This window comes from Paenibacillus sp. IHBB 3054 (assembly GCF_051594305.1).
Lineage (GTDB): Bacteria > Bacillota > Bacilli > Paenibacillales > Paenibacillaceae > Paenibacillus_AQ.
Genome location: NZ_JBOFBG010000017.1, coordinates 1 through 56,245 on the forward strand (window position 1 = coordinate 1; position 56,245 = coordinate 56,245).

Annotated in this window: 59 protein-coding genes and 2 riboswitches (1 of these 61 cut by a window edge); of the genes, 46 read left to right on the plus strand and 13 right to left on the minus strand. The window is 50.6% G+C overall.

Annotation, left to right across the window (positions count from 1 at the left end; genetic code table 11):
* Positions 1 to 461: 461 nt before the first annotated feature.
* The 3 genes from ACQ76X_RS18540 to ACQ76X_RS18550 form a co-directional block, all read right to left on the minus strand.
* Positions 462 to 1,409: a diacylglycerol/lipid kinase family protein gene (locus tag ACQ76X_RS18540; RefSeq protein ID WP_438495382.1), complete on the minus strand. Its 948-nt coding sequence runs from the start codon at positions 1,407 to 1,409 to the stop codon at positions 462 to 464.
* 104 nt (positions 1,410 to 1,513) lie between these two features.
* Entirely contained in the window at positions 1,514 to 1,852 is a 339-nt protein-coding gene (locus tag ACQ76X_RS18545) for a DUF4870 domain-containing protein (RefSeq protein ID WP_038585383.1), read from the minus strand.
* A gap of 141 nt (positions 1,853 to 1,993) precedes the next feature.
* A complete protein-coding gene (locus ACQ76X_RS18550) occupies positions 1,994 to 3,013 on the minus strand; it encodes a serine hydrolase domain-containing protein (protein ID WP_438495383.1) in 1,020 nt (339 codons plus the stop codon).
* Positions 3,014 to 3,470: 457 nt separating this feature from the next.
* On the opposite strand from ACQ76X_RS18550, the gene ACQ76X_RS18555 reads away from it, so the two are divergent.
* From ACQ76X_RS18555 to ACQ76X_RS18585, 7 genes are all read left to right on the plus strand, one after another.
* Positions 3,471 to 3,659, plus strand: coding sequence for a hypothetical protein (locus ACQ76X_RS18555; protein ID WP_038585388.1), 189 nt, complete (start codon positions 3,471 to 3,473; stop codon positions 3,657 to 3,659).
* A 396-nt stretch (positions 3,660 to 4,055) separates the two neighbouring features.
* Complete coding sequence (gene coxB, locus ACQ76X_RS18560; protein ID WP_438495384.1) at positions 4,056 to 5,099, plus strand: cytochrome c oxidase subunit II; 1,044 nt, start codon at positions 4,056 to 4,058, stop codon at positions 5,097 to 5,099.
* A gap of 128 nt (positions 5,100 to 5,227) precedes the next feature.
* Complete coding sequence (ctaD, locus tag ACQ76X_RS18565; protein WP_076113745.1) at positions 5,228 to 7,066, plus strand: cytochrome c oxidase subunit I; 1,839 nt, start codon at positions 5,228 to 5,230, stop codon at positions 7,064 to 7,066.
* A gap of 6 nt (positions 7,067 to 7,072) precedes the next feature.
* A complete protein-coding gene (locus ACQ76X_RS18570; RefSeq protein ID WP_340895111.1) occupies positions 7,073 to 7,699 on the plus strand; it encodes a cytochrome (ubi)quinol oxidase subunit III in 627 nt (208 codons plus the stop codon).
* 2 nt (positions 7,700 to 7,701) lie between these two features.
* Positions 7,702 to 8,025, plus strand: coding sequence for a cytochrome C oxidase subunit IV family protein (locus ACQ76X_RS18575; protein ID WP_438495385.1), 324 nt, complete (start codon positions 7,702 to 7,704; stop codon positions 8,023 to 8,025).
* Between the two features lie 14 nt (positions 8,026 to 8,039).
* Positions 8,040 to 8,966: a cytochrome c oxidase assembly factor CtaG gene (gene ctaG, locus ACQ76X_RS18580; RefSeq protein WP_342438191.1), complete on the plus strand. Its 927-nt coding sequence runs from the start codon at positions 8,040 to 8,042 to the stop codon at positions 8,964 to 8,966.
* 154 nt (positions 8,967 to 9,120) lie between these two features.
* Positions 9,121 to 9,585 carry a DUF420 domain-containing protein gene (locus ACQ76X_RS18585; protein ID WP_438495386.1) on the plus strand — a complete coding sequence of 155 codons (465 nt, stop codon included), beginning with the start codon at positions 9,121 to 9,123 and terminating at the stop codon, positions 9,583 to 9,585.
* Positions 9,586 to 9,741: 156 nt separating this feature from the next.
* On the opposite strand, the gene ACQ76X_RS18590 is transcribed toward ACQ76X_RS18585, so the two are convergent.
* A complete protein-coding gene (locus ACQ76X_RS18590) occupies positions 9,742 to 10,524 on the minus strand; it encodes an MBL fold metallo-hydrolase (RefSeq protein ID WP_438495387.1) in 783 nt (260 codons plus the stop codon).
* Between the two features lie 228 nt (positions 10,525 to 10,752).
* On the opposite strand from ACQ76X_RS18590, the gene ACQ76X_RS18595 reads away from it, so the two are divergent.
* The 6 genes from ACQ76X_RS18595 to ACQ76X_RS18620 all read left to right on the plus strand — a co-directional run bounded on the left by ACQ76X_RS18595 (position 10,753) and on the right by ACQ76X_RS18620 (position 15,368).
* Positions 10,753 to 11,481: a hypothetical protein gene (locus tag ACQ76X_RS18595; RefSeq protein ID WP_438495388.1), complete on the plus strand. Its 729-nt coding sequence runs from the start codon at positions 10,753 to 10,755 to the stop codon at positions 11,479 to 11,481.
* A gap of 17 nt (positions 11,482 to 11,498) precedes the next feature.
* A complete protein-coding gene (locus ACQ76X_RS18600; protein ID WP_038585414.1) occupies positions 11,499 to 11,894 on the plus strand; it encodes a GntR family transcriptional regulator in 396 nt (131 codons plus the stop codon).
* 15 nt (positions 11,895 to 11,909) lie between these two features.
* Positions 11,910 to 12,839 (plus strand): ATP-binding cassette domain-containing protein, encoded by a 930-nt coding sequence (locus ACQ76X_RS18605; protein WP_438495389.1) that lies wholly within the window; start codon positions 11,910 to 11,912, stop codon positions 12,837 to 12,839.
* Positions 12,840 to 12,842: 3 nt separating this feature from the next.
* The gene (locus ACQ76X_RS18610; protein ID WP_438495390.1) at positions 12,843 to 13,745 is read left to right on the plus strand and encodes an ABC transporter ATP-binding protein; all 903 of its coding nucleotides are present in this window, start codon (positions 12,843 to 12,845) and stop codon (positions 13,743 to 13,745) included.
* Entirely contained in the window at positions 13,738 to 15,027 is a 1,290-nt protein-coding gene (locus ACQ76X_RS18615) for an ABC transporter permease (protein ID WP_438495391.1), read from the plus strand. Before ACQ76X_RS18610 ends, ACQ76X_RS18615 begins: the two co-directional genes overlap by 8 nt.
* A 146-nt stretch (positions 15,028 to 15,173) precedes the next feature.
* Positions 15,174 to 15,368: a hypothetical protein gene (locus ACQ76X_RS18620; RefSeq protein WP_438495392.1), complete on the plus strand. Its 195-nt coding sequence runs from the start codon at positions 15,174 to 15,176 to the stop codon at positions 15,366 to 15,368.
* Between the two features lie 155 nt (positions 15,369 to 15,523).
* Here the strand turns inward: ACQ76X_RS18620 and manA are convergent, their stop codons facing one another.
* Complete coding sequence (gene manA / locus ACQ76X_RS18625) at positions 15,524 to 16,468, minus strand: mannose-6-phosphate isomerase, class I (RefSeq protein WP_438495393.1); 945 nt, start codon at positions 16,466 to 16,468, stop codon at positions 15,524 to 15,526.
* A 15-nt stretch (positions 16,469 to 16,483) separates the two neighbouring features.
* A complete protein-coding gene (locus ACQ76X_RS18630; RefSeq protein WP_438495394.1) occupies positions 16,484 to 17,401 on the minus strand; it encodes an ROK family protein in 918 nt (305 codons plus the stop codon).
* A gap of 109 nt (positions 17,402 to 17,510) precedes the next feature.
* Here ACQ76X_RS18630 and ACQ76X_RS18635 point away from each other — a divergent pair, with 109 nt between their 5' ends.
* From ACQ76X_RS18635 to ACQ76X_RS18670, 8 genes are all read left to right on the plus strand, one after another.
* Positions 17,511 to 18,563 (plus strand): LacI family DNA-binding transcriptional regulator, encoded by a 1,053-nt coding sequence (locus tag ACQ76X_RS18635; RefSeq protein ID WP_438495395.1) that lies wholly within the window; start codon positions 17,511 to 17,513, stop codon positions 18,561 to 18,563.
* A gap of 81 nt (positions 18,564 to 18,644) precedes the next feature.
* Complete coding sequence (locus ACQ76X_RS18640) at positions 18,645 to 19,793, plus strand: GntR family transcriptional regulator (protein WP_438495396.1); 1,149 nt, start codon at positions 18,645 to 18,647, stop codon at positions 19,791 to 19,793.
* Between the two features lie 223 nt (positions 19,794 to 20,016).
* Positions 20,017 to 21,309, plus strand: coding sequence for a glycoside hydrolase family 125 protein (locus ACQ76X_RS18645; protein ID WP_438495397.1), 1,293 nt, complete (start codon positions 20,017 to 20,019; stop codon positions 21,307 to 21,309).
* Between the two features lie 96 nt (positions 21,310 to 21,405).
* Positions 21,406 to 22,785: an extracellular solute-binding protein gene (locus ACQ76X_RS18650; protein ID WP_438495398.1), complete on the plus strand. Its 1,380-nt coding sequence runs from the start codon at positions 21,406 to 21,408 to the stop codon at positions 22,783 to 22,785.
* A gap of 63 nt (positions 22,786 to 22,848) precedes the next feature.
* Positions 22,849 to 23,715, plus strand: a complete 867-nt coding sequence (locus tag ACQ76X_RS18655) for a carbohydrate ABC transporter permease (RefSeq protein ID WP_438495399.1) — start codon at positions 22,849 to 22,851, stop codon at positions 23,713 to 23,715.
* A 78-nt stretch (positions 23,716 to 23,793) separates the two neighbouring features.
* A complete protein-coding gene (locus ACQ76X_RS18660) occupies positions 23,794 to 24,558 on the plus strand; it encodes a carbohydrate ABC transporter permease (protein WP_438495473.1) in 765 nt (254 codons plus the stop codon).
* 16 nt (positions 24,559 to 24,574) lie between these two features.
* Positions 24,575 to 27,358, plus strand: a complete 2,784-nt coding sequence (locus tag ACQ76X_RS18665; RefSeq protein WP_438495400.1) for an alpha-mannosidase — start codon at positions 24,575 to 24,577, stop codon at positions 27,356 to 27,358.
* Positions 27,359 to 28,270: 912 nt separating this feature from the next.
* Complete coding sequence (locus tag ACQ76X_RS18670; protein WP_438495401.1) at positions 28,271 to 28,459, plus strand: hypothetical protein; 189 nt, start codon at positions 28,271 to 28,273, stop codon at positions 28,457 to 28,459.
* Between the two features lie 121 nt (positions 28,460 to 28,580).
* On the opposite strand, the gene ACQ76X_RS18675 is transcribed toward ACQ76X_RS18670, so the two are convergent.
* On the minus strand, positions 28,581 to 29,033 hold the full coding sequence (locus ACQ76X_RS18675) for a hypothetical protein (protein ID WP_341089542.1): 453 nt from the start codon (positions 29,031 to 29,033) through the stop codon (positions 28,581 to 28,583).
* 28 nt (positions 29,034 to 29,061) lie between these two features.
* Positions 29,062 to 29,571: a hypothetical protein gene (locus ACQ76X_RS18680; RefSeq protein WP_342438209.1), complete on the minus strand. Its 510-nt coding sequence runs from the start codon at positions 29,569 to 29,571 to the stop codon at positions 29,062 to 29,064.
* A gap of 124 nt (positions 29,572 to 29,695) precedes the next feature.
* Positions 29,696 to 29,878: riboswitch (cyclic di-AMP (ydaO/yuaA leader) on the minus strand.
* A 420-nt stretch (positions 29,879 to 30,298) separates the two neighbouring features.
* A riboswitch (cyclic di-AMP (ydaO/yuaA leader) is annotated at positions 30,299 to 30,487 on the plus strand.
* A gap of 106 nt (positions 30,488 to 30,593) precedes the next feature.
* Between ACQ76X_RS18680 and ACQ76X_RS18685 the strand changes: the two genes are divergently transcribed.
* Positions 30,594 to 31,010, plus strand: a complete 417-nt coding sequence (locus ACQ76X_RS18685; protein ID WP_038585433.1) for a hypothetical protein — start codon at positions 30,594 to 30,596, stop codon at positions 31,008 to 31,010.
* 97 nt (positions 31,011 to 31,107) lie between these two features.
* Here the strand turns inward: ACQ76X_RS18685 and ACQ76X_RS18690 are convergent, their stop codons facing one another.
* The gene (locus ACQ76X_RS18690; RefSeq protein ID WP_038585436.1) at positions 31,108 to 31,350 is read right to left on the minus strand and encodes a glutaredoxin family protein; all 243 of its coding nucleotides are present in this window, start codon (positions 31,348 to 31,350) and stop codon (positions 31,108 to 31,110) included.
* A complete protein-coding gene (gene ytxJ / locus ACQ76X_RS18695; RefSeq protein WP_038585439.1) occupies positions 31,347 to 31,673 on the minus strand; it encodes a bacillithiol system redox-active protein YtxJ in 327 nt (108 codons plus the stop codon). The genes ACQ76X_RS18690 and ytxJ overlap by 4 nt, the downstream gene beginning before the upstream one ends.
* 195 nt (positions 31,674 to 31,868) lie before the next feature.
* On the opposite strand from ytxJ, the gene ACQ76X_RS18700 reads away from it, so the two are divergent.
* The 7 genes from ACQ76X_RS18700 (at position 31,869) to ACQ76X_RS18730 (ending at position 38,356) form a co-directional block, all read left to right on the plus strand.
* Positions 31,869 to 32,591, plus strand: coding sequence for an SDR family NAD(P)-dependent oxidoreductase (locus ACQ76X_RS18700; protein WP_438495402.1), 723 nt, complete (start codon positions 31,869 to 31,871; stop codon positions 32,589 to 32,591).
* 39 nt (positions 32,592 to 32,630) lie between these two features.
* Positions 32,631 to 33,266, plus strand: coding sequence for a ThuA domain-containing protein (locus ACQ76X_RS18705; RefSeq protein WP_438495403.1), 636 nt, complete (start codon positions 32,631 to 32,633; stop codon positions 33,264 to 33,266).
* 137 nt (positions 33,267 to 33,403) lie between these two features.
* Complete coding sequence (locus tag ACQ76X_RS18710) at positions 33,404 to 35,167, plus strand: spore germination protein (RefSeq protein WP_438495404.1); 1,764 nt, start codon at positions 33,404 to 33,406, stop codon at positions 35,165 to 35,167.
* Positions 35,168 to 35,197: 30 nt separating this feature from the next.
* Entirely contained in the window at positions 35,198 to 36,286 is a 1,089-nt protein-coding gene (locus tag ACQ76X_RS18715; protein ID WP_438495474.1) for a spore germination protein, read from the plus strand.
* Positions 36,283 to 37,476 carry a Ger(x)C family spore germination protein gene (locus ACQ76X_RS18720; RefSeq protein WP_438495405.1) on the plus strand — a complete coding sequence of 398 codons (1,194 nt, stop codon included), beginning with the start codon at positions 36,283 to 36,285 and terminating at the stop codon, positions 37,474 to 37,476. The genes ACQ76X_RS18715 and ACQ76X_RS18720 overlap by 4 nt, the downstream gene beginning before the upstream one ends.
* A gap of 96 nt (positions 37,477 to 37,572) precedes the next feature.
* Positions 37,573 to 37,959: a MerR family transcriptional regulator gene (locus ACQ76X_RS18725; protein ID WP_438495406.1), complete on the plus strand. Its 387-nt coding sequence runs from the start codon at positions 37,573 to 37,575 to the stop codon at positions 37,957 to 37,959.
* A gap of 61 nt (positions 37,960 to 38,020) precedes the next feature.
* A complete protein-coding gene (locus tag ACQ76X_RS18730; protein WP_379146419.1) occupies positions 38,021 to 38,356 on the plus strand; it encodes a thioredoxin family protein in 336 nt (111 codons plus the stop codon).
* Positions 38,357 to 38,425: 69 nt separating this feature from the next.
* On the opposite strand, the gene ACQ76X_RS18735 is transcribed toward ACQ76X_RS18730, so the two are convergent.
* On the minus strand, positions 38,426 to 39,325 hold the full coding sequence (locus ACQ76X_RS18735) for a CHAD domain-containing protein (RefSeq protein ID WP_438495407.1): 900 nt from the start codon (positions 39,323 to 39,325) through the stop codon (positions 38,426 to 38,428).
* A 211-nt stretch (positions 39,326 to 39,536) separates the two neighbouring features.
* Between ACQ76X_RS18735 and ACQ76X_RS18740 the strand changes: the two genes are divergently transcribed.
* Positions 39,537 to 40,670: a lipoate--protein ligase family protein gene (locus ACQ76X_RS18740; protein ID WP_438495408.1), complete on the plus strand. Its 1,134-nt coding sequence runs from the start codon at positions 39,537 to 39,539 to the stop codon at positions 40,668 to 40,670.
* Positions 40,671 to 41,210: 540 nt separating this feature from the next.
* On the opposite strand, the gene ACQ76X_RS18745 is transcribed toward ACQ76X_RS18740, so the two are convergent.
* The gene (locus ACQ76X_RS18745) at positions 41,211 to 41,990 is read right to left on the minus strand and encodes a carbon-nitrogen family hydrolase (RefSeq protein ID WP_438495409.1); all 780 of its coding nucleotides are present in this window, start codon (positions 41,988 to 41,990) and stop codon (positions 41,211 to 41,213) included.
* Positions 41,991 to 42,174: 184 nt separating this feature from the next.
* On the opposite strand from ACQ76X_RS18745, the gene ACQ76X_RS18750 reads away from it, so the two are divergent.
* From ACQ76X_RS18750 to ACQ76X_RS18795, 10 genes are all read left to right on the plus strand, one after another.
* Entirely contained in the window at positions 42,175 to 42,606 is a 432-nt protein-coding gene (locus tag ACQ76X_RS18750; RefSeq protein WP_438495410.1) for a MarR family winged helix-turn-helix transcriptional regulator, read from the plus strand.
* A 38-nt stretch (positions 42,607 to 42,644) separates the two neighbouring features.
* Complete coding sequence (locus ACQ76X_RS18755; protein ID WP_076112837.1) at positions 42,645 to 43,280, plus strand: nitroreductase family protein; 636 nt, start codon at positions 42,645 to 42,647, stop codon at positions 43,278 to 43,280.
* A gap of 65 nt (positions 43,281 to 43,345) precedes the next feature.
* Positions 43,346 to 43,642: a putative quinol monooxygenase gene (locus ACQ76X_RS18760; RefSeq protein WP_438495411.1), complete on the plus strand. Its 297-nt coding sequence runs from the start codon at positions 43,346 to 43,348 to the stop codon at positions 43,640 to 43,642.
* A gap of 31 nt (positions 43,643 to 43,673) precedes the next feature.
* On the plus strand, positions 43,674 to 44,147 hold the full coding sequence (locus ACQ76X_RS18765; protein ID WP_438495475.1) for a DinB family protein: 474 nt from the start codon (positions 43,674 to 43,676) through the stop codon (positions 44,145 to 44,147).
* A 113-nt stretch (positions 44,148 to 44,260) separates the two neighbouring features.
* Complete coding sequence (locus ACQ76X_RS18770) at positions 44,261 to 45,433, plus strand: pyridoxal phosphate-dependent aminotransferase (protein ID WP_438495412.1); 1,173 nt, start codon at positions 44,261 to 44,263, stop codon at positions 45,431 to 45,433.
* 171 nt (positions 45,434 to 45,604) lie between these two features.
* Positions 45,605 to 47,203, plus strand: coding sequence for a phospholipase D-like domain-containing protein (locus ACQ76X_RS18775; RefSeq protein ID WP_438495413.1), 1,599 nt, complete (start codon positions 45,605 to 45,607; stop codon positions 47,201 to 47,203).
* Between the two features lie 62 nt (positions 47,204 to 47,265).
* Positions 47,266 to 47,643: a hypothetical protein gene (locus tag ACQ76X_RS18780; protein WP_438495414.1), complete on the plus strand. Its 378-nt coding sequence runs from the start codon at positions 47,266 to 47,268 to the stop codon at positions 47,641 to 47,643.
* Positions 47,644 to 47,761: 118 nt separating this feature from the next.
* Complete coding sequence (locus ACQ76X_RS18785; RefSeq protein WP_038585474.1) at positions 47,762 to 48,088, plus strand: ArsR/SmtB family transcription factor; 327 nt, start codon at positions 47,762 to 47,764, stop codon at positions 48,086 to 48,088.
* Positions 48,089 to 48,196: 108 nt separating this feature from the next.
* Complete coding sequence (locus tag ACQ76X_RS18790) at positions 48,197 to 49,972, plus strand: SulP family inorganic anion transporter (protein WP_438495476.1); 1,776 nt, start codon at positions 48,197 to 48,199, stop codon at positions 49,970 to 49,972.
* Between the two features lie 204 nt (positions 49,973 to 50,176).
* Positions 50,177 to 50,878, plus strand: a complete 702-nt coding sequence (locus ACQ76X_RS18795) for a DUF1361 domain-containing protein (RefSeq protein ID WP_076112831.1) — start codon at positions 50,177 to 50,179, stop codon at positions 50,876 to 50,878.
* On the opposite strand, the gene ACQ76X_RS18800 is transcribed toward ACQ76X_RS18795, so the two are convergent.
* Complete coding sequence (locus ACQ76X_RS18800; RefSeq protein ID WP_438495415.1) at positions 50,854 to 51,192, minus strand: MGMT family protein; 339 nt, start codon at positions 51,190 to 51,192, stop codon at positions 50,854 to 50,856. The two genes, ACQ76X_RS18795 and ACQ76X_RS18800, sit on opposite strands and share 25 nt — an antisense overlap.
* Before the next feature lie 76 nt (positions 51,193 to 51,268).
* Between ACQ76X_RS18800 and ACQ76X_RS18805 the strand changes: the two genes are divergently transcribed.
* The 6 genes from ACQ76X_RS18805 to ACQ76X_RS18830 form a co-directional block, all read left to right on the plus strand.
* Positions 51,269 to 51,778: a DUF2569 domain-containing protein gene (locus tag ACQ76X_RS18805; RefSeq protein ID WP_076112829.1), complete on the plus strand. Its 510-nt coding sequence runs from the start codon at positions 51,269 to 51,271 to the stop codon at positions 51,776 to 51,778.
* Positions 51,779 to 52,033: 255 nt separating this feature from the next.
* Positions 52,034 to 53,584 (plus strand): spore germination protein, encoded by a 1,551-nt coding sequence (locus ACQ76X_RS18810; RefSeq protein WP_438495416.1) that lies wholly within the window; start codon positions 52,034 to 52,036, stop codon positions 53,582 to 53,584.
* Complete coding sequence (locus ACQ76X_RS18815) at positions 53,581 to 54,735, plus strand: Ger(x)C family spore germination protein (protein WP_438495417.1); 1,155 nt, start codon at positions 53,581 to 53,583, stop codon at positions 54,733 to 54,735. Before ACQ76X_RS18810 ends, ACQ76X_RS18815 begins: the two co-directional genes overlap by 4 nt.
* A 1-nt stretch (position 54,736) precedes the next feature.
* Positions 54,737 to 54,940 (plus strand): hypothetical protein, encoded by a 204-nt coding sequence (locus ACQ76X_RS18820; protein ID WP_038585491.1) that lies wholly within the window; start codon positions 54,737 to 54,739, stop codon positions 54,938 to 54,940.
* Between the two features lie 27 nt (positions 54,941 to 54,967).
* Positions 54,968 to 56,074 (plus strand): GerAB/ArcD/ProY family transporter, encoded by a 1,107-nt coding sequence (locus ACQ76X_RS18825; RefSeq protein WP_438495418.1) that lies wholly within the window; start codon positions 54,968 to 54,970, stop codon positions 56,072 to 56,074.
* A gap of 84 nt (positions 56,075 to 56,158) precedes the next feature.
* Positions 56,159 to 56,245, plus strand: partial view of a DJ-1/PfpI family protein gene (locus ACQ76X_RS18830; RefSeq protein ID WP_438495419.1) — the 5' end (the start) only. Its footprint extends 546 nt past the window's final position; only the first 87 of its 633 coding nucleotides appear in the window; its start codon is at positions 56,159 to 56,161; its stop codon lies beyond the right edge, outside the window.

Here is a 56,245-nt window from a genome sequence, read left to right on the forward strand (position 1 = left end):
CAATTTGTACAACTAAATGTTCCTTATTTGCTCGGCATTCCGTTTTAGTTGTATTTTGTACAGTAGATGTCCGACTTAATGCCGAAAATGGACCAGAAACCGGAATTTAGATGTACAGAGTGCAGTTAAGTGCTGAACGGAAGCGAAACCAGCCCGTTTAGTTGTACAAACTGCAATTATCTCCCTCAAACTCAATGGGCAGCAGCATAACCGCAGCTGGGAGGACTAAGTATAAGCAGAATGGAGCTGCGCTTGCGGGCTAGCCGCAGATCGCCGAAGCGTGGTCACCGCAGGCCATTCATTCGCAAGCGCGATGGAACTCGCGCTCGGGAACCCCAGCCAGCCGTACCCTACACACGACGCTGACTGAGTACGGGCCAGCCACGTCCTACACGACGCTGACTGGGTACGGCTAGCCGCGTCCTACACACGACGCTGACTGGGTACGGGCCGGCCGCGTCCTACACGCTTGCCTGGCAAGGGCCAGCCGCGCCCTGTTCGCGGGCCGCCGCCAGCGGCGAGAGCACGCGCAGCGCGCCCGGCTCGCAGCGCACGGCCAGCGGCGCCGTGCCGAGGGGCTCACCGTCGCCGATGGCATGGCGGGCCTGCGCGAAGTGGACAGCTACGCTGTGCCCGCGCAGCATCGTCACGAAGGGCAGCGCAACATGCGTGCCCTTCAGCAGCGTCGGGAATAGCCGCAGCACCTGAATGCGACTGCAGCCGTGCACGACGCAGACGTCGAGCAGGCCGTCATCGGCCTCCGCCTGCGGGCAGATCAGCAGCCCGCCGCCATAGCTTGGCAGGTTGCAGATCGAGACAAGCCAGGCTTTCTCGAAAGCCAGCTCCTTCCCGTCGCAGGTGACGCTCACCCGGCAGGGCTTGAAGGTCATCAGCGTATGCAGAATGCCGATGATATAGGCCAGCTGTCCGGCGCCGATGGCGTTGCACAGCCGTTTGTAGAAGCCGTTGTTCACATTTACGGCTACCTGTGCATCGAAGCCGCTGGCTACGGCGGTCAGGGTGAGGCCGCCCGCCCCCGAGAGCAGATCGGCTTCGAGGCAGCGGTCCTGCAGCGCAGCCTCCAGCGCGGCCTCTGTGGCCAGCGGGATGCCGAAGCCGCGTGCCGTGTCATTGCCGGAGCCGGCGGGGATGACGGCTAGCGGCACACCTCTGCGCCGCAGCGCGCCCAGCACGCTGTGGATCGTGCCGTCGCCGCCGATGACGATGGCGGCGCGCCAGTCGTCGCGCCGGGCGAGCGCCCCAAGCACCTGGGCTTCGGCGTGGTCGGCGTTCTGCGTGAACAAGGGCTCATGAGGGGTGCCGCGTGAATGCAGCATCTTTTCGACCGTTTGCCATGTCCGCTGGCCTGCTCCGCCGCCGGAACGGGGATTTATGATCAATAAGTACATGTATGTTCCTCCAGCCTGTAGATTCCTGTATGTCCTGATTCCATTGTACGGAGTGGACGTTCAAAAGGGAATCTTAAAAATAAGGATAAACAGCAGGAGGCAGGCTACAACTGACGGAGCTGGCTTTCGGCGATCTCCCCTGCCCAGGGAAGCTTATACCATCTTCCGCCCAAAGCATGGTAGATCATGAGAAGCCATACGGCGAAGCTGCAAAGGGAAATTAAAGCGGCGACGAGAGCGCCGAGCAGCGGAATAAAGCCGCTGAGGACATGGACAATCATCAGTGTCCCGAAGGCGATCAGCGACTGCAACGCATGAAAGAGCACGAAGCGGCTGCGTTTCTCCAGGGCCAGAAAAACGATGCCCCCAATAAAGGGAAAGAAGTAGCATAGGGCGGCGGCAATATGGTCAGGCAGTCCGGTGGAAGATCTGAAAGGGGACAAAGGGCTCACTCTCCTTGTACTTGGAGAAGAAGGCGGCTAACCGGTTCCCTCTTCTCTATGAGCCTATGATTTGTCCCGGCAAAGTATGTGGACCGGGAAGGGGTTCAAATAAAAAAGCATTCTTCCTTTCCGTTAGACATGCTAAAGCTCCATCGCCGGTATAATGTATTGTTCAACCAGTCTGCGGGGGTGTTTCCACCGGCTGACCGCGCTCTCGGCGGTGAATATAACGGCGGCGTCCAGCTTCGGCAGCAGCAATAGCTGCTGGCCCCCGTGTCCATGTGCCAGCACGTAGGGCTGGCTGCTCATCATGCCGTTCCAGAATTGATACCCGTAATGGCCGTAGGCCGGATATCCGGGGGTCTGGGCTGTGAACGCATCTTCCATCCAATTCTGCGGGATCATCTGCTGTCCTTTGTAGAGGCCGCCGCCCAGCAGGACCATACCGACTTTAGCCAGATCACGCGAGGTCAGGTATAAGCCGATATGGCCCATGCTGTGCCCTTCAGGACTGGGCAGCCAGGCAGTGTGGTGAATGTCCAGTGGTCCAAACAGATGCTCTCTGGCATAGCTGTAAGCGTCCAGCCCTGAGAATTCGCTCAGCATAACCGATATTAGATGCGAGTCGCTGCTGCGGTATTGAAATTGCCCAATATTTTCATGATCAATGGGCAGGCTAAGAGCGTACGAAGTCCAGCGGCGGCTGCGCTGCAGATTACGTACGAGCGGTTCTCCGAGCTTCCTGCCGGTAATCCACCTGAAGCCGGAGGTCATGGTCAGCAGGTGGCGCAGCGTAATTTCCGAAAGCTGCGGAGAGCAGCGGGGCGGCAGATACCTCTGAAGCGCTTCGGCTACAAAGGAGTGGACTCCCGGAATATGGCCTTTGCCGATGGCAATGCCGATAAGAAGAGAGAGGAAGCTTTTGGTGGCTGAACGGAGATCATTCAGCATTCCGGCATGATATCCCCCGTAATACCGTTCAAATATCAGTTGCCCGTGGCGGACGACAAGCATACTATGCATTTTGGGAAATTCTTTCGTAACTGCCTGATGGGCCTTCTCCAGTCGAAGAGGACAGGTTCCGGTGTCATCCGGACGGGCTGCTGCTATAACGGGTGCCGGGTTGTTAGGTGTGTGTAGTAAAGACAGCTGCTGGCTCATAGCAATCCCCTTTCCAAGCTGCCTGCTGCAGTCTAAGATGCGGCGGCGGATACGTTATTTTAACCAAAAGTCTGCAAGCCTCACCTGCTGCGGTAGAGAAGAGTAAAAAAATATTTTACGTACGTAAATTTTACAAGGAAAGGTGGAAGTTGGACTGGAATATGATACAATATAACGATAAGGCCCGAAAGGAGTGATTCAGCAAGTGGCTCTTCGGGTAAGTAAAGTGTCAAGGTGTTCCGCATTTGGTGCATCTTACTCTCAGCCCAAATCACGACGAACCTGCTTCACCGGCAAGGCGGACCTCCATATTTATGGAATGAACGTTTAGGCGGATAATGCAAGCCACGTATGTGTTACGGTTTCTTGACTTGCATTTCGAGGTTACGGCGGACTTTTCATCATGCATTCTCTACAACGGAGCATTCATTTTCAATGTTTTGGGAGGGAACTGATCATGGCAAGTAAAGGTCATAACGAAGTGAAGGAAAGTCTACGGGAAATGACACGCATTTTCCGGCCCAAAGATCCCAAGAAATTTGTGAAGGAGTATGTCCGGAAGTATCGGATCACAGGAGGCTATGAAGAAGAGCTGACTATGGTCGTGGAGCATGAGTTGGGAAGAATAAACTCATCCGTCTCCTAATTTACAGACAGGAATACTTCCTGCTATTTGACGACATCAAATTTGGAATTACATCCATGAGGATTCTCATAAACCGTGCCCGGGCGGCTTGCTGCCGCAGGAAGCGGTTTTTTTTGTGCGCATATTTATTGCAATGCCATAAATCATAAAATAGTCAAATGAATTAATAGACAAAAATAGATTTGTATGCGCTTTAAAGAAAAAATGATAAAAGATTCATTTTCTGTAAGCGCTCTTAAATACAGTAAGGACAAGCTTTTGCTGTTTGAAAAAATGCTTTGTGAACTTGCTGTGAACGATTGACAAAAGACCCCCATAAACTTATATTAATAGTGATTGTTATAATTGACAGGAAAATCCTCTAATCTACGAAATCGGGAAAAGCGGGGTAGATCAATGATGAAAATGTGGCAGGCTGGTAAACGGCTTCTTCCCATGACAGCAACGCTTGGACTCATTCTCGCAGGATGCGGGCGGCAGGACTTGTCGGTGCTCAGACCGCAGGGACCTGCAGCGGAAAGCTCGTTCGGACTCATGAAGCTGTCGATTACCATCATGATTGTCGTGCTGCTGATCGTCTTTGCCATTGCGGCCTACGTGCTTATCCGTTACCGCAGGAAACCGGGCCAGCATGAGATCCCTGAACAGGTGGAAGGCAGCTTCAAGCTTGAAGTGCTGTGGACGGTCATCCCGCTGATCCTTGTAATTGTGCTGGCGGTTCCGACCGTGCAGGCGGTGTTTGCCGCAGGAGATGATCATTCGAATGATAAGAATGCAGTTAAGGTCAAGGTGACCGGCCACCAATACTGGTGGGAATTCGAATACCCCGATTACGGTGTGACAACGGCGCAGGATCTGGTGATTCCTGCGGGCGTGGATATCGCCTTTGAGCTGACTACAAAGGATGTGCTGCACTCATTCTGGGTACCTTCTCTCTCCGGCAAAATCGATACCAACCCGGACGGGTCAACGAACCATTTCAGCTTCAGTGCGCCAAATGAAGGCGTTTACCGCGGCAAATGCGCGGAGCTGTGCGGTCCTTCCCACGGATTTATGGAATTTAAAGTGAAGTCGGTCAGCAAGGATGCGTTCACGGCATGGATTGCTTCCATGAAAGCCCCGGCAGTGATGCCTGAAGATCCGGCGCTTGCGGAAAAGTTCAAGTCCGCGTGCCTGACCTGCCATGCAGTGGGTGATATGGTAGGCAGCAACGGTCCATCCCTCACCGGGATCGGGTCCCGCGAGTCGGTGGCTGGTATTCTGCTGAACGACGACACAGGTGTCGACGGAGCGCCGATCCTGGAGAATCTTAAGACCTGGCTGCATGATCCGCAAAGCGTCAAGCCGGGCAACCGGATGCCTGACCCCAAGGAACTGGGACTCAGTGATGAAGAGATTGACGGAATTGCCGAATATCTGGCCGGCTACACGCTGGAATAAAGCCTATTGCCCAAAGCAGAAGCAGCATATTTGAAAAGGGGGTACGTACCTTGGCTCAAACAGCGCAATCCTTGAATCCTTCCGGGCCCTTGAGGCATGGCCACAGCGTTAAACGGCATACCGGAATCATGGACTGGATTACCACCGTCGATCATAAGAAGATTGCAATTTTGTACCTTTGGGCCGGAGGGATCTTTTTTGGCATCGGCGGGCTGGAGGCCATTCTGATCCGCATCCAGCTGATCAAGCCGATGAATACCTTTCTGGACGCCCAGACCTTTAACGAATTGATTACGATGCACGGGACAACGATGATTTTTCTCGGGGTCATGCCGGTCATCTTCGCGTTGATGAATGCGGTTATCCCGCTGCAGATCGGTGCGCGCGACGTAGCTTTTCCTTTTCTGAATGCGCTTGGCTTCTGGACGTTTCTGTTCGGCGGCATTCTGCTTAATCTTAGCTGGGTTATGGGTGGAGCGCCCGATGCCGGCTGGACCGCTTATACCCCACTGTCCTCCAGCTCCTACAGCACCACCCACGGGGTGGATTTCTACACGATCGGCTTGCAGATTGCCGGCCTAGGCACACTAATCGGCGGCATTAACTTCCTGGCTACGATCATTACGATGCGGGCTCCGGGAATGTCATTTATGCGGATGCCGATGTTCGCCTGGGCCACCTTTATCACTTCCGCTATTATCCTGTTCGCTTTTCCCGCAGTTACAGTAGGGCTTGTGCTGCTCACCTTCGACCGGATTCTCGGCGCCAATTTCTTCGAGACCAGCGGCGGCGGCAATCCGGTGCTCTGGCAGCATATTTTTTGGATCTTTGGTCATCCCGAAGTGTATATTCTGATTCTGCCGGCCTTCGGCATTATCTCCGAGGTCATCCCGACGTTCTCGCGTAAGCGGCTGTTCGGATACAGCTCCATGGTCTTCGCGACGATCTTGATCGCCTTCCTTGGCTTCATGGTCTGGGCGCATCATATGTTCACCACCGGCCTCGGACCGGTAGCGAACGCCTTGTTCTCTGTATCCACGATGCTGATTGCCGTTCCGACAGGAATCAAAATTTTCAACTGGCTGTTCACGATGTGGGGCGGGCAAGTACGCTTTACCACCCCGAATTTATTCGCGGTCGGCTTTATTCCAACCTTCACCATGGGCGGGGTTACAGGTGTTATGCTGGCTTCTGCTCCTGCCGATTTTCAGTTTCATGACACGTATTTTGTCGTTGCCCATTTTCACTATGTAATTGTCGGCGGCCTGGTGCTCGGCTTGTTCGCGGGCCTGCATTATTGGTGGCCTAAAATGTTCGGAAGAATGCTGAGCGAACACCTGGGCAAATGGACCTTCTGGACCTTTATCATCGGGTTTCACATGACCTTTTTTGTACAGCATTTCCTGGGGCTTATGGGGATGCAGCGCCGCGTATTTACGTATTTGCCGAATCAGCAATTCGACCTGCTAAATTTGATCAGTACGATCGGGGCAGGGCTTATGGGTGTGGGGATGCTGTTTTTCCTGGCCAATGTCTTCATCACTTCCAGAAAGCCGGCAGATGCGGCGGATGATCCGTGGGAAGACGGACGGACGCTGGAATGGACCATTTCCTCACCGCCTCCGGAATACAATTTCAAGCAAACACCGCTGGTGCGCGGTCTGGATGCTTTCTGGAAGGAAAAAACAGCCGGGCACAAGGGCATGACGCCATCCGAACCGGTAGGCTCCATTCATATGCCTTCAGCGACGGTGCACCCGTTCCTGATGTCGGTCGGTATCTTTATTGCCGGACTTGGCTTTATGTTCAGCCGTGATGATTTTGGCAACAGCTTTATGAGTTTTCTCTTTAATAACTATATCGTTACGGCGCTGGGTCTTCTGATAACCTTCGGGTCGATGCTGATGCGCTCGCTCTTTGACGATCATGGCTGGCATATCGAACCCGAAGAGCTGGAAGGAAGGTGAACCGACATGACAACGGCACATGCTGAAGCTGCAAAAGGCACTCTTCCGCACGAACCGGAAAAAGCGACGGCGGAAGGCCGCAACAAAGTCCTGGCCTTCTGGTTGTTCCTTGGTGGAGAAGCGGTGCTCTTCGGCACCTTGTTCGCCACGTTCCTGGCGCTGCGAAACCAGACGAATGACGGTCCGTCTGCGAACGAATTGTTCCATCTGCCGCTGGTTGCCGCCGCAACCTTTCTGCTGCTGGTGAGCAGCCTGACGAGCGTATTCGCCATTCAGGCGATGCACCGGAACCAGCCCGCCTTGCTGCGGAACTGGCTGCTGGTTACTGTAGTGCTCGGCGCGGCCTTTCTTGGTCTGGAAATCTACGAATTCAGCGAATATATAAGACACGAGAAATTCGGGATGACTACCAGTGCATTCAGTTCGGCGTTCTATACACTGGTCGGGTTCCACGGTGCTCACGTTGCTTTCGGGATTGTGTGGATCGCCGTGTTGATCGGGCAGCTGAGCTATAAAGGGCTGACGGTGGTCACGGCACCGAAGATTTATGTGTCCGCGATGTATTGGCATTTTATCGATGTGGTATGGGTGTTTATCTTCACGGTTGTTTACCTGCTCGGAAAGGTGGGTTAGCTATGGCGACAGAACAGCGTTCTCCGGATAGCGCGGTGAAGCACCGCCAGCGGCAGGAAGGGCCGCAGCGGCATATCGTGGTGTTTATCTTCTCTGTTATTCTGACGCTGATTGCCTTCGCAGCTGTTGCGGCCGGAGGAGTCAACGCGACCTTTGCCGTGATTCTGCTGCTGGTCATGGCCGTTCTGCAGGTTTTTCTGCAGATGGGCTTCTGGATGCATCTGAAGGACAAGGGACATTTGATACCGATTCTATTTATGCTGGGCGGCTTTTTTATCGCCGGAACTTGCATTATCATGGCACTGTATTGGGTTTGGTGGGATTAAGGAGGCTTCTGATCATGCTGGGATTACAATATTTCAGCTTTGAGGATTTGTGGAGTCCGCTTTTTCTGGCGGTCCTGCTGCTGCTGACGGCTGGATATTTCGTATTGATCGGTCCGCTTGCTGGTCGGTTCTCCGGTGCTTCTGCAGTTCCTGTATGGCGCAGGGGACTGTTTCTTAGCGGAATGCTGGCTCTTTACCTTGCGCAGGGCGGGCCGGTCAGCCTGCTGGGCCATATCTTCTTTTCCTTCCATATGGTCAGTATGGCTCTGTCCTATCTGGTAGCGGTGCCGCTGATTATGCTCGGGATTCCGGACTGGGCCTGGCGTGCTTTTCTTAAGGTGAACCCGCTCCGGCGTTTTGCCTTTCTGGCACAGCCGGTGGTGGCGGCCCTTCTGTTCAACGGGCTGTTCTCGCTCTACCATATTCCAGTGGTTCATGATTACGTGATGCTGCATTTTACAGTTCACCGGCTCTATTACGGCCTGCTTTTTCTGACCTCTGTGCTCATGTGGTGGAATCTGATAAATCCTCTGCCGGAGTACCGGAAACTTGGCGGCTTGGGTCAGGTAGGCTTTATCTTCCTGAATATGGTGCTGCTGACACCGGCCTGCGGGCTGATTATTTTTGCGGGGACTCCACTATATGCCACGTACAGTGATCCCGACACCTGGGCGCGGGCGATGGGCTACTGTGTATCGGGAAATCCCGCTTCATTGCTGCAGACGTTCGGCGGTCCGGCGTTCTTCGGATGGCTGTCGCCCAAGGTCGATCAGCAGGTGGGAGGCATCGCCATGAAGTTCATTCAGGAATTTATTTTTGCCTCGATGCTTGCTTATGTGTTCTATCATTGGTATAAAAAAGAGAACGGGCAAGACGATGCGGAGGTTTCCGCGCCATCCGCCGAACCGGGGGATGGCTATTTGAAATACAAGGAAGGTTGAGTCACATGCCTGAATTATCCTTGTATTTCTAAAGCAACGGATACCTGAGAGCGATACAGAGTATTGTTGGCATCGGAAGCATACGCTCTGCAAAGAACAATGTAGCGGCTTCTTCTTGCTCGTGCATAGCTGGCGAGCGCCGAGGGGGATAATCATGGATATTTTCACATTGTTTCCAACGATCAGCACATCTTTCATCGTAATCAGCGCGTTGCTGGTGGCGATCGGCTGGAGACAAATCATTAAGGGCAAGCGTGAAGCGCACAAGAAGACAATGATTGCCGCCGCTGTTGCTGCCATCTTGTTTTTCATTGTGTACGTGTCCAGAACGGCATTCGTAGGCAACACATCCTGGGGTGGACCGGCCGATTTGTCGACGCTCTACCACATCTTTCTGATTTTCCATATCGTGCTGGCGACGGTAGCCGCCGTATTCGGCATCACTACGCTGACGCTGGGCTTCAAGGCTCAATTTGCCAAACACCGGAAATGGGGAAGAGTGACTGCTGTCATCTGGTTTATTACTGCTATTACGGGTGTCGCTGTGTATGTGCTGCTGTACATCTTTTATCCGGGCGGGCACACAAAGCCGGTCTGGGACATCATATTGAACGCGTAGCTGAAATTGGAATAAGCCTGTGCATCTGCAACCTTTCTGGGGAGCGGACAGCACAGGCTTTTTCTAAATATTAGAATTTAAATGCTTCACGCTTGATTATTGCAATCTCCAGGATATCCTAGCGGTATCCCAGCCATGGCTGTGTTCTCATAAAGGTCAGAATTGCACACTGAAACGACCAAACCGGTGAATCCCCGTGCCGAAATGATCCAGTTCATGTTCCCGCAGAAACTTAACCGCCAGCTTCACTTCCTCCAGAATCTCCGCTTCTAGACCCAGTGTATTATGTGAACCGTAAACTTTGTTGATTCCGTCTAATGCAGCCATTCTCTCCAGGGAATTGACCAAATCTGCAGGACTTGTTGAAGGATAAAAAGCATACACAGGCGTCTCATCATACAGCAGATCACCCGTAAACAAATAACCGCGGTCTTTATCGACAAAGCATACATGACCCGGAGAATGCCCGGGAGTGTGGTACACCTTAAGTGTTCTGCCGCCCAGAGAGATGAGGTCCCCATCGCTTAATAAGCCGGCTGGCTCGCCCTGAAAAGGCTTGTAAGCGTCAGGGTCAAAGCCCTCCGGCACAGGCCGGGTCAGATCTCTGCCGATGTCCCTGCGGATTTGCTCGATAGACAAACCCTGAATGCCATGGACCAGCCAGTCCTTATCCGCTTCATGGACATAAATACTGCTGAATAGTCCATGGCCGCCGATATGGTCCGTATGTACATGAGTGGTGAGCACTTCAATCGGCAGGCGGGTCAGCTGATCTGTTATTTCTTTGATATTGCCGATGCCAAGACCGGTATCAATCAGCGCAGCTTTTTCCTCCCCCAGCAGCAGAAAGGAATGCACCTTCTCCCAATGCCCGTATTCGCTGATTGCGAATGTGGCTTCATCCATTTGCTGAACAGTAAACCATGGGTCACTAATCATATGAACCTCCCCGATACTTGAGTATTTTCTCTCGAGTAGCCTACAAATCTCGCTGATTCCTACTTTATAGCTGATTGAAATTTATTACAAATGATTCTTGACAATGGAAAATACAGGTCATATACTGTGTATATAGATATATACAGTAAGCACAGAGAGATACACACTGAACCGTGTCTATCCGCTGCAGCCTACCGCAGGAGAAACAATAAAGCGAGGTTAAAGGTAATGACAATATTTAGAGACGCCTGGGTGATGGTCCGTGCAGATTTCCGCGGTGACAAGCTGAACATAGTGAGGGCCCTGCTGTTTTCCATTATCTTTATGGGATATATGGCCGCTATGACTGGAATGGTCACGGAAGATGCGCTGAGCGGAAGTGACGGAAGGCTGATGTCCGACTTCCTGCTGATTTCTATGATTCCCATGTTGGGCTTCACGCTCTCGCGGCGTACCATGAAATATTTTAGTGAAGACTCTTACACCCGGATGTTGGCCTATATGCGGAGTTTGCCTGTTCCGGCTGCGGTGATCCTGTGCAAAAGAAAGCTGGATGCAATGTTCTCATTTTGTCTGAATGGCGTATTGTTCTTCGGTTTAATGTACGCCATTAGTGACAATATACGCAGCCAGCTGACAGGGACTTCATACGTTGCGTTTGCATTTACCTGGATCGGTTATGGCCTGATGATGACTGGCATCTATATTTTTGTGGAGTTTCTGGTTAGCGGCAAAGCGTACTTTTGGATCACCCTGGCCCTGATGACGCTGTCCTTCGGGGTTGCGCTGCTGATTCAATGGGCGGATGGAAATTTGTTTCTGTACAGCGTCTCCTGCTCGAAGGAATGGGGGCTGTTATCTCCGCTGATGTGGGGAACGCTGCTGCTGGGCACGGTATCCGTGCAATTATTTTCCAAATTGACGACACACCGGCTTAAAAGCCGCGATCTCGTATGAGAGGGCGGAGGTAACTTATGTGGATACCGATACAGATTAACGAGAACAGTGCCGAGCCGCTGTACCATCAGATCGAAACCCAGCTCCGGTCGCTGATCATCAGCGGAGGCATCACGGAAGGGACACTGCTTCCCTCCATACGTGAATTTGCCGGAGATCTGAAATGCAGCGTGATCACCGTCCGCCGGGTCTATCAGGATCTGGAGAATGAGGGGCTGCTGCGGACAAGACAGGGAACCGGAACCTTTGTCTCCCATGTGGGTGACGGGGCGATGGAAGAATACAAACGGGATGCCGTCCGCAAAGCTCTGGAAAGTGCGGTGGATGTTGGCCTGTCGGTCCAATGCAGCGAAGAGGAACTGACGGGAATATTTGTAGAGATTGTAAAAGACAAATACAACAAACAGGAATGAAAGGTGGTTCATCTTATGGTACAGCAGGCCATAGAGCTGCGGAATGTAAGCAAGAAGCGGCGCAGCAGGACGATAGGACCGCTTAATCTGAATCTCCCGCAAGGCTATATTACCGCACTGGTGGGCCAGAACGGCTCCGGCAAGAGCACTTTACTTCACATGCTGCTGCAGCTGACCTTTCCGGAGGAAGGCGAGATCCTCTGGTTTGAACAGCAGCACAAGGCAGGTCTGCCGCTTGAACTACGCCAGAGCATTGCCTATGTGCCGGAAACCTCGCTAACGGAGGAGAATTACTGGACCTCAGATGAGGCCGCCGAATTCCGCCGGCATTGGTACCCTTCCTGGGATCATGACTACTTTCAGGAGCTGCAGGATAAATTTGAAGTACCGAGGGGAGCCAAGCTGGGCAAGATGTCCAAAGGTGAACGCCGTAAATTCGAGATTGCCGCTGCGCTGGCTGCCCGGCCCCGGCTGCTGCTGCTGGATGAGCCCTCCTCGGGTCTCGACCCCTTCGCCTGGAAGAGTATGATTGAGTCGATCCGCAATTATATGGATGAGAGCGATGCGACTGTTGTTATCTCCACCCATATCGTCGAAGAGGTTCGGCGGCTGGCTGATTTTATTGTACTGATGCATCGGGGACAGCTGCTCGGAATGGCGGAGAAGGACAGCCTGTTTGGTTCATGGAGCGAGGTGTGGGTGGGCGTGCAGGATGAGGAAGAGCTTAGGGAGCTGGCGGCTGAATTGCCGGGGGCTCAGCAGTTTGCACTGGAGACACCGGGAGTCGCTTCATTTATAACCCAGCAATTTAATCAGAATGAGAAACGCATTCAGCACTTGGGCGTAAAGGTTATCAAGAGCCGCAGTCTGGAGCTGGATGAGATTTTAAGCTTATGGACACAAGGACATCGTCCGATCCTGATCGACCAGAAGAGAGGGGACTAACGAATGGAAGCTTTGAAGCTTGAACAGGTAGTCAAGCAGTACGGAGACAAAACCGCAGTAAACAAAATTAATCTAAAAGTAGAGCAAGGTGAGATTTATGGTCTGCTCGGAGCCAATGGCGCCGGCAAAACAACAACAATGCGCATGGTGCTTGGCCTGATCTATCCCGACGAGGGCAAGATTCTCTACAACGGCAAGTCCTATAGCAATGAACTGCAGCATCTGATGGGCTATCTGCCGGAAGAACGCGGACTGTACCCGAAGGTGAAGGTGAGCGACCAGATTATTTATCTGGCCCGCCTGCGCGGCATGGCAGCAGCCGATGCGGAAAAGAGCCTGCGTTATTGGCTGGACCGCTTTGAAGTCCCGGAATATTACAATAAGAAGATTGAAGAGCTCTCCAAGGGGAATCAGCAGAAAATGGGCTTTATCGCCGCGGTTGTCCATAAACCGCAAATTCTGATTCTCGATGAAGCCTTCAGCGGACTTGATCCCGTCAATGTGGAGCTGCTGAAGGATACCGTCCGCGAAATGCGGGATCAGGGCACCAGTATCCTGTTCTCTACACACCGGATGGAGCATGTTGAGGAGCTATGCCGCAACATTACTATTCTTGACCGTTCCAATACAGTGGTCCAGGGAGATATCCGCGAGATTAAGAAAGGCTACCCGCGCGAGGAGGTTATACTCCGCACAGTGGGCGAAGTGGCTGGCCTGGAAAGTATCGCCGGTGTAACTGCCGTCCAGCGGCAGGAACGGGGATATGTTCTTTCGATCCGCGAGATCGGTGCGGCCCAGCGCATTTTGCAGCATGCTGTTGCACAGGGCGAGGTAGAGCATTTTGAGATCAAGGAACCGACGCTAAACCAAATCTTTATTAGAGCGGTAGGTGAATCCAATGAATAAGATGGGGACGATTATCGGTTTTACATTCAAGAATAAAGTAAGAACCAAGGCATTTCTGATTACTACGCTGATTCTGGTGGTTCTGCTGAGCATCGGGATGAACATTCCGTATATGGTGAAGCTTTTCCAGGGAGACGACGGGTCCGCAAAGAACCAAGTGCAGATCGGAGTCGTGGCAGAGGATGGCAACCGAGTAGCTGAGCTCCTCCAGGCCTATAGTCCGCCTGAGGGCGTGACCCCGGTAACGATCAGTCCATATGCTACTGCAGATGATGCAGCGCTCAAGAAAGGTCTGGACGAGGAAAACATCGAGGGTTATATCACATTGGGTGCACAGAGCGGTGAAGGCATTCCCGCGGTTACCTACTATAGCAAGAACGGTGAGATTGATTCGGATGTGCAGAACTATCTGCAGAATGCACTGCAGCAAGCCAATACTCAACTGATTGTAGGCGATAAGCTGACTGCGGAACAGGTGGCTGCGATGTACACCCCGGTATCCATCGGCACCCAGCAGATCAGCTCGGAAGGAGCCGGAAATGAAGGTACGGCAGAGGAATCACCGCCAATTATCAACTATGTGATTGTATATGCCCTGCTTATGCTGTTCTTTATGTCGATTATGATGACAGGCAATATGATCTCCGCCGAAATCACTTCGGAGAAAAGCTCCCGTATCATGGAGATCCTGATTACGAGTGCTGCACCACTGACGCAAATGTTCGGCAAAGTGATTGGCATCTTCCTGGTCGGCATCCTGCAAATTGCGATTATCTCCGCAGGCGTAGCCGCCAACCTTATGCTTCCGCATAATGCCAGTATCCTGACCGATTTTGATCTTGATCTGGGGCAGCTGGACATCAGTATCCTTCTATACGGACTGGTACTCTATATTCTGGGCTACTTCCTGTACGCCTTGATGTACGCAGCTGTAGGTTCCATTGTCAGCCGTACCGAGGACCTGGGCCAGGCGATCATGCCTATTCTTATGCTGGGCTTCGTCAATTTATATCTTCCGATGTTCAGCATCTCTGTCCCGGATACCATGCTGGTTAAAGTAGCAAGCTTTGTTCCATTCACTTCTCCGCTCAGCATGCTGCTGCGCATTGGTGTTGGCGAGGTAGCGACCTGGGAGATTCTGGTCTCGATTCTCATCTTACTGGCAACCACCTTACTGTTCGGCTGGCTTGCCGCCAAGATCTACCGCACGGGAGTGCTGATGTACGGCAAACGCCCAAGCATCAAGGAGATCAGAAAAGCGATGAAGGCCTACAAAATTTAATTGGAATCATCAATATAAATTAAACCCTTGAAACACCGGAAGTGCTGATGTATCAAGGGTTTGTTCTTTTTAAGGATCGAATGAAGGGTGACTATAGGCTTGAGAATGTGACTTGTAGATTTAAAGTTAATTTAAGAGTGGAAATAATGAATAAGAAACAACAGCAAAGTTTAGGAATACTGTTTGCAGTCTCTTTTCTTTCGCTAACAGCGAGTCAAATTATTGATTCTAACGGGAGCAATTTGATGGATTTCACGCAAGGTATTCTAACTGGTATGGGCATTGTGGGTATGGTGATGACCATCATAACCTATGGTAGATTTAATAAACGTAGTCATTAAGAACGAGACAATAAAATATTCCTAAAGAACCTGCGCTCCGTGCAGGTTCTTATAATTTACGGGATCAGGTTTTTGTCTTGAACAAAGAACAAGGACTCGATCCCTAGATAAGCGCGGGAGATGGGTATTCAAAGGCTTTTTGATTCATCTCTAGGTTATTCGCGCGAAATAATAAGCAGAAGCTCGCCATCCAATTCGTAGGGTCCGAATAGAGCAGGCAGGATGAGATGATCGCCTTTGTTCAGTGTGTGTTCGCTGTCTTGGATGTGGAGATAACCCTTACCTTCAATGACGCTTACGAGCATGTATTTCTCATTCGTAAGCAGTTGGGTTTTTCCAGATACATCCCATTTCTCGACCGTGAAGAATGAATTATTAACAAACTTGGTCACAGTCAGACCATCTTGCTTGTTGGTTGTGTAAGCCGTAGGCTCGTATACCTGCGGGATGGTTGTAACATCAATGGCCTTCTCCAGATGAAGCTCACGCAAATTACCCTCTTTGTCCCGGCGGTCATAATCGTAGACGCGGTAGGTTGTATCGGAGCTTTGCTGGGTTTCAAGCACAACAATCCCTTTACCAAGGGCATGTACTGTTCCGCTTGGCACATAGAAAAAGTCTCCCGGTTTGACTGGAACCTTAGTGAGCAGCTTCTCCCATTCCCCTTGCTGCAACAGATGCTCTAAATCTTCTTTGGAAGCAGCTTCATGGCCGTATATGATTACTGCACCGGGCTCTGCATCAACAATATACCAGCATTCCGTCTTGCCAAGCTCGCCGTTCTCATGCTTGCTGGCATAATTGTCATCCGGATGTACTTGAACAGATAAGTCATCGGAGGCATCCAGAAGCTTGATAAGCAAAGGAAACACCGGGGAACCGGAACGGAACAGCTCCGGGTGCGAGCTCCATAATTGTCCCAGCTCCAACCCTTGATAAGGTCCTTCTTTGACGATGCTCTGGCCGTTGGCATGCGCCGATATGGCCCAGCATTCGCCGGTAGAATCATTTGGAATAGGATAACCGAACAAGTCTCTTAGCTTGGTTCCGCCCCAAATACGTTCCTGAAAAACAGGCTGCAAATAGATAGGCTGATTCATTAACTGACACTCCCTCTAATAATTGGTATGAATAAGTGCTGCTGCACCGATCAGGCCGGCATCCTGCTGAAGAGCTGCGGGGACAACCCGGGTGCTCCGCCCGGAAGGATTCAATGCATGAAGCTTGATATAATCGCGGACAGCCTCGAATAAGGGTGCCCCAACCTGGGAGACACCGCCTCCGATAACAAGCAATTCAGGGTCGAAGGTGTTGATGAGCGTAACACAGCCGATGCCGATATAGCCGAATACGCGATCGACTAACGCTTTCATTGCGGCATCCTGACTGGATAAGGCCAGCTCGAAGACTTCCTTGGATGTCACCTGCCGGCCAAGTAGTTGGCTGGCTTCTCTGGCAATGGCTGTACCGGAGGCAATATATTCAAAGCACCCGCGCTGCCCGCAACTGCAGAGACCGGCGCCTGGATCAATGACCATATGTCCGATATCGCCGGCATTTCCGGTTGCTCCGGTAATCAGTCTGCCGTGGCTGTAGATTCCTGCCCCTATACCGGTACTGATCGTGATGTATACGAAATGGTCGGCGGCAGTGGCTGCTCCCGTCCACTTCTCCGCCAGTGCAGCGGCAGTGGCGTCATTTTCCAGAACAATAGGTATCTGAAAGTGACGCTCGAACGCAGCCACAACGGGGAAGTTCCACCAACTACGAAGATTGGGAGGCTCGGCGATCTGTCCGAGCTTGGTATTAAGCGGGCCGGGTGCCCCTATACCAATTCCTTTAAGGTCTGTCTGATGCAAGCCTTCATCGGACAGCAGGCGGTTAGCTGCTTCGGCAATCTTGTCTGCCATATCAGACGGCGTAAGCGATAGATCTGTAGTAAGTGAAGCTTTGGATAGTACCTGCCCATCTGGAGAGACGAGACCCAAGGCTGTTTTTGTACCTCCAATGTCAATTCCAATTGCATAATTCACAAATATGGCCTCCTGATGTTCAATACTACTTGACAAACTTGACAAAAATGACAAGTGTAAAGTAAATTTGGCATAAGCTTATCATGGATTGAAGGGATTGAAAAGAAGCATGGGCCGTAAAAAGAAAGTATCGATGCAGGATATTGCCGACAGGCTGAATATTTCTAAAAACGCAGTATCACTTGCCTTGCTGGATAAAAAGGGTGTCAGCGAAGAAATGCGATACCGTGTTCTCCAGACGGCTAAGGAGCTGGGGTATGGCCAATTCGCTGAGAGGGCATCTTCCGGCAGGAATGTGCTGATCCTGGTGCCGGAGCGGATTATGGGCTATCAGGATAATGATCATTTCAGGTTCTTTCACGATATGATCTGGGGGCTGGAGAAGAGTATCCGCAAGAGAGGGCTTAGTGCGGTGATTGCACCCATTGATGCTGAAATGGAAGCAACTCTTCAGCTGCCCCAGGCCTGTAAAGAAATTTCATATATAGGGATCATTCTATTCGGAATTGTCGAAAAGGCGTATGCGAGAATTGTCTGGGAGCTGGATACACCGCTGATTATGTTTGATTCGTATCACCGGGAGCTGCCGTGTCCGGTTGTTGCTTCCGCTAATACTGAGGGGGCATACGAAGCTGTCAAGATGCTTATCCGGTCCGGACATTGCAGGATCGGTTTTATCGGTCCGGCCAATCTGACAACCAGCCATGAAGAACGCTGGCTCGGCTATTGGAGTGCTATGCAGGAATCCGGTCTTCCCTTGGACATGAGTAAGGTAATGGTGTACTCTGCCGGTTTTCAGGATACGGAGCAGGAAATTGAGGTGTACCTGAATGGTATAGAGGAATACCCGACTGCTTTCTTCTGTGGTAACGACAGAATTGCCTATATTCTGGCCAGGCAGCTTCGCAAGCATGGACTGATGGTTCCGAGGGAAATATCAATTGTTGGCTTTGACGATCTTCAATACGAAGAAGGCAATGAACTTGGAATGACGACTATGCGGGTGGAAAAAGAAAAAATGTGCGAAGCAGCGGCTGATATGCTACTAACCTTAAAAAGTGCAAGTAGGGAAATGCTGCGGCAGTACATACGTCCTACGCTGATCGCCCGTAATTCCGTACTGGATATGGACCGCAGCAACCGATACCCGCTATTGGAATAAACCATTCTTCACATTCCAAATATAACATGGTATATTAGGATATGTCTTTCAGAGAGAGAGCTGCAATGGAGGTGCTTGATTATGGCCAATGACTCAGGTTCGATGCCGATGTACGAAATGATTTTTCAAACGCTGCGAGATCGGATAACAAGGAATGAATATAAGATCGGAGACCGGGTGCCGTCTGAGAAAGAGCTCTGCAGTGAGTTTGGGGTCAGCCGGATTACTTCAAAAAAAGCACTGAAAATGCTGGCCGATGAGCAATTGATCATTCGTCAGCCGGGCAGAGGCTCATTTGTAGCGGATTCGAATTCTGTATTGCTAAAACCATATGATAACCAGCAGGCTGCCCGGACATCCGGCAAGAAGCGGATCATAGGGCTAGTGATTACGAACTTCAGTGATATGTACGGTACAGAGCTCATATACGGAATGGAAGAAGCCTCGAGGGATAATGACTGCTTTCTTGTGGTACGGCGGTCCTTTGGTATCCCGGAACTAGAGGAAAAGGCGATCCAACAGTTGTTAGGACTTGGGGTAGACGGTCTTATCATTTTTCCTGCACAAGGAGAATATTTCAGTGCTGAAATTCTAAAACTGGTCATTCAGAAGTTTCCGTTTGTTATGATTGACCGGTATTTGAAGGGGATACCTGCGTCTTCTGTTAGTACAGATAATGTTCAAGCAGCCAAAGAGGGGACACGTTATCTCTTCGAGCTGGGGCACCGGCATATTGGATTTCTGGCTCCGCCGCCAGCGAATACAACGGCAATAGAAGAACGGATTGACGGTATCATTGAAGCTCATGTAGAGCATAACATGCTGGTTAATCGGGAAATGTGGCTGGAAACTTTTACTTCTACCATGCCGAATGTGTTTGATCCGCAAGCCCGCATCGAGGATGTAAACAAGCTAGTGGAGCATCTCAGGAAAAATCCCCATATTACTGCGCTATTTGCTGCAGAATACAACATCGCTTTGCTTGTGGAAGAGGCGGCAGGCAAGCTGGGATTGCATATTCCTGATGACTTGTCAGTCATATGTTTTGACAGTCCTGAGTCACATGAAGGCTGTAGAATTACGCATATGCGGCAGAATCAGTTTGGAATTGGCAAGCAAGCGTTTGAGAATGTCCTTAATATGCAGGGGAATGAGCTTCCGATCACCAGGATCTTATTGCCGGCGACCTTAATAAAAGGTAAATCAACATCTTCTGTCAAACAAGACTGACCGGGATCACATATTTTTAATTGGGAATGGATGAAAGCCTTCATAGCGAAGGCTTTTTTTGTTATATGACCGAAATTATTACAATTAGTCTAATCCAATATACCATTAAGTCATTTTTATTATAAATATACCAATTAACATATTGACATATTGATATTATTTGTTTACTATGATGAAAGCGTTTGAAATTGATATAACACATCTGGAGGTGCCACTTTCACCCTTGAAACTGCAGAATGAAATCCCAAAGTCAGTATATGGTCTGATTGAAAAGGTGAAAAGAGAGTTATCTGACTCACCAAAACTCGCAAAAATGTTTGAGGACTGCATTATTAATACGATTGGAACGACAATTTCACGAAAATCGGATGGAACAACATTTGTTATAACAGGTGATATACCAGCTATGTGGCTGCGCGATTCAGCCGCTCAAGTTCGTCCCTATCTGCTGCTTGCGGCAGAAGATCCGGGGATGGAAGAGATGATTGCCGGTCTGGTTAGGCGGCAGATGAATTACATCTTGCTTGATCCATATGCGAATGCCTTCAACGAACAGCCAAACGGCAACGGACATCAATCGGATCTTACCGAGATGAGTCCATGGATATGGGAGCGTAAATATGAAATTGATTCTCTGGCCTATCCCATTCAGCTGAGTTATCTGCTGTGGAAGAATAGTGGCTGTGTTACCCAATTTGATGAGAGCTTCCATCGGGCTGCCCTTGAAATCATTAAGGTATGGAGAGTGGAGCAGCATCATGAGACAGAGTCGGCCTATCTGTTCCAGCGTTTGGATGCACCGCTTACAGACACCCTGGCAAGAGAAGGTAAGGGCAGTGAAACAGCATATACCGGGATGACCTGGTCCGGCTTCCGCCCCAGCGATGATAATTGTGAATTCGGCTATCTGGTCCCTTCCAATATGTTCGCTGTTGTCGTGCTTCGCTACTTGGAAGAAATTGCGAATGAGATTTATGGTGATCATGAATTGGCGGCTGCAGCCTTGAAGCTGGCAGATGAGATTAACCAGGGAATTCAGGAGCATGGCATTTACAATCATCCTGTATTTGGAAAAATTTATGCATACGAGACCGATGGTAGAGGGAATTATAATCTTATGGATGATGCTAACGTTCCAAGCCTGCTTTCATTGCCTTATCTGGGCTATACGGATGAGAATGATGAGGTCTATAGAAATACCCGGAGGTTCATCCTGAGTGAAGACAACCCGTATTACTATAAAGGGAAGGTTGCTGAAGGAATTGGCAGCCCGCACACACCCGAAGGTTATATCTGGCACATCGCATTGTCTATGCAAGGACTCACCTCTCTGGAACGCAGCGAAAAAGCACGTTTACTGCAATTAATACAAGATACTGATGCGGATACGGGCTTCACTCATGAGGGATTCTCCGCTGATGACTCCAGAGAGTTTACCCGTCCATGGTTCTCTTGGTCAAATATGCTGTTTAGCGAATTGATTATGGATTATTGCGGTTATCGGGTGTTGAAATAGCTCTTTTACTTTCCTTGACTGAAAAGACGGCTGCGCCGTTCTTTTCGAAGCTTTTATGAAAGCGTTATGAAATTAAATAAAAAGGGGCAAAGACAAATGAAGACAAACAAATTCAAAGTGACAATGACTGCAGCCATGGCTTCACTTCTTCTCTTGACAACAGCATGTTCCAGCGGCAATTCAAGTTCAGGAGCAGCAGAGGGCGGCAAGGAAGAGGTTACAATTACTTTCCGTTCATCCGGCTCAGAAGATACATTGACCAAATATTTCAAATCAGGGCTTATTGAGAAGTTCGAATCGGAGAATCCGGACATCAAGATTAATATTGCACCAGTACTGGCGAGTGAAGGGGATTACACCTCTAAGATTGTTTTGCAGATGAAGTCTCCTGATACAGCGCCTGATATTGTGGCGGAAGATACCTCTGTCATTAAATCGGATGCGGCAGCAGGCTACCTTGAACCGCTGGACACACAGGTTGCAGGCTGGAGTGACTGGCAGGATAAATTCATTCAGAATCTCAAAGCCGGTGTAACCGGAGAAGACGGCAAAATTTACGGTGTCCCTGCAACTTCAGATACACGGGGCATCTGGTACAATAAGGAGCTGCTCGCAGAGGCGGGAATAGCGGTTCCGTTCAAGCCTGCAAGCTGGGAAGAAGTGCTTGATGCTGCACGTATCATTAAAGATAAGCTCCCGGGAGTAACTCCTCTTAATATGATCGTTGGCAAATCAAGCGGTGAAGGCGTGACGATGCAGACATTGGAGATGCTGCTGTATGGAACGAATGATACGCTTTACAACAACGACACCAAGAAATGGGTTGTAAGCAGTACCGGTCTGTTGGACTCTTTCAAATTTATTGATCAGGTATTCAATGTAGATAAAACAGGACCAACCATGCAGGTTGCCCTTAACGGACAAGCCGGCAGCATCGCTTTCCAGCAGCTCTTCCCTCAAGGCAAGCTGGCTATGGCGGTTGATGGAAGCTGGGCAGGATCGACCTGGTTCGAGAATGGTGCTGCTCCTATCGAAAATGTAGCAGACAAAATGGGCTTCGCTCCATTCCCGACGCAGAATGGTCAAGAGCCTGGGGCAATCACCATGTCCGGCGGATGGGCTTGGTCAATCCCGGCACAAGCACAGAATAAAGAAGCAGCATGGAAATTTGTAGAATTCCTGATGAATCAGGAGAATGCTACTGCACGTGTAGTGGCAGAGGGTAACCTGAGCCCGCGTAGTGATTCTGTAGAAGTGGAAGGATATACGGACCGTACGTTTACAGCTGAGGCTCAAGCCTTGTTGAATGTTGCCCAATTCCGCCCAGCTAATGATCAGTATGCTACCGTATCAGCACAGTTGCAGAGTATTGTGGAGAGCGTTGCTTCAGGCAAGTTAACACCGGAAGATGCAGTGAAACAGCTGCAGGATAATGTAACCCGCTCGCTTGGCGAAGATAAAGTAGAAGTAAAATAGAGATTTGAAAATCCGAAAAGGGGAGCACAAACTCCCCTTTTCGGATTGGAGGGGGAGTGACCTATGAAAAGGAAGTCGCGGGGCGCATTTTTATTTCTGACGCCTTCTGTCCTACTGCTGCTGATATTCTTTGTTGTTCCGATCATTCTAACCATTTGCTTTGCATTTACTAACATGGCCTTGACGGGGAGTGCAGCCCAGAATCTGCAGTTTATCGGTTTTCAGAATTTCACTAACATGTTTCAGGATCCGGATTTCCGGATCAGTGTGCTCAGAACACTCGTATTCCTGATTTTCTCAGCAGTTATCGGCCAGGTCGTACTAGGATTTATTCTGGCATTATTAATGAAGGAAAAGAATGTAACCTTCCGCAGGATCATCGGTATCATTGTTATTGCGGGCTGGGTAACACCGGAGATCGTGGTGGCGTTCTGTATGGTTGCTTTCTTCAGTGATAACGGTTCTTTGAATCAGATCATCGGCTGGTTTGGGATTAGCCCGGTCTCCTGGCTGTTCAGCTTCCCGATGGTTAGTGTTATCATTGCCAACATTTGGCATGGTACAGCCTTTTCAATGATGGTCTATCAATCCGCACTCGATGAAATTCCTAAAGATATAGAAGAAGCAGCTACTATCGATGGCGCAAGTAACTTTAAGATTCTGCGTTATATCACTATTCCAATGGTAAAAAGTTCGATTGTCACCAACATGATGCTGGTTACACTGCAGACATTGGGCGTATTCACGCTCATCTATACGATGACCGGAGGGGGACCGGGAACGGCCACTCAAACCTTGCCGGTATTTATGTACAATCAGGCGTTCGTCAATTATCAATTCGGATATGGTACAGCCATCTCACTGGTGCTGCTGCTGATTGGAATTGTTGCAAGTTTGTTCTACATGAGATCAATGAAAGTCAAGGTCTAACCCTGAAGGAGGTGCATCACTGTGGTCAAGCATAGGCTTCAACGTAATATACAATATGGAATCCTGGTTGTTCTGGGAATGTGTTTCCTGCTCCCGCTGCTCTGGATTCTGCTAGCTTCGTTTGATACAAATGCCCAGCAGGGCATACGACTGCCCAATTTCACGCTGGATAACTTCTCAGCGGTGTTGGGAGATAGCGGTAATCTGCGTTCGTTCGGTGTAGGCATCATTCTCTCTGGCGGGCAGGCAATACTGGTCGTAGTCGCATCGGTTCTGGCTGCGTACCCATTATCCCGTTATGAGATGAGATTCAAAAAGAGCTTCCTACTCAGCATCCTGTTTATGACTGCTCTGCCGATTACGGCTGTTATGGTTCCTGTATTTCAGATGTTTCTTTACTTCAAATTACAGAACTCCATCTTTGCTACTATGCTCTTTCTAACTTCTTCCTCCCTGCCGTACGGGATCTGGATGATGAAGAGCTTCATGGATTCCGTACCGATTGATCTGGAAGAGGCAGCTTGGATTGACGGCGCATCCGTATGGGGCGGTCTAAGAAGAATTGTAGCGCCGCTGATGCTTCCCGGTATCGCAACTATTGCGATCTTCACATTTTCGGGCAGCTGGGGCAATTTCTTCGTGCCATATATTCTCCTGCAGACACCGGAGAAGCTGCCGGCATCCGTCACCATCTATCAATTCTTCGGCAGCCATGGAATGGTCGAATACGGAAGACTTGCTGCCTTCTCATTGCTCTATACCATGCCTTCCGTAGTGCTGTACATGTTCTCCCAGCGGTATATGTCCAAAGGGTTCAGTATGGGCGGAGCGACTAAAGGATAATTGGAGGATAACGTAAATGACCAATAAAAAAACGGCGCATATCATCTCGCATACCCACTGGGATCGTGAGTGGTATATGCCTTACGAATATCATCATATGCTGCTAATCGAATTGATGGATAGGCTATTGGATACACTCGATCAAGATCCGGAATACCGTTACTTCCACTTGGACGGACAGACGATTATCCGCGAGGATTATTTGCAGGTCCGGCCGGAGCAGAGAGAGCGGCTGGATCATTATATCCGTGAAGGACGCATCCATTTCGGACCTTGGTATGTGCTGCAGGATGAGTTCCTTACCAGCGGTGAAGCTAATCTCCGCAACCTGTTGATCGGACATATGGATGCCAAGCCTTTCGGAATCATCTCGAAAACGGGTTATTTCCCGGATTCCTTTGGAAATATGGGCCAGGCGCCGCAAATTCTGCAGCAGGCAGGAATTACGAATGCGATCTTCGGGCGTGGTGTGAAGCCAACAGGCTTCAATAATACAGTAGGTGAAATGGATAGCTATGAGTCGCCTTACTCTGAAATGATCTGGCGCTCTCCGGATGGCTCGGAAGTGCTTGGTGTGCTGTTTGCCAACTGGTACTGCAATGGGATGGAAGTTCCTGCCGATCCTGCCCTTGCGAAAGCTTACTGGGATAAAAATCTAGCTGACGCTGAGAAGTTTGCTTCTACACCGCATCTGCTGTTTATGAACGGATGCGATCATCAGCCTATTCAAACCGACCTGTCCCAAGCTATTCAGACAGCATCCAGCCTCTATCCGGACGTTGAATTCGTGCATTCGAATTTCGACCAGTACCTGAAGGCGCTGGAAGACAATCTTCCCGGAGATCTGGTGACTGTAGAAGGCGAGCTGCGCAGCCAGCATACGGATGGCTGGGGGACGCTTGTTAATACGGCATCTTCCCGGGTGTATTTGAAGCAGCTTAATCAGGCAGGCCAGACTCTGCTCGAGAAGGTTGCAGAGCCGCTCGCTGCGTTTGCCAAGCTGGCAGGATTGCAGGCCTACCCGCATCATCTGCTGACTTATGCTTGGAAGACACTGATGCAGAATCATCCGCATGACAGTATTTGTGGCTGCAGCGTGGATGAAGTGCACCGTGAAATGGTGACCCGCTTCGCCAAGAGCAGCCAGATGGCAGAAGCCATCGCAGCACAGAGTGCCGGTGCGCTAGCTGAAGCCATTGATGTTGCCGGGGTAGCGGCATGGGGGGAAGCCCCTGTTCCGTTTACAGTGTTTAATACGAGCGGCTGGTCGAGAACCGGAACCATTACAGTGGAGCTGATCACGGTGAAGAAATATTTCCCTGAAGGGCCAACTCCGCAGTCCCTGGCGAGAGAACTGGGGCAGGAGCCGCTGGGTTCCTTTAAGGTAATGGATGAAGAGGGCAAAGTGTATCCGGCCACGCTTGAAGATCTGGGTGTCCATTTCGGATACGAGCTTCCCAAGGACCGTTTCCGTCAGCCTTATATGGCCCGGAAAGTCAGGGTTACTTTCCCAGCAACAGAGGTTGCCGCTCTGGGATACCGCACGTATGCACTGGTTGCCGGAGTGCCGGATACGGCTGCTGCCGTACTTGATGCCGTTAAGGTGCAAGGCAATACTATGGAGAACGCCAAGCTGAGTGTTGCTGTTGCTGACAACGGTACAGTCACGGTTACAGACAAAGCGTCAGGTGCTGTATACGCAGGACTTAACGCTTATGAGAATACCGGTGATATCGGCAATGAATATGTATACCGCCAGCCGGAAGGTGAAGCGGCGCTCACTACTGAAGGCTTGCAGGCTGAGATTACATGGGTTGAGCAATCCCCATACCGTGCTGTGGTGGAGACAGTTCTGCGCTGGGAGATTCCGGCCAGCGCCGATGAAACCTTCCTCACGGAGAAGCGCGAAATGGTTCCATTCACAGAACGCCAAGCCAAACGTGCTGCGCAGATGGTTCCGCTTGTACTGACTACGCGTTATACGCTTGAAGCCGGCAGCGGAATGCTTCAGGTCAGAACAAGCTTCGATAATCTTGCCAAAGACCATAGGCTGAGAGCGTTGTTCCCAACGGGCCTTGATAGTGATCATCATTATGCAGATTCGGTCTTTGAAGTGGCCAGACGCAGCAACAAACCTGCTACGGAATGGGTGAATCCAAGCAATGCCCAGCATCAGCAGGTATTCGCCAGTGTTGCTGATGGAGTGAACGGACTTGCGATCGCCAATAAAGGCTTGAACGAATATGAGGTGCTGCTGGACGGGAAGAACACGATAGCAGTTACGCTGCTGCGCTCATCCTCCGAACTAGGTGACTGGGGCGTGTTTGAAACGCCGGAGGCACAGTGCTTGGGTGCGCAGAGTGTAGAATATGCGATCATTCCTTATACAGGTGATGGTGCAGTATCCGGTGCATACGCACAGGCATACCAGTATCAGATTCCGTGGACCGTCGTCCAGACACAAGGTCCTGCCAGCAGAGTTGCCGCGGTGTCCAGTAACGGGCAGAACCCTGATAGAGTAACACTGCCGGTATCCGGACAGTGGCTAAGCTGGAATTCTAACGCTTCACCGCTAACCTTCTCTACATTAAAGTTTGCGGAGGAGACTGGTGATCTTGTTGTCCGCTGGTATAATCTTGGTGCAGAAGCGACAGAACTTAAGGCTCATCCTTCATTTGAAGCTGTGGCTGCATATGAGAGTGATGTTCTGGAACGCCGCGGCACCAAACTTGACGCAGATGATCAGAAAGTGGATGGCTACAAAATAATTACTCAGGTTTACCAATTAGAGAAGAAATAAAAAGTAGATTCGGAATGATTAAAAGAATAAAAACACCTCCAAGAGAATGGTCCTTTTTCGTAAATAATGACCTTGGAGGTGTTTTTGTATTAGAGTGTGTCTTCAAACTGGAAGAGCTCTGAGGAGGCAGGGGTTTAGTATTGAAAGTAGGGTCCCTAAAAGCCTGCAGCGGGTTCGTTTACTCGTAAAGGACTCAGGAGACGCTATGGAGAGTAAAACCCCTGTTTATTCTCTTTTGCGGACCCAGACGACCTTATCTGCTCTGCATTCTATCTAAAAACGGCCATCAGGGGGGAATAACTGCGCTGGAGTCCGTTTTCCTACTGTAACGGGCTAAAAGCCCCAAATAAGTGCAACTCGGTCCGTTCGCACTCAGAGCCAGGAATACACTTTCCGGACGCACACACGCCTTCGGAAGAAGAGCGAATTCTCTGAAACACCGAAACGTAAGCCTCCACCAAAAAAACTACCTAGTGGCGAAATGCCTTTCTCCGCGTGTGGTCAGAAAATAGTACTGTACCCATGATTCCTTAGGGCATACAGCAGCAGGTTTTGGCGGGGAAGCGGTTTGAAGACACGCCCTAATGAAAGTGTGAATTATCCTATTGTTGGACAATGCGTGTCCTGATCCTGTAAACGTACATTTTTTATGGAAATAAGAGTAAAGGAAATGTGAATAAGTGGATAATGATCAATTGAATTATAAATAATACGTTGCGCGTTAAGAGAATGAATCAGGATCTTGTCCGACAAACACCCAGTATATCAAGGGTTTATTTGGAGATTTGAGTTGCGAAAATTGAGTGAGTTATTAATGGGATTTTATTGGTGTTTTTGACACGACTTCAGTTCAGAGCCAAACTGGATCAGTGGAGGTTTATGGTGTATGTTATTTAATAAGGAGTGGTAATCTTGAAAAAAAACAATCAAATCCCCGCGATGCTCGCAGCTTCAATTCTGCTGATTCTGCTCAGCAGCATGCTTAAGCCGGAGGGCTCTACTCTGCTGGGTGTGCTGCAGACGTTAATGCTCGGAGTGGGCTTGCTGGGCTGCTGTACAGCGGCCTGGAGATTCGCCAAAGGCGGCAAGGGCAAGAGCTGAGTATAAATAGAAAAGGCCGCGGCACTATGCTGCGGCTTTTTCGTGCGCTTCGACAAGTTGCCCATTACATCAGCGGAGATAAGAGAGGGGTCCACAGTGGTTCTTTAATCTATGTGAGCAGCTATACAACAAATAAGTTTGCTTCAGGCCGCAACGTTTCCAACCGGCACATTTGCTCGCGCACATGTCTCAGCCGGGTTTTCAGCACAGGCACGCTTTGCTCAAGAATGGTGCTGATTGCCGGCAGGGGCAGCAGCATTCCGTACCATAACACCTGCACAATCTGATCCTCCCAGGCTAATCCATTGGAAACAAAGAGGCTGCACTCCTCCGCAGCCCGGGAGCACTGCTGAATGCACTCCCGGTAGGCAACCAGAGAGAAAGGCTGCGGGATGAAATCATCATGAAGGTACCGGGTATAAAGCTCAGTGAAGGTCTTCATCGCAGTCTTTTCCGCAACGGCACCCTCTCCCAGCAGCAGACTGGTGAGTGCATAAATATTTCCGGTGTTCTTTTGGACATATTCCGCAAACTCGCTGGCAGCTGTCCATTCCGGGGATAATGGGTCTGGCATGTCTTCACGTTCCTTCCTGAATAAGAAGTTATAAGATGGAGAAATAAGCGATGGATCTGTCCATTAGCTCGGCTATGTCCGGTTCCTGCCAGCTGCCTTTATGCAGCAGGGAACTTGAAGGTTTATAGTACATCCGTCTGAAGGGGGGCGTACCGCCGGCCCCAGCTGTACGGGAATAGGGGACCATCTGCAGATGTGACGTGACGACCTTGCCTTGCAGCTTGGCTTTTAAATCCAGCAGGGCCGTTTGCACGATTTCTTGCTGACCCGGCTCCCACTGCGCACCTAGCTGCTGTACAATTTCGATGGCTTCTTCCAGCCTGTGATTGCGTATACTTCTCAGGAAGCTGCTCCATTTAATGACGTCAAAATGATCGCCTTCCGCAGACAGTATCCCCGCTCCCCAGCTGCACCCAGCCTTGCACGTAAGCTTCAGCACACCATACCGGCACTTGCCGGATGACTCCGTGGCATGATGGAATGGCCAGGGGGCATCGAATACAAACACTTCTATACGTAACAGCCTGCGCTGGTTCATTTCGTTTTCCCTCCTACCCATTTATAAGCTGCAGACTCCGCACAAAAAACCGCAGCAGAGGAGGACCTCTGCTGCGGTTTTGGTACAGGCTTAAATACACCTGGCGCAAAAACGTGGCGGATCAAGGTTCTCTCTAGTCGCTTACGGGGTTAGCTGTCGGATTCGGACGGTGAGAGTCGCCCTACCTAATGAGACCACAGTCTCCTTCGGATTCACCCCAAGAAAGATTCTTATCTTCCAGTTAAGGCCCTGCGGGCCTGATGGTTCCCCCGTTTCCCGCATTGCGGGAATTCAGCGTTCATATCGCATTTCATGCATTGGATTCAAACCGAATCATACCTTTTCGCATGAGCTTTGTAAAAAGAAAAAAACATTCTTCTGAGCCGATTTTCAGGGGATTCTGGCAAAAGAAACGATAAGAAGTGCTAAAAGGGTGTTTATCAACGCTTTTCGGCTTTTTATCTCGTGCATACGACTGCTTTTGAATTAGGGTGATCAGAGCACAAAAGGCAATTTGCTCAACATCGGGTGAATAAAATCACAACGCTGAATGCTTTTTCGCAAATCGTTGATAAGCCGAGTAAATAAGAGGAATGATGAGATTGAGGCTTAAGTAAGCGCTACCTGATCTGGATTGGGTTTACTAAATGCATTATTTTGGCAGGTTTGGCGGTTTACAAGGTAGTGATTGCCAGAGTATGATTACTTCTGTTTACTACACAATCGAATACGCAGTCCGCTTAATTTCCGTTATGGAAAGCGGGGGAACCAACAATCGGCAGCCGATGTGAGAGTCGGAGCCGGTTATGGGGTGAATCCTGTGAAAGTGCGAGAGAATGCTCGCATGGATACAGGTAGGGCGACTCTCACTGCCCGAATCCGACAGCTAACCTCGTAAGCGTATTAGAGAGGATGAGCACAATGTGACCGCTAATTGGACCACAGAGGGAATTCCTTTGTGGTTTTTTGCTGTGTTCGTACGGGCAAATGAAAGGAAGTCCTAAGCCGGAGGAGAGGAAGATATGGCGAATTCGGAAGAATATGTACTCATTAACGCTCCGACTAAAGCGGGGGAGCATTTTATCAAAATCTTAAAGTTTAGAGGCTACAAGATCGCAGGAATCGCCAACAATGCGGCGGAGAAGCGGCGTCTGGAGGAGCTGGGAATCGAGGTCAATCTTGTGGTGGATACACATCATCAGAATACATGGTTCCGCCCCTCTTTTCCGGTAGGCAGAGTATTTCTGTTCGAGAGCAGTGTGACCTTATGCTGCCGGTATATCCAGATGTGCCGGACCTGGACGACAAAGCCAATATACGTAATTACGACTTCGATGAATCCCAGACTGGTCTATAAAGGACTTGGAGCGGATTCCGTCATCTATTCCCACAGCGGAAATGTCTCTTTTCTGGCGGATGTCTCAACGAATCCAGGATAAGGCCAAATAAAAGGGCAAATAAAAGGCATCCCCTGGACAGAGGTCCAAGGAGATGCCTTTTTCAAAATATAAGCATTTATATGCCTCACGCTATGAATTATTCAGCGGTTGCTCCAATAAGCTCCTTAAGTTCGGAAACGTTGAAGCCTTTGACTGCGCGGCCTTCGTACACAGTAACAGGCACACCCATGAAGCCCAGCTTCTCGACTTCTTCCTGATACACTGTACTTGTCATAACATCACGCACCTCGAAGCTAACGTCTTGCTCGGTCAGCCACTGTTTCACTTGATTACAGTCGCTGCATCCTGTGGTGGAATAGACAATTACCGGCTGGCTCATTGGCTCACAGCTGCCTTGATGGCATCCCGGGTGATTTTCCAATGGGAGGTGTTCCAACGGACTTCGCCGTCTTCCAACAGGAAGATCTGCGGAGATTCATGCTTGATCCCGAAATCTTCGGCAATCTGATTGGATAGCGGACGGTCTTCAATCACATGGACAATGGCAGCAGGAGTCTCGGAGCCTTGCGTATAGGCTGTGAATTCCTCGTTGGCCTTGGCGCTGATCGGGCAGGTAGTGCTATGCTTGAAAAGCAGTTTTTTACCTGGTTGCGCAACATATTGCTGCAGTTCTTCCAGAGTATGAAGTTGTTGGATAGACATCGGTATCTCACCTTCCTATAAGTACTTGTAACTACGATTGTAACATAGTTCAAAATTAAATCAAAAGGAAGTTAGAGCACCCCTTTCAGCGGAATTACAGTCCCATGAAGGACGTTGAAAAAACGTGACTGCCATGCTAATGTGAGAGAGGTGCTGCGTGTATCCTGAAGAATCGTAAAGGGTGTGTCCATAATCATGAAAAGGGTTGCTTTTGTTACCGGTGCTGACCGTGGTTTAGGTTTTTTTCTGGCAAGCTGGCTTCTAGAGAACAAATATTCCGTATTTGCCGGTCAGTATATGAAGGAGTCGGAATCGCTGGACGCACTGAAAAAGCAGTACCCGGACCGATTAACTCTGATCCCGCTGGATATCGGCGACCGTGAGAGTGTCAAGCAAGCGGCACGTAGCATTTCGGGCAGTACCGCTCATGTTGATATGATTATCAATAATGCCGGTATTATTCATAGAGCTGATGATGCCACGATGCTTGTTGATATGGACGATGAAGCCATGGCTCACATTTATAATGTAAACACGCTTGGTTCTTTGAGGGTCAGTAATGAATTGATGGGCCTGTTGATGCAGAGCAAGCAGAAATTGATTGTTAATATCTCCTCAGAAGCCGGAAGCATTGGCCGGAACAAACGGATTAATATGTACGGATACTGTATGTCCAAAGCGGCGCTTAATATGCAGTCCTCCCTGTTGCACAACCATTTGAAGGTGATGGGCGGGCAGGTTATGGTCTTTCACCCCGGCTGGCTGCAGTCCTATATGAATGGTGAGAAGGCTCTGGAGGCACCTATTCCTCCTGAAGAGTCGGCGCGCAAGATTATGAATATCGTGCAGGAGCACAAGAAGTATATGGGTGAGGAGCCGGCTTATCTCGACCTGGACGGCAATGCCTGGCCCTGGTAACTATACACTAAGAGAAGCAGGAAGAGAGGCGGGAAGAACATGTCTGAATGGAAAGCACTTGCACTTGGCAGCTACAGTGAGGTGAAATACCATCCTTTTGCCGGTGTGGATCATGAGATTAAGCACATTCTGTCACCTGATCTGCAGGTGGAGGCTTCCGAAGATTACAGTCTCCTGAACAAAGACAACCTTGAGGGATTGAAGCTGCTTATCGCCTATACCGAATTTTCCGATCAGACAATAGCCCCGGAGCAAAGTGCCGCTTTGCTGTCTTATGTAGCGGGGGGCGGAGGTCTGCTCGTTGTACATAACGGAATCTCCCTGCAGCGGAATCAGGAGCTGGGCGCCATGCTGGGCGCACATTTCACCCATCATCCGGAATACACCTCCCTGCATATGAAAATACCGGCACACGGGCATCCCATTATGCAGGGGATTAGCGAGTTCGTCATCGAGGACGAGCCGTACTACTTTGAAATGCACCCTTATTTTGAGACAACTGTGCTGGCAGAGTACCTTCATGAAGGGGCCATGCGTCAGGCAGCCTGGTGCCATGAGTTCGGACTTGGCCGTGTAGTTTATCTGATGCCGGGGCATCATTTGCCTTCCTTCTCGGTAGAGCCGTTCCGCCAAATGATCCGCCGAGGCGGAATGTGGGCAGCCGGGCTGCTGTAACCTCCTGCATTGAATTGTTTTCGCACACCATAACAGCTGTATGTTCCCCAAGAGGGGCATGCAGCTGTTTTTTTTGATGTATGAATGTTCCAGCTTCGGTCAAAATAGGGTTACGAATAAAAAGGGGGACGCATGGAATGTGGAAGATGCTATGGGATCTTGTGCCCGGCTGGAAGGTGCTGTTTCAAGGTTTTGTCATCTTCGTCGTTCCGGTCGTCTTAACCCGCCTAATGATCTGGCTCCGAATGAAAGAGGGCAAGGCGAGCACCCGGGGTATGCGGGCTGAAGGTAAAAAAGGCGGGGGTGTTCCAAGCTCCGAAGATACGGGGGAGGCGGATCAGACCAGCATCGCTGTGCAGAATAAAAAATCCGCCACAGCCGCCCCCCCTGCTCTAAACAACGCTGAACAGGCCGCTCCATCCATGACCTATACCGGAGAGTTCCACCGCGATGTACAGTCCTTCAGGGAGATAAGTGCCGATATGTCCGACGTCAATGTCAGAGAGCTGCGCATCGGAAGCCTGGAAATCAAGGCCGCGCTGTTTTTTGTAGATGGACTTACGGACAAAGAGGGTATGGACCAGAACATCCTGATGCCGTTGATGAACACGGTGCGGCCCTTTGAAGGCATGACCGCAGCCCCGCCAGCAGAGATATTGAAAGGGATTATCGTGCACAAGGTAGTACAGGTCTCGGAAATTGAATATACCGACCAGCTGAGACTCTCGCTGCAAAAGGTATTGTTCGGCTCTGCGGTATTGCTGATTGAAGGAATGACAGAGGTTTTTATACTGGGTACTCCGAAAGGCAACACAAGAAGTGTGGAGGAGCCGATATCGGAGGCGCTTCTGCGCGGTCCGCGGCTGGGTTTCAATGAAACGCTCAGTGATAATACGGCGATGCTGCGCAGACACGGGCAGAGCACGGAGCTGGCCATGATTTCTTTTACCGTGGGAGAGCGAATTGAGAAGGAACTGGTGCTGACCTATCTCAAAGGCGTCGCCAACGATGAGCTGATTAAGGAAATCATCCGGAGAATCAAGACGATCAATATAGATGATGTCCAGGAATCGGGATATTTGGAACAACTCATGGAAGACAACTACCTCAGCCCCTTTCAGCAGATCCAGAACACAGAACGCCCGGACCGGGTCATGGCGGCGCTGTTGGAGGGAAGAGCGGCCATTCTTCTGGACGGCACGCCGTTTGCACTGCTAATGCCGACTACCTTCGGAATGCTGCTGCAATCACCGGAGGATTATTATGACCGCTGGTTTTCGGGTTCACTATTGCGGCTCCTGCGCTTTTTTGCCGCATCAGTCTCGCTGTTTGCTCCGGCGCTCTACATCTCTTTTCTCTCGTTTCATCCCGGGCTGATTCCTACCAAACTGGCGATCTCAATCATCAGCTCCCGGCAGGGCGTCCCCTTTGCTACATTAATTGAAGCGCTGATTATGGAAATCTCTATCGAAATATTGCGTGAGGCCGGCCTGCGCCTGCCCAAACCCATTGGACCGGCCATGGGCATTGTCGGGGGTCTGATTATCGGCCAGGCGGCGGTAGAGGCGGGGATTGTCAGTCCGATTCTGGTCATTGTCGTTGCGGTTACAGCGATCTCCTCTTTCTCGGTTCCCATGTACAGTGCGGGGATTACCTTGCGCTTTCTCCGTTTCCTGGCGATGTTTTTCGCTGCTGTATTCGGGCTTTACGGTGTCGTTATGTTTTTCCTCCTGCTCAGCAGCCATTTGATTAAGCTGAAAAGCTTCGGGGTTCCCTACTTAAGCATGGTTACTCCCTACAGGATGAGCGATTTGCGCGATTTCATTATCCGCATCCCCCTGCAATTGATGAAGCGCCGTCCTGCATTGCTGCAGCCCAAGGATCCAATACGTAAAAAATAAACCACAACTCAGGAGATCGAGGTGAGAACCATGAATGCGAAAGTACAGGATAGCATCACGACGAGCCAAGCGACCATTATTATGGTCAATTACATCCTCGTAGCAGGCGTATTCACCCTTCCCCGGACAACTGTACAGGCCGCCGGCACTCCTGATGTGTGGATATCACTTATTGTGAGCGCCCTGCTATCCATGGTGGCCGGCATGGTAATTGTCCTGCTTAGCCAGCGGTTTCCGGGCAAGACCTTTTATCAGTACAGCAAAATCATTATCGGCAAGCCGCTTGCAGCGATTCTGGGAGTGGTCATCGCCGCGTATTTTCTATGTATTTCCGGTTATGAGCTGCGTTCGATGCAGGAGGTTACCGGATTCTTTTTGCTGGAGGGGACGCCCTATTGGGCAGTTGCCTCTATATTCCTGTGGATTGCACTTTATTTATGCAGAGGGGGAATCAATGCGCTGTCCCGGATGTGCAGACTGATTGCCCCCATGGCCGGGGCGATTTTTTTCGGGGTCTGTCTGCTTAGCCTGAAAATATTTGATATAGACAATCTCCGCCCTGTGCTCGGGGAAGGGCTGGGGCCGGTGTGGAGAGGCGCTAAGCCGACAGCGCTGACTTATACGGCAGGTGAAGCGCTGCTGTTCCTGGTAGCCTTTATGGAAAAACCCAAAAAAGCAGGGCGGGTGCTTGTCGTAGGGACATTGATCTCTATGATCTTTTATGTTGTTGCTGTTGTCATGACGATAGGGGCACTTTCCATAGAGGGTGTAGTCACCCGGACATGGCCCTTCATCGATCTGATACGCAGCTTTGAGGTGAACCTGCTGTTTGAACGTTTCGAATCCTTGCTCCTGGTCATCTGGATTATGCAAATTTTTTGTACCTTCTGCATTTCCTTCTATGGGGCGGCACTCGGAATATCGCAAATCTTCAACAAAAAGCTCGACCATTGTCTATTCGCCTTGCTTCCGCTTGTTTATTTTATTACGGAAACTCCTCCGAATATCATTGGCCTGTTCGCATTCGGCACCAGCCTTGGTAATTGGGCCATTCTGCTGTTCGGATTGCTGCCGCTGCCGCTGCTAATTATTGCACATTTCAGGAGAGCCGGATCATGAAGCGAATCGTACTGCTTGCCGTGCTTCTAATTCAAAGCATAGGGTTATCCGGCTGCTGGAGCAGCACACCCATTGAAAACTTAAATATGGAAGTGGCCGTGGCGCTCGACATAGCGGATGAAACGCCAATCGAAGAGGATTTTGATCAGAGGGGCGGGGGGTACCCGAAGAATAGACGAATGTCCTGCACCTACCAATTTATCGTACCCCAAGGTTCAGTGGGTTCCAAAAAAGAAGGTGCATCCTCCAGAAATTTCTATAATATGACTGAAACCGGAGACTCCATCTTCGAAGCGATCCGTGAACTGTCGCTGCGTACAAACAATCCTCCCATTGGACATCATCTGAAGGTCATCGTAATCGGCGAGCAGCTGGCACGTTCTACCAAGCTTTCAGAGCTGATCGATTTTTTCAGCCGGGATAATGATATCCGCCCCAGTGTGCTGATTCTCGTCAGCAAGGGAAAGGCCAGTGATGTGCTGAACAACGTGCTTCCGGGCCAGACACCTGCGTTTGTGCTGGAGGGGATATTTGGCAACCGGGACCGGAACCTGCGGATATGGGAGCCAGTGTCTATCGCCAAGGCCGCAGGTCCCCTGCACGGGAAAACCACCTTTATGTTGCAGAATGTAATAGCTGCGAAGAATGAGATGAAATTTGCCGGAGCCGGTGTGATCAAGGGGAAGACGGGCAAGCTGCAAGGCTTCTTAAACGAGGAGGAGCTGGAAGGTGTCGTCTGGCTTACGGGAAAAGGGAAAGGCGGAGTGCTTAAGACCAATGAGGATGGCAGCGGCAGGCTGATTACTTATGAGGTTAAGTCCATGGGCAGCAAAATCAAGGCTAAGGTCGAGGAAGGCGAGATCTCTTTTGCCGTGAAGATCGAGTCAACGGGCAGATATGCGGAGACTTTCGCACATGGAGGACAAAAGCTGGACGCTGCTTATATGAAGCAGGATGAACTGGTGCTGCAGGATAAGGTAAAGGAAATGGTCGGAGCCTCTGTGGAGACAATGCAGCAAAAGCTACATGCCGACGCCGCCGGATTCGGCAAAATCCTGCGTATTCAGCATCCTGCCGTATGGAGAAAGGTGAAGGAGAATTGGGATGATACCTTCAGCCGGGTTCCGATAACCATTGATGTCAAGCTGCATATAGAGGAATACGGGGCTTCCGGGACCTCCACCGAATAAAGCACGGTTATTCAAGAAAGTCCTTGACCCTTACACTGGTGTCAGGGTTTATACTTGGAATAGAAGTTCTCATGAACCCCGGGGAGAATGAATGCTATGAAAATAGGTGAACTTGCAGCACAGACGGGCGTCAGTGTCCGATCACTGCGTTATTATGAGCGTCAGGGACTTATCGCTCCCCTCCGCCAGGCGAATGGATACCGGGAGTATTCAGCGCTTGCTGTAGAGACGGTGGAGACGATTAAGCTGTATTTAAATTTAGGTTTGTCCACGGAAGAGATTTCCGGTTTTCTGCACTGCGTGCTTAAGAACAAAGAAGCGTTTTGCGCGGAAGTGATGCCGCTATACCGCAGCAAGCTGGAGGAGATTGAGCGCCAGATTGTGCAGCTCAGCCAAATTAAGCTGAACCTGCAGCAGCGGATGGCCTCCATCCAGCAGGAACGGCTGGAGGCAGAGGCGGCTGATAATTCGCTGTCTGAATGAAGACGGTCCAAAGAATGTACTTTTTGTATTATTCAAGATATACACATGGGAGGAACTTACGATGGCTATTATCAATGCAGAGAAAACTGAGGATCTAAGAGCCGAGCTAAGAGGCAGCGGGACCGTACTGGTTGATTACGGAGCGCCATGGTGCGCGCCCTGCAAGATGTTGCTGCCTGTTCTGGAGGAACTGAATGACGAGTATGGAGACAGTGTGGCTATCGTTAAGGTGAACTGTGATGAACTGCCGGAGCTGGCGGGGGAGGCCGGAGTCATGGGCCTGCCTACGGTGATTGTGTATAGTGGAGGACAACCGGTGGAGAAGCTGGTCGGCCTGCGTCCTAAATCGGCTTACCAGGGTGTATTGAACAAGTATGCGGCTGTAAGCAACAGATAAGAGAATAAGAGGCAGTGAGCGGCATGCCTAGCATGCGCTTCCTGCCTCTTCCTATGTCTAATTATGAATTCAAAGTGACTTGGCTTTCTCCGCAACGGGAACAACCTCATTATGATGCAATGCCTCCAGCACTTCGGTCCGAAGAGCATCTGTGAACTCATTCCACGTCTTTTTGCCAACACCCAGCTCATCGCGTCCGATGGAATTCAGTGTTTCCAGCCACACGCGTTTGTCATTAATTTCGCCAAGCTGCTCCTGGATCTGTTTATAGATCTCCTCATGGGCATGGAATTTCTGGTTAAGTGCGAATGCGGCCGCATTGGCCGTATAGCGCAGCTCCTTGGCGGCGATCCGCAGCTCATGCAGTGCGTCGAAGGCTTCCTGTGATTCGGCCTCGGCACCTTTGAATAGGGTTTTGCATGTTTTTTTCTTCTGCTCAAAAGCTACTTCAAGTTCGCGCATGACGACGTTTACATCTCTTTTCGCTGCCAGTGGCTCAAGCGTGCTGCTTCGAAAAGCCTCCCATAACCCGTCCAATTCCTTGCCTGCCAGCTTTGGGAGCTCAGCCTCCAGCTTCTTGCGGTATTCCTTCCGCTTATCCTTCTGGTGTTTGATGACCGCCTTCAGCAGTTCGGCAGTTTTCGCCTCGCCGGCTTCCTTGGCGCGCTTGCGTCTTTCCTTGAAAGATTCAATAAGAACATCTGCATCCCTGACCTTGCCCAGCCTTTTCTGGGCCTGCTTGAATACGTTGTACAGCTCGGCTGCGGCGGAATGATCCGGGTCGAGAATGGACAGCAGGGTCAGCAGCTTGCGGCTGTTCACTCTGGCTTGATGAATATCCTCGTCATCAAAGTTTTTGATCGCGTCTTTGCTGTAGTCTCTAAAGTTGATATACAGCTTGTGCATCGCCTGTTCCCATTGTCTGGTCTTGCTTAACTGCCTGTCCTTCGCAAGTTGTTCGACTGTCATGCGGCATCACTCCTCAAGGTTGTGTATAGCATGAGCTTCAGCGCTTAATCTTGCCGCTGATTGAAACTTGTTATGGTATTAGGATAACGGTATCCTGCAGCTATTTCAAATGCTGAACCCACGCTTTGCCTTCGCGCCAGGCTGCGGATCGGTTACAATATGACTATTGGTTCGGACAAAGGTTAACATTCAATAGGTACTCGGGGGATGAATGATGATCAATAAAGGAATTAACAGAGCAGAATCGGGCGCGGAGCGCGCTCTTCCGAATGTAATGGTGCTGTTTGAGCATTTGTCAGATGATGACGGGAAGGCAGCAAAATATGGCGGAAGTGGGGCTGCTGAAGGTGGAGCGGTGGCGGAACATGCTGGGAAGGCAGAGCATGCTGTGATGGCCGGAGATGTGGGGAAGGCAGAGCATGCTGTGATGGCTGGAGATGTGGGGAAGGCAGAGCATGCTGTGATGGCTGGAGATGTGGGGAAGGCAGAGCATGCTGTGATGGCCGGAGATGTGGGGAAGGCAGAGCATGCTGTGATGGCTGGAAATGCTGGAGAGGCAGGAGGCATGCTGGTTCCCTTTGCATTTGAGGAGACGCTGTGCCGGGATATTGGAGCGGGACTGGCCCCTCCAGCCCTGCATCTCTGGAGTCATCCCGCAGGTGTTGCACTGGGCCTGCGGGACAGCAAACTGCCCCGCGCAGATGAGGCGATGGCCGGGCTTGAGCGGCGCGGGTTTCGTACAGCGGTCCGTCACTCCGGCGGGGCTGCCGTGCCGCTGGATGCCGGGATCGTCAATGTGGCGCTGGTCCTTCCCAAAACTCCGGGCAAGCTGGATTTTCACGACGATTTCCGGCTGCTGGCTTCCCTGATTCAGGAAGCCGTAGCGGTAAGCCATCCGCAGGCTGCGGCGTTGATCCAGGCCGGAGAAATCACCGGTTCCTATTGTCCCGGCGATTTCGATCTGGCTATCGGCGGCCGCAAGTTCTGCGGCATTGCCCAGCGGCGGCAGAGCAGCGCGTATTTCGTTCACGCGTTCGTTGTGGTCTCCGGCTCCGGGCAGGAGCGCGGGGAGCTGATCCGCGGATTCTATGAGACTGCGTCCGGCGGGGACGAGTCTTTGTCTTATCCGCGGGTCCGCCCGGAGACCATCGCCGCGTTAAGCGAACTCGGCGGGCCGGCTTTGGCGGCGGTGTTCGCTTCAGGCATCCGGCAGGCGATATCCGGGCGCGGAGTGCAGCTTAAACCGGCTGCCCTCCTCAAGGAGGAGACCGGTTATGACTTGCAGTATGCGGATCAGCGTGTGCTGGAAGCGGCACGGGTGCTGCGGGAACGTTATTCCCGCTGAGATTTGTACGTCCGCAGGGATTGAGCTTGAATCTGAGCTAAAGCCTGAGTTTGAACTGGGGGTTAAGTTTGGGGTTTGGGTTTGGCGATTCCGGCCAAACCCCACAAAAGGTGCTGCAAGACAGCTGCTTTAAGCAGCTGCGGCAGCACCTTTTGTTATGGGGTGATAAGGAGCCGCAATGTTACTGATATAAGCTGAGCTGAACGCAAGTTTGCAACTAATACCGTGCCCATGCTAACCGCACAGTGTCCACGATAATAAGAGGCACTGCTAAGCCGATAGCTGTACTCAATACAACTAAAACCTGACCTTTTAGGTCCGGCAAGGAGAGAACTGCACTCTGTACACTTAAAAAGTGTCGATCCGGCCAAAACATAGCTTTCCGGCATTTTTAATTGCAGGAAATACACTTATTTCCAAATAATCTCCATTTTGGACCTGACTAGTTGCAGTAAATACATCTATATGGTGCGGTGTAATGAGACCGCTGTTTTGTTCAAACTATATAATTCTTGTTTCGGCTTTTCCTGCGGGCAGCGGCTACCTATACAGCTCTGGCCGTCTGTCGGAAAAGATCGGAATCTGCTGTCTTACCTCCCGCACCTTCTGCAAATCAATGACGCCGCTCAGGATTTCCTCGCTTTTTCCGGCCTCACATATAATGTCGCCCCACGGATCAATGATCATGGAATGCCCGGCGAAAATGTTCGCCGGATCAGCCCCGGCGCGGTTGCAGGCGACGACGTAGCATTGGTTTTCGATTGCCCGGCTGATCAGCAGGGCACGCCAGTGGGACAGCCGGGGCAACGGCCATTCGGCGCTGATGAACAGCACCTCCGCTCCGAGTGCCGTATGGGCGCGCACCCACTCCGGGAAGCGGATATCATAGCAGATCAGTCCGGCGCATAACGCGCCGTCCAGGCTGAACAGCCCCTTGGCTTCTCCTGGCTGAAGATATAGGTGCTCATCCATCAGGCGGAACAGATGCAGCTTGCTGTATTCCCCGGCAAGCTCGCCATTGCGGCCAAAGACGAACATGCTGTTGGTGATCCCGGCGGCCTGCTTGTTGGCTACGGAACCGGCAACGATATTGATGCCATATTCGCGGGCCAGGCCGGAAATAAAGTCCTTCGTAATCTGCCCCTCTGGATCGGCAATTTCATCAAGCCGCGTTAGATCGTATCCGGTCGTCCATAATTCGGGGAGAATGAGGCAGTCAGGACAAGTTGCCGCGGCCTGGCGTATTTTGTGTTCAGCCGCCACATAATTTGCCTCTGGTTTGCCAAATGCTATATCGAGCTGAATCAGGGAAATTTTCATATTTCCAGCCTCCTCTTTCATTATTATTGATAAATTAGTTGACGGGTCAACCATATCGGTGTAAACTAATTTTTATCAAAAGGATTTTGCACAATATATTTGCTTTGATGCATTCTTTTTGAAGTCCATTTTGTACGAAGCAATCCACAGTAGTGGAGTTTGCAAAACTTTAAGGGGGTTAATTTTGACTGAACATCTGCCTGAGGAAGAAGAGCAAATATTTGAACTGCTGCAGGCGCTGAACAAGGGAATCAGCCCCAAGTTTGAACGTTGTGCGGGCATCAGCCCTACGCGGCTCCGCCTGCTTCACGAGCTGTTTCAGGTTGCAGAAATCAGCCAGATTTCGCTGCAAAAGGAAGTCGACATTGATGCTGCAGCTGTCACCCGCCATTTGAAGGGGCTGGAGGAGAACGGCATGATCTCCCGCCGCAACAATCCTGCCGACAACAGGGTGACTCTGGTCTCGCTCACTGAACAAGGACGGGAGAAAATCCTCTCCTACAAGGAGGAGAAGATCCGGTTCCTCCGCTCATTGCTCACCGGATTTGAAGGGCAGGAGCTCAAAGTGCTTATAGATATGCTTACCCGGCTGCAGCAAAACATCAATTTACTGTAGTCTGACTTATATACCAATTATAAAGGAGATTATTACAAATGAATGCTACCAGAACCAACGATTTCAATTCTATTATTACAGGCCGCCGCTCGGTCCGCAAATATGATACATCCGTCAAAATCAGCAAAGAGGAAATGACCGAGATTCTAACTGAGACTACACTGGCTCCTTCCTCGGTCAACATGCAGCCTTGGCGCTTCCTCGTGATCGAAAGTGCGGAAGGCAAAGCCAAATTGGCTCCTATCGCCCGCTTCAATCAGGTGCAGGTAGAAACCTCCGCAGCAGTTATTGCCGTATTCGGCGACTTGAACAATTTTGATTATGCTGAACAGATTTACGGTACGGCTGTTGAGCGCGGACTTATGCCTCAGGATGTGAAAGAGAACCAATTAACCCGTCTGGCCAGCCATTTCGCGACACTGCCAGCGGATGTGAACAGAGAGACTGTGATGATTGACGGCGCATTGGCTTCCATGCAGCTGATGCTGGCTGCCCGTGCCCACGGCTATGACACCAACCCTATCGGCGGATTCGAAAAGGATCAAATTGCTGAAGTCTTCGGTATGGACAAAGACCGTTACATCCCGGTTATGCTGATTTCGATTGGCAAAGCGGATGGAGAAGGATACGCATCCGTCCGTCTGCCGATTGACACTATTGCCGAGTGGAAATAAGAGCATAAGCTCCCGAATTCAGTTACGAAGTTCATTCTGACAAAACCATTAGGAGGAACAAAACTATGATCATTATCCACGCTTTAATGCAAGTGAACCCTGAACGCGAGGAGCAGTTCCTGGCTGAAGCCAAGACGTTGCTTGCAGCAACCCATGAGGAAGAGGGCAACCTCTCTTATGAGCTGTACAAGCACGCCGCGAAAGAGAATGTATATATTATGGTCGAAACCTGGCGCGATGCAGCTGCTGTAGGCAGCCATAACACAAGCCCGCATTTCACGGGGTTTGCCGCTAAGGCAGGCGAGTTTCTGACTGCGCCGCTGGATGTGAAGGCATACAACGGCGAGCTGTTGCAGCAATAAGGGCAATGTAACAAGTGGGGAGGGATAGGGAATCGTTCATGCAAAGGATGTTCTGGCCAATCAGTTACTAGCCAATGCCAATGATCCAAGCTGGTATTCTCCGTTCGCGCAGGCGGTAGAAGGTTTAACAGAGGAAGAAGCCTTTTGGAAGCCTGACGGGAACAGCAACAGTATCGCTGAAATTACGCAGCATCTGCTGTATTGGAACAATGCCTGGCAAACCAGATACCATCTGGGCCGGGTAGATGCTGTCCCTCCGATTGAGGATAACAACAGCAGTTTTGTCATACCGGAGGGCACAGCCTTTGATCAGTTAAGAACGAAGCTGCTGGAGGTGCTGCTTGGTTGGCAGCCGCTGCTGCAGGAAGACAGACTTGAGGCTAAAGCGGCAGGATTTCCTGTGCCAGCGGAATGGTGGGAGATTATCAGCAACGCGGCAATGCACAATGCCTATCACATTGGTCAAATCGTTTTTGTCCGAAAGCTTATTGGCAGCAGGGAATAACTGCATCCAGGAAGAAAAGAGCACTCCATCCACCAGGAGGCTCTTTTTTTTTGTATTATGATATGAATGACGATTACAGCAAGTAACCTCTGAGGAAAGGGTGACCATTGCCAGTGAATATTTTTGAGCCTTCCGATGTGTTGAATGCTTTGCCCAAGCAGTTTTTCGCCGCGCTGGTTGCCAAGGCCGGCCTTGTCGCCGCCGCAGGACATGATGTGATCCATCTTGGACAGGGGAATCCCGATATGCCTACACCGGCCCACATTGTAGAAGCACTGCAGGCGGCAGCGGCTAACCCGCTGAACCACAGGTATCCGCCGTTTCGCGGCCACAGCTATCTCAAGGAAGCGGCAGTCAGCTTTTATAAGCGGGAGTATGGAGTGGAGCTGGATCCGCAGCAGGAGATCGCCATTCTGTTCGGCGGAAAAACCGGACTGGTTGAAGTGGTGCAGTGTCTCCTCAATCCGGGGGATATAGCACTTGTGCCGGATCCCGGATACCCTGATTATTGGTCAGGCATCGAGCTGGCCCGGGCGGTCATGGAGAAGATGCCGTTGACTGCGAAACATGGATTTCTGCCCGCTTATGGAGATATCAGCCCGGAGCTTGCCGCTAAGGCCAAGCTGATGTTCCTCAATTATCCGAACAACCCTACCGGTGCTGTAGCTACGGAGGATTTTTTCGAGCAGACCGTGAGCTTCGCGGCAGAACACAGGATTTGTGTTGTGCATGATTTCGCTTATGCTGCCATCGGGTATGATGGACAGAAGCCGCGCAGCTACCTGCAGACGCCGGGGGCCAAGGAGAACGGCATTGAGATCTATACTTTGTCAAAAACCTATAATATGGCCGGCTGGCGCGTGGCCTTTGCTGCCGGTAACGCCAGCGTTATCGAGAGTCTGAACCTCTTGCAGGATCATATGTACGTGAGCCTGTTCGGGGCAGTGCAGGAAGCAGCTGCGGCTGCGCTGCTGGGACCACAGGATGCTGTCCGGGACAATCTGGACCGCTACGAGTCGCGGCGCAACCTCTTAATCGGCGGCTTGCGGAAGATTGGCTGGAAGGTGGAGGCGCCTAAGGGCTCGTTTTTTGCCTGGCTGCCGGTTCCGGAAGGCTATACCTCACTGAGTTTTGCCGATTTGCTGCTGGAGAAGGCGCATGTGGTGGTAGCTCCCGGTATTGGTTTTGGTGCTTATGGCGAAGGTTATGTGCGGGTTGGGCTGGTAAGCGATGAAGCGCGGCTTGCAGAAGCGGTGGAACGGATAGCGGAACTGAAGCTGTTTTGATCCGGTTTATCCATAACGATTAGAGGGATGATATGAGGCGATTTTGTATGAGGCATTTGCGTGTGCGGGTAGCGGCTGTTTATAAGTAAATCCTGAGGGGTATCTAACCTTAGCCCGATCAGAGACCTATGTGCACCTGAGAGGAAGGGCAGTGAAATGGAGGACTTACATATGAACAACAAACTTCCGCAAGCGGAATGGGATAACAGGGTAGAGCAGGATATCATAAACGTTGTGAATTATTATTTATCGGGTGGCTCCCTGAAGGCTGCAAAGGAAATGGACAAGGCCCAGGAGCTGCTTGCCGATGTATTGAATGGCCGGGAGGCGCGTGCGCACCGGCAGGCTCTCGGCGGAGTGATTACAGAGATTAGCCAGCTGTCCGGCATGCCGGGTTTCAGCAGAGAACTGCTTGAACGGCTTGCGCTTGAAGTCAGCGGACTGGACACAGACAAGCTTCGAATATTGGCTCCGCAGACGACACGTCATAACCGGGTAGACCCTTATGTGAACGGACCGCAGTGCCTGGAAATGATCCTTGAGGAAATCGGGAAGGCGCGCCGTTATATTCATCTGTCCATAATGCTGTTCTTTAACGACCATTCGGGAAATCTGATAGCGGAAGCGCTGCTGCAGGCACTAAAACGGGGTGTCGAAGTCCGCATCATGGTGAATTATACGGTTACCGCACTTGGCTATGGGAAGAATCTCGAGGTGGGTAAGTTCTCCAAGATCTCTACGATGCTGGAGAATGCAGGGGCCAGGCTGCTCGATACGTTCAACTCCTATTATTCTGCGGCAGAATGGAGTGAGAAACGGGCGGAGCTGAAGTCCAGAGGGGTATCCGAAAGTATTCTCTTCCTGCAGGATAAGGTACAGGAGGACGTGGAGATCACAGGACTTAATGTCATTGACCACCGGAAATTCATGGTCATTGACGGGATTACTTCGATTGTCGGCAGCCTGAACTTCGGGGATCAATATACGTATCAGACGCCGATAGAGGCCTCTTCATCGGTAGAAGTAGACGGCCGGCCGCTGGGCATTCCAAGCGGGGAGGAGGAGTGGCATGATGGCTGCTTCCGGATTCAGGGCGCAGCGGCGTTGCCGCTGAATGCTGCTTTTCAGTCAAGATGGCTGTTGCTTGGGGGCGATCATTTTGATCCGGAAGATGACTTCTACCATCCTGATACAAATTATGCATTCGGTGAGGAGGAGTGTACGCTCTTCGTGAGTTTTCCGGGCAACCCCGTTAATCTGATCCAGCAGTATTATCTGGATTTGATTACTTATGCAGCCGAGGAGACAGTGATCGTGAACCCCTATCTGATTGATCAGGCCTTCTGGGACCGGCTGGGTGAGCTTGGCCCGGACTGTTCCTGCCATCTGGCCATATGCAATCCGCTGGAAGTCAATGACCACCCGACGAACCGGGCGGCTGTGCGCAGCAATATGTATGAGCCTTTTCTTAACGGCGTTTCTTTTTATGATTACAGCTTTACGGGGCGCTTCTCCCACTGGAAAATCACCTATGACCACAGGTCGCGGGCCGTTTTTCACGGCTCCTATAATATCAATGAAAGAAGCGCCTGCCATGACTTTGAGCTGGGACTGCTGGTCAAGGGAGAAAGATTCGCGAAAAGGATCAAATCCATGATTGATTATGACCTTAGTGTTTCGAAAAAGATCAGCGACAAGAAGGAGTTCTTCAAGCATCCGTGGATGCATCCCAGCACTTATCTAAATAAGGCAACCCAGAACTACACCTGATCGTTAATGGGATCACTATCCTGTATAATAAACGGTAACACTAAGATGATGGAGCGGAAGAGATGAACATAACAATATTGCGGAACGGCCCCCGTAAGAACGAAGTGTATTTTGCTGCGGAGTTTGGCCAAGGCAAGGGGATATGGAATGGTAATCCTGTGGAAACGGGTGAGGAGCTTGAGGTCGAATTTGAGCTCTCCCCGCTATTTATGCGCTGGGTGGATATTGTCCCTGTAAGCGGCGTGGATTACGGCATCCGAATGGATGGGGATAAGTTAATTTTAACCGGGGTGCTGGAGAATATTGAGGCAGACGGAACAGGTTATCTGCGGATTGCCGGCGACCTGATCATGTTCGAATGTCTGGGCGAGCCGATGGCGCTGGGCGGTTATGTGGAGATCCGGACCGGAGCGCTGGGCATATATCCTGTATTATTGTAAGCGGGGCCGGTGCTGCAGCCGTATACGGCATGCAATTTACTGTCGGCGTAGCAACTGCACAAGAAATAAGCTAAGATAACAATAGATTTGAAGTAAAGCTATGAGGAGCAGAAGTCCAATGAACAGCGATATTCAGCAATTTAAGACGGAATTTTTCAAGGCGCTGGCTCATCCGATGCGGATCCGCATCCTGGAGCTGCTGAGCGAAGGCGAGAAGAATGTGAACGAACTGCAGGCGATTCTCGGCTCGGAAGGCTCCGCCGTATCCCAGCAGCTTGCTGTACTCCGCGCCAAGAATGTAGTAGCCAGTGTAAAAGAAGGAACCACCGTCATTTATTCTCTGCGCGACCCCCTGATTAAAGACCTGCTGGCGGTAGCCAGACAGATATTCGATAACCATCTTGTGAATGCCATTTCACTCCTGGAGGGCATCCGCAGCGAATAACCCCGGACCATCCGGGGGGCGGATTTCCCGTTGACAAGAGCGGCAGGCAGGAGTAATGTTGCTCTTATATTCAAATAATCAGATATTCAAAGAAAAGAAGGTTAGATGATGACAGGGTGGGGCCGCTTTAAAGGCTACAGCATTGCTTCTCTGCGTAAGGATATCATTTCAGGGACGATCGTCGGCGTTATTGCCATCCCGCTTGGGATGGCTTTTGCTATTGCCTCGGGCGTGAAGCCGGAGTACGGGATTTATACAACCATTGTCGCAGGTATACTAATCTCCTTATTCGGAGGTTCGAAATTTCAGATTGGCGGACCTACGGGAGCCTTTATTCCCATTTTGTTCGCGATTGCCATGGAGTACGGGTACGAGAACCTGCTGATTGCAGGAATGATGGCCGGAGTCATCCTCGTCGTTATGGGGCTGCTGAGGCTGGGAGTTCTGATCAAGTTTATCCCGAAGCCGGTAACCATCGGCTTTACCGCAGGGATTGCCGTCATTATCTTCAGCGGGCAGATCGCCAATTTCCTCGGCCTGAAGGATATGGAGCGGCATGAGAGCTTCGTGGACAACATGCAAGAGATCGGCCAGCATATCTCAACGATCAATCTGTACAGTGTTCTGACAGCAGTCATTTGTCTGGCGGTTGTCGTGCTGGGCATGCGCTTTGCGCCCAAGGTGCCGGGATCGCTGATCGGGTTGCTGTTCGCAACGCTAGTTGCGGTGCTGTTCTTCAGCGGCAAGGTAACTACGATCGGCTCTGCATACGGCGATATTCCAAACACGCTGCCGAGTTTTCACTTCCCGGTGATCACCTGGGAGCGGATCAGACAGCTGCTTCGTCCGGCGTTTATCATCGCCATGCTGGGGGCGATTGAGTCGCTGCTGTCGGCGGTGGTAGCCGACGGGATGACTGGCAGCCGCCATAACAGCAACCGTGAGCTGATCGGCCAGGGTATCGCGAATATAGCCGCACCTATGTTTGGCGGCATCCCGGCCACAGGTGCAATTGCCAGAACCGCCACCAACATTCGCAGCGGGGCCGCATCCCCGCTGTCGGGAGTGATTCACGGTGTCGTAGTGTTCCTTATTCTTCTGCTGTTTGCGCCTTATGCTTCCAGCATTCCGCTTGCGGCCATGGCGCCAATCCTGATGGTGGTCGCCTGGAATATGAGCGAACGCAAGGAATTTCTGCACCTGCTGAAGCTCAAAACCGGGGATTCCCTGGTGTTGTCCCTTACCTTCCTCTTAACGATATTTGCGGATTTAACGATTGCGGTAGAGGCCGGGCTGGTGCTTGCCGTAATCCTGTTTGTGAAACGGATGGGTGAAGGGCATCTCGTATCTAAGGTGCTGCCCGACCCCTCGTCGGTCAAGGTAGAGGCGCATATGGTAACGGAGAGCCATGATTGCCCGCAAATCGGAATTTATAATGTGGAAGGCCCGTTGTTTTTTGGAGCAGCCTACAGATTCGAGTCAACGATGCCGGAGCTTGGACCGGACCTTGCAAAAATTATATTGCTGCGTATGGGCAAGGTACCGTTTATGGATACCACCGGGGAGGCCAATCTGTCTGGGCTGGTGAAGCAGCTGCAGGCAGACGGAGGAAGGCTGATGATCTCCGGCATTCAGCCGCAGCCGCTTGATCTGCTGAAGAAGACGGGACTGTACGATAGAATTGGGGCCGCGCAGTTTTTTGACCATACTGGAGAAGCGATCAATGAAGCGCTGGAACTGATCAATCCGGTCCGCTGCGCCGGCTGCAGGCATGGGGCATTCCGGGAATGCGGCGCGTTGTGCGGTCTTGAAGAATCACCGGGCCGCAGCGTCTTTAGAGCCCGCAAACCGGCAGTGGCGGGTAAACTGAGCAGCGAAGTTTAAGCACGCACTGCCGAACCAGCGGGAACAGCATGGGGCCCATCCCTGTGTTGCTAAATTTCATCATAATATAACAGCCCGGGTGCATTTTGCCCGGGCTGTTATATTATAATGGACTAATGACTGCCAGATTTGTACAATTAACGTAATGAATCTGTTCTATACTGGAACAGATCTCACTTCGATTGATAAGGAGACCGCACCCTAATGAAGGAATTGAATTATCCTAAAGTATTCATGCTTTTGGCAGGACTGTCACTGGCGACGCTGGCTGTCTACCGTGTGGTTTCGCTGCGGACCGATACGTTTTTTGATTTTTTGCTCTGGAACTTCTTTCTGGCCTGGATTCCCTTTTTATTCTCCATGGCCGCTTACGGCCTGGATAAGCGTAAGGTTTCCGGGCTGCTGCTGCTGCCGCTTGGCATAGCATGGCTGCTGTTTTTTCCGAATGCGCCCTACCTGATGACCGACCTGCTGCATTTGACGATTAGAAAAAACATATATTTCGTAGACGGAGTTGTTCAGAGCCGGTATTGGTACGATTTAATTACCTTGCTGCTGTTCACCTGGAGTGGCTGGCTGACCGGTTTTTTCTCCCTGTACCAATTTCAAAGCGTCATCTTCCGCAGAAGCAATCTGCTGCTCTCCTGGATTTTTGTCCTCGCAGCCTGTGCGCTGGGCGGATATGGCGTATTGCTCGGCCGGGTATACCGGCTCAACAGCTGGGATGTTCTGACCGACCGGCATCAGCTCTACCAGCTGGTGGTTGACAGCCTGAACCGGCAATCGCTCTTCTTCAGCCTGTTCGTCGCAGCTGTTCTGCTGGTCATCTATGCCACGCTGTATTTCCTGCTGAATGGTCTGGGCACAGGGAGTGTGCAGGCTTATTCCAAAGGCGGAAAAAGATAATCGTCTTGCTCCGGATGGAACTGAAACAACTCCAGGTCGATCACGCCATGATCATCAAAAAGAACGCCTTCTCCCAGCAGATACAATCTTTGTGTAGAGACTGCTTCGTCTTCGGCAAGTGCAATTTTGCCCTTGGAATTAACAACTCTATGCCAAGGCAGCTTGTATTTGCGGCTCATGGAATGGAGAATGCGCACGACCTGCCGGGCCGCCCTGGGGCTTCCTGCTGCACGGGCGATCCCGCCATAGGTCATAACCTTTCCCTCGGGGATGGATTGAATAATACAAATAACCTTCTCTGTAAATGGTGTCATAACGGCTCCTTAAGCTTACGTAGGCAGTAGTATCTTCAGATCATTACAATGAATTATAACAGAGGGGGCATGTGGTTTGGGAACATTGATACCCGATAAACGCGGGATGAAGCTGATGTCCAATGAGCCGAAGGGGATTGGCGGCTGGCTGGTGCTTGTGCAGATTGGACTTTTTCTTACTATTTTTACTTTGATTTTATCTGTAATTCATTTTTTCTTCACAACGCTTGGCGGAGAGGTATGGGATATACTTACTTCACCGGATTCTAACGTTTATGACCCGCTATGGAAGCCGACATTGATTTTCGAATTGGCAGGCAACGTTGTCTTTCTTTTATTTGCTGCTTTTCTGGTCGTGTTGATGTACCGCAAAAAGGCTTCTTTTCCGCGCTGGATGATCCTTTTTTATGCCGCCAATACGCTGTTTCATATCGTTGATTACGTGCTGCTCACCAATATTCCGCTGCTTGCCGAGTTCGGAGAGGATCCAGACGTGCAAAGTATTGGCAGAAGCATGGTTCTACTCCTGGTATGGATTCCTTACTTTATACGGTCGCGCCGAGTGCGCAACACATTTATCAATTAACTACATAGCACACTCTTTCAGAAGGAGCCGCAGCCGCGGCTCCTTTTTTTGCAAATATAAGAATTTATATGCTTCACGCTATAAATTATCCTTCTATTTCTCGCTGAAACGGATACCGTCCTTTTGAGGACGGCGAAGCCGTTTCCACTTGTGAGAAGCAAGCTCATAATTTCCTCTACAGCAAAAAGTTGGGGAATAGGAGTTAGAGTGTCGGGGGATAATCAGATCAAAAGAATAGTGACGGGAGTGAATACTGTGAAGAATACAGAGGCTGTGGACACACGCGACCGTTCTTCCGGCAAAATATCTTCTTCCCAGTCGCTCAGTCCCTCATTGGATGAGACGGTGGCTCTATTCCGGCGTATCTTCAGCAACGACGGGACACTGAGAGTACGGATCATTGAGAATACACATAACACGCGGATCCGCTGTGGCCTGATTTATGTGGATGGGATGACTGACCGGGATTTGATTCAGAATGGAATTACCAAACCGCTGATGACCTACGAATTCCTGGACAAGGATCTGGGAACCCCGGCAGAGCTTATGGAACTTATCCGCCTTCGGATTATCAATATCAGTGACATTATGGTCTCTACGGATTTGGATGAATTAATAGGGGCCATAGTGGGAGGGAAAACGGTATTTCTGCTGGACGGATACGCCGGTGCGCTGAATATTAATGCCCAAGGCTGGCAGACCCGCGCCATTGAAGAACCTACGACAGACAAAGCGGTCCGGGGCCCAAGAGAAGGCTTCAATGAATCGCTGATGACCAACCTGACCCTGATCCGCCGCAGAGTGCAGAATTCCGATTTGAAGTTTGTATTTACCGACATCGGTACCCGGTCTAAAACCCAGGCCTGTATCTGCTATATGGAAAGCCTTGCTTCACCGGATATTCTCAAGGAGCTGCATAGAAGGCTTGCGAGGGTACAGCTCGACCATTTGCTGGATACCGGCTATCTGGCCGAGCTGATCCGTGATGAACCTTATTCGCCTTTTGAGATGATCGGCAGTACGGAACGGCCGGATTCGGTGGTGGGTAAGATCATGGAGGGCAGAATTGCCCTGCTGATTGAAGGAAGTCCGTTTGTCCTGACGCTGCCCTATGTTTTTGTGGAGAATTTTCAGGCCAGTGAGGATTATTATATCGGTTATATGTTTGCTACTTTCAACCGTTTGCTCAGAGTGATGGGAGCCTTCATGTCCATCAGTATTCCTGCGCTTTATGTCGCACTTGTTACTTACAGCCAGGAGATGGTTCCTACATTACTGCTGCTAAGTATTGCCACCGCACGATTATCGGTGCCCTTTCCCACAATAGTCGAGGCAATTCTAATGCTGACCATCTTTGAGATTCTGCGTGAAGCAGGGGCGCGGATTCCCAATTCCATTGGCCAGGCGGTCAGCATTGTAGGCGCGCTGGTGCTGGGCCAGGCTGCGGTGGATGCGCGGATCGTCAGTGCCCCGATGGTCATTGTTGTGGGACTTACCGGGATTACCACCCTGCTGAATCCCCGGCTCACCGGACCGTTAATTGTAGTCCGGATCCTTTTGCTGCTGATGAGCTTCTTTTTTGGAATCTACGGCTATTTCTTTGGCTTGCTCGGTTTGGTCATCCATTTGATGAGCCTGCGCTCCTTCGGAGTTCCCTATATGCTCGGGGTGGGCTCGATCCGGCCGCAGGATATCAAGGATACCGCCATCCGTGCACCTTGGTGGGACATGTATCTGCGTCCGGCGATCATCGGGGCGCGCAACATGAAGCGGAAGCCACCCAAGAAACCGGTTAAGCGGTTATGAACAGGGGACAAAAAATACTGTCTGCGCTGCTCTCTGCAGTGCTGCTGTTTATCATGTCGGGCTGCTGGAATTATACCGAAATTGATGATATGTCCATCGTGGCCGGCGTAGCCATCGACAGAAACAAGGCGGACGGCAAGCTGCAGATGACGGTGGAAATAGTGGACACCCAGGGCGGACTTCAAGAGAACCAGGCAGGCTTCAAGACGCTTAGTCTTACAGGAGATACGATATTCGAAATCGCCCGGAACATGATATCCATAACCGGCAAGAAGCTTTTCTGGAGTCATGCCAAGGTGATTATTTTTAGTGAAGAGGTTGCGCGGGAAGGTTTGATCAAAGCGATAGACTGGTACAGCAGGGATACAGAGACCCGATCCGATGTCTTTATTTTTGTATCCGAACAGAAAAATGCACGGGATGTAGTTAACCAGAACAGTACAACAGAAGCGATTATGTCCTTTGAACTGGCACAGATGATGCGTGATGAAAAGTATGTCAGCAGCGCTCCGGTTGTGGAAATCTGGGATTTCATCGACAAGCTGGAGACCTCAGGTTATAGTGCCGTCGCACCGCTGGTGTATATCAATGAGAAGAACGGGCAGAAAAACGAGCGTGTGGATGGAGCAGCAGTATTTGTAAAGGATAAAATGGTCGGAAAATTGAACGGGAAAGAGGCGAGAAACATGCTTTTCGCCAAAAATGATATAAAAGGTGGTGTACTGGAGGTGAATAATGCGCAGGGGACTCCCGCTTATTCACTTGAAATATTATCAAGCAGGACGAAGGTCAGGCCTACAATGATAGATGGTAAAGTTCATATACAGATCAATACAGTGACGCATACCGGGCTGGATGAAGTAATGACTGCAGCGGGTTTATCCAGCAACGAGAACATAGCGGCTATTGAAAAACGCGCAGGCGAGGATTTGCAAAAGGAGATACTCTCCTTAATTCATAAGCTGCAGCAGGAATACCATGCCGATATCTTTGGCTTTGGCGAAGCTGTTCATGAGAATCTGCCCAAGACCTGGACCAAACTCCGCGAGCAATGGCCGGATCAATTTGTCAATCTGAATGTGGATGTCAGCTCCAAGGTGATCATTCAGAGTACTGCCAAAACTACACGGGCGATTAAGCTGGGGGATTAGCATGGTCATTTATGTAGTGCTTATGTATGCCGTTGTCGTGCTGGTTGACCCCTATGGTCTGCTCAAGCAAGGGAAGAAGCGGGATTTTTACGTTTGCTCCGCGCTGTGCCTGATCTCCTTCTCCCTGGCTTTTGCCTTGTCGATGCATTGGGAAATTCCCAGTCCCTCAGAGCCGATCGTTTATTTGATTAAAAAGCTGTTCTAGAATGCACTCCTGAAAGGAGGGGAAGACATGAGCAAAGAAATCGTACCGGCGGGACAGTCGATCAGCATAGCAATCCTGTTTATTATCGGCAGTTCGCTGTTCATGGGAGTCTCGGGGCAATCCGGCAACAGCAGCTGGATCGGACTGATTTTTGCCATTGTGCTGGCGGTTCCGCTTATGCTTCTCTACGCGAGGCTCCATACGCTTTTTCCGGGCAAGGATCTGTACGATATGCTGCATACGGTGTTCGGCCCAATTCTGGGGAGGATGTTCTCCTGCCTGTATATCTGGTATACATTGCATCTGGGATCGCTTGTGCTGCGGAATTTCGGGGAATTCAGCAAGACGGTGGCCTTAACTGCGACACCAATGTTAGCACCGATGCTGATCATCGTCCTCCTCTGCATTTGGGTGGTGAACGCGGGACTTGAGGTGCTTGGGAGAAGCGCCAAATTTCTGCTGCTGTTTACAATAATGGCGACTGCCATAGCACAGCTGCTTTCCATTCCCAAGTATGAGTTCCATTATTTGAAACCGCTGCTGGAAAGCGGCTGGGGACCTGTCTTTACGGATGCAATAGGCTCCTTTACCTTTCCGTTTGGCGAAATTGTTGTTTTTCTCGGCGCGTTTAGTGTGCTTCCGAAGAAAGGTTCAGCGTTTCGGGTGCTGCTCAGCAGCCTGCTGATTGCAGGAATCATTATGCTCTTCGTTACCTTGCGGAATTTGCTGGTGCTGGGTCCTGAAATTTTATCCAGCCTGTATTTTCCCTCCTATGTCGCTGTGAGCAGAATTAATGTGGGGGATTTTCTCACCAGAATCGAAGGTTCGTCCTCCATTACTTTTGTAACTGCGCTGTTCATTAAAACCAGTTTGTGTCTGTATGTAACCAGTAATGGAGTAGCCAAAGTGTTCAAGCTGAAGAGCTACCGTTCCGTTGTGCTGCAGATGGGCCTGATCATGGTCTATATGTCTGTCTTTATCTACAAGGATATTCTTCAAATGCAATACTTTGCCTACCATATCTACAAAATTTATGCCCTGCCGTTTCAGGTGGTCATTCCGCTGCTCTTATGGATTGTTGCCGAGTTTATGTCCAGAAAAGCTAGCCGCAAGCAGACAGCCCCGCAGCCGTAGTGCCGGATCTGAAAAGCTTGAATTCCACTGCCTCCCGGACCGGGCTTTTTTCGTGATTTCCCAGCTGCAGGGAAGATAGCTATAATGATAGTCATAGAGAATAGGATGTTTGCGACTGTAAAGGTGGAAGGGGCTGTTGGCTTAACGATGAATACATATGTACTTGTATAT

What these genes read in the sequence shown, in the direction of transcription:
- ACQ76X_RS18790 (WP_438495476.1), top strand. Translation starts at nt 48,197, where the DNA reads ATGACAGGGTGGGGCCGCTTTAAAGGCTACAGCATTGCTTCTCTGCGT.
- ACQ76X_RS18745 (WP_438495409.1), bottom strand. Translation starts at nt 41,990, where the DNA reads ATGAAAATTTCCCTGATTCAGCTCGATATAGCATTTGGCAAACCAGAG.
- ACQ76X_RS18815 (WP_438495417.1), top strand. Translation starts at nt 53,581, where the DNA reads ATGAACAGGGGACAAAAAATACTGTCTGCGCTGCTCTCTGCAGTGCTG.
- ACQ76X_RS18640 (WP_438495396.1), top strand. Translation starts at nt 18,645, where the DNA reads ATGGCCAATGACTCAGGTTCGATGCCGATGTACGAAATGATTTTTCAA.
- ACQ76X_RS18590 (WP_438495387.1), bottom strand. Translation starts at nt 10,524, where the DNA reads ATGATTAGTGACCCATGGTTTACTGTTCAGCAAATGGATGAAGCCACA.
- ACQ76X_RS18740 (WP_438495408.1), top strand. Translation starts at nt 39,537, where the DNA reads ATGATGATCAATAAAGGAATTAACAGAGCAGAATCGGGCGCGGAGCGC.
- ACQ76X_RS18600 (WP_038585414.1), top strand. Translation starts at nt 11,499, where the DNA reads ATGTGGATACCGATACAGATTAACGAGAACAGTGCCGAGCCGCTGTAC.
- ctaG (WP_342438191.1), top strand. Translation starts at nt 8,040, where the DNA reads ATGCTGGGATTACAATATTTCAGCTTTGAGGATTTGTGGAGTCCGCTT.
- ACQ76X_RS18775 (WP_438495413.1), top strand. Translation starts at nt 45,605, where the DNA reads ATGAACAACAAACTTCCGCAAGCGGAATGGGATAACAGGGTAGAGCAG.
- ACQ76X_RS18555 (WP_038585388.1), top strand. Translation starts at nt 3,471, where the DNA reads ATGGCAAGTAAAGGTCATAACGAAGTGAAGGAAAGTCTACGGGAAATG.
- ACQ76X_RS18570 (WP_340895111.1), top strand. Translation starts at nt 7,073, where the DNA reads ATGACAACGGCACATGCTGAAGCTGCAAAAGGCACTCTTCCGCACGAA.
- ACQ76X_RS18635 (WP_438495395.1), top strand. Translation starts at nt 17,511, where the DNA reads ATGGGCCGTAAAAAGAAAGTATCGATGCAGGATATTGCCGACAGGCTG.
- ACQ76X_RS18725 (WP_438495406.1), top strand. Translation starts at nt 37,573, where the DNA reads ATGAAAATAGGTGAACTTGCAGCACAGACGGGCGTCAGTGTCCGATCA.
- ACQ76X_RS18735 (WP_438495407.1), bottom strand. Translation starts at nt 39,325, where the DNA reads ATGACAGTCGAACAACTTGCGAAGGACAGGCAGTTAAGCAAGACCAGA.
- ACQ76X_RS18575 (WP_438495385.1), top strand. Translation starts at nt 7,702, where the DNA reads ATGGCGACAGAACAGCGTTCTCCGGATAGCGCGGTGAAGCACCGCCAG.
- ctaD (WP_076113745.1), top strand. Translation starts at nt 5,228, where the DNA reads ATGGACTGGATTACCACCGTCGATCATAAGAAGATTGCAATTTTGTAC.
- ACQ76X_RS18620 (WP_438495392.1), top strand. Translation starts at nt 15,174, where the DNA reads ATGAATAAGAAACAACAGCAAAGTTTAGGAATACTGTTTGCAGTCTCT.
- ACQ76X_RS18540 (WP_438495382.1), bottom strand. Translation starts at nt 1,409, where the DNA reads ATGTACTTATTGATCATAAATCCCCGTTCCGGCGGCGGAGCAGGCCAG.
- ACQ76X_RS18795 (WP_076112831.1), top strand. Translation starts at nt 50,177, where the DNA reads ATGAAGGAATTGAATTATCCTAAAGTATTCATGCTTTTGGCAGGACTG.
- ACQ76X_RS18690 (WP_038585436.1), bottom strand. Translation starts at nt 31,350, where the DNA reads ATGAGCCAGCCGGTAATTGTCTATTCCACCACAGGATGCAGCGACTGT.
- ACQ76X_RS18685 (WP_038585433.1), top strand. Translation starts at nt 30,594, where the DNA reads ATGGCGAATTCGGAAGAATATGTACTCATTAACGCTCCGACTAAAGCG.
- ACQ76X_RS18650 (WP_438495398.1), top strand. Translation starts at nt 21,406, where the DNA reads ATGAAGACAAACAAATTCAAAGTGACAATGACTGCAGCCATGGCTTCA.
- ACQ76X_RS18700 (WP_438495402.1), top strand. Translation starts at nt 31,869, where the DNA reads ATGAAAAGGGTTGCTTTTGTTACCGGTGCTGACCGTGGTTTAGGTTTT.
- ACQ76X_RS18675 (WP_341089542.1), bottom strand. Translation starts at nt 29,033, where the DNA reads ATGCCAGACCCATTATCCCCGGAATGGACAGCTGCCAGCGAGTTTGCG.
- ACQ76X_RS18615 (WP_438495391.1), top strand. Translation starts at nt 13,738, where the DNA reads ATGAATAAGATGGGGACGATTATCGGTTTTACATTCAAGAATAAAGTA.
- ACQ76X_RS18550 (WP_438495383.1), bottom strand. Translation starts at nt 3,013, where the DNA reads ATGAGCCAGCAGCTGTCTTTACTACACACACCTAACAACCCGGCACCC.
- ACQ76X_RS18710 (WP_438495404.1), top strand. Translation starts at nt 33,404, where the DNA reads ATGTGGAAGATGCTATGGGATCTTGTGCCCGGCTGGAAGGTGCTGTTT.
- ACQ76X_RS18800 (WP_438495415.1), bottom strand. Translation starts at nt 51,192, where the DNA reads ATGACACCATTTACAGAGAAGGTTATTTGTATTATTCAATCCATCCCC.
- ACQ76X_RS18660 (WP_438495473.1), top strand. Translation starts at nt 23,794, where the DNA reads ATGTGTTTCCTGCTCCCGCTGCTCTGGATTCTGCTAGCTTCGTTTGAT.
- manA (WP_438495393.1), bottom strand. Translation starts at nt 16,468, where the DNA reads ATGAATCAGCCTATCTATTTGCAGCCTGTTTTTCAGGAACGTATTTGG.
- ACQ76X_RS18720 (WP_438495405.1), top strand. Translation starts at nt 36,283, where the DNA reads ATGAAGCGAATCGTACTGCTTGCCGTGCTTCTAATTCAAAGCATAGGG.
- ACQ76X_RS18665 (WP_438495400.1), top strand. Translation starts at nt 24,575, where the DNA reads ATGACCAATAAAAAAACGGCGCATATCATCTCGCATACCCACTGGGAT.
- ACQ76X_RS18825 (WP_438495418.1), top strand. Translation starts at nt 54,968, where the DNA reads ATGAGCAAAGAAATCGTACCGGCGGGACAGTCGATCAGCATAGCAATC.
- ACQ76X_RS18755 (WP_076112837.1), top strand. Translation starts at nt 42,645, where the DNA reads ATGAATGCTACCAGAACCAACGATTTCAATTCTATTATTACAGGCCGC.
- ACQ76X_RS18820 (WP_038585491.1), top strand. Translation starts at nt 54,737, where the DNA reads ATGGTCATTTATGTAGTGCTTATGTATGCCGTTGTCGTGCTGGTTGAC.
- ACQ76X_RS18605 (WP_438495389.1), top strand. Translation starts at nt 11,910, where the DNA reads ATGGTACAGCAGGCCATAGAGCTGCGGAATGTAAGCAAGAAGCGGCGC.
- ACQ76X_RS18705 (WP_438495403.1), top strand. Translation starts at nt 32,631, where the DNA reads ATGTCTGAATGGAAAGCACTTGCACTTGGCAGCTACAGTGAGGTGAAA.
- ACQ76X_RS18760 (WP_438495411.1), top strand. Translation starts at nt 43,346, where the DNA reads ATGATCATTATCCACGCTTTAATGCAAGTGAACCCTGAACGCGAGGAG.
- ACQ76X_RS18680 (WP_342438209.1), bottom strand. Translation starts at nt 29,571, where the DNA reads ATGAACCAGCGCAGGCTGTTACGTATAGAAGTGTTTGTATTCGATGCC.
- ACQ76X_RS18730 (WP_379146419.1), top strand. Translation starts at nt 38,021, where the DNA reads ATGGCTATTATCAATGCAGAGAAAACTGAGGATCTAAGAGCCGAGCTA.
- coxB (WP_438495384.1), top strand. Translation starts at nt 4,056, where the DNA reads ATGATGAAAATGTGGCAGGCTGGTAAACGGCTTCTTCCCATGACAGCA.
- ACQ76X_RS18785 (WP_038585474.1), top strand. Translation starts at nt 47,762, where the DNA reads ATGAACAGCGATATTCAGCAATTTAAGACGGAATTTTTCAAGGCGCTG.
- ACQ76X_RS18585 (WP_438495386.1), top strand. Translation starts at nt 9,121, where the DNA reads ATGGATATTTTCACATTGTTTCCAACGATCAGCACATCTTTCATCGTA.
- ACQ76X_RS18715 (WP_438495474.1), top strand. Translation starts at nt 35,198, where the DNA reads ATGAATGCGAAAGTACAGGATAGCATCACGACGAGCCAAGCGACCATT.
- ACQ76X_RS18610 (WP_438495390.1), top strand. Translation starts at nt 12,843, where the DNA reads ATGGAAGCTTTGAAGCTTGAACAGGTAGTCAAGCAGTACGGAGACAAA.
- ACQ76X_RS18780 (WP_438495414.1), top strand. Translation starts at nt 47,266, where the DNA reads ATGAACATAACAATATTGCGGAACGGCCCCCGTAAGAACGAAGTGTAT.
- ytxJ (WP_038585439.1), bottom strand. Translation starts at nt 31,673, where the DNA reads ATGTCTATCCAACAACTTCATACTCTGGAAGAACTGCAGCAATATGTT.
- ACQ76X_RS18655 (WP_438495399.1), top strand. Translation starts at nt 22,849, where the DNA reads ATGAAAAGGAAGTCGCGGGGCGCATTTTTATTTCTGACGCCTTCTGTC.
- ACQ76X_RS18595 (WP_438495388.1), top strand. Translation starts at nt 10,753, where the DNA reads ATGACAATATTTAGAGACGCCTGGGTGATGGTCCGTGCAGATTTCCGC.